Origin of the sequence: Actinoplanes sp. NPDC049599 (genome assembly GCF_044465625.1) — a bacterium.
Taxonomy (GTDB): Bacteria; Actinomycetota; Actinomycetes; order Mycobacteriales; family Micromonosporaceae; genus Actinoplanes.
In genome coordinates this window covers 24075-81254 of sequence record NZ_JBITLX010000035.1, presented here as the reverse complement: position 1 = coordinate 81254, position 57180 = coordinate 24075, and the positions used below count along the sequence as shown (strand labels likewise).

The 57180-nt window shown below is 72.9% G+C and carries 47 protein-coding genes and 1 pseudogene (1 of these 48 cut by a window edge); 24 read left to right on the top strand and 24 right to left on the bottom strand.

The genetic code is table 11. From position 1 onward, the window contains the following. From ACIBQZ_RS38150 to ACIBQZ_RS38140, 3 genes are all read right to left on the bottom strand, one after another. On the bottom strand, positions 1–65 hold the start of the coding sequence (locus ACIBQZ_RS38150) for a GlxA family transcriptional regulator (protein WP_396093792.1). The gene continues 844 nt to the left of window position 1, outside the view; 65 of the gene's 909 nt are visible here — the first part of the coding sequence; it begins with the start codon at positions 63–65; the stop codon falls past the left edge of the window. Then, positions 62–658: an isochorismatase family protein gene (locus ACIBQZ_RS38145; RefSeq protein WP_396093791.1), complete on the bottom strand. Its 597-nt coding sequence runs from the start codon at positions 656–658 to the stop codon at positions 62–64. The genes ACIBQZ_RS38150 and ACIBQZ_RS38145 overlap by 4 nt, the downstream gene beginning before the upstream one ends. Positions 659–765: 107 nt before the next feature. Continuing rightward, complete coding sequence (locus ACIBQZ_RS38140) at positions 766–1737, bottom strand: hypothetical protein (protein WP_396093790.1); 972 nt, start codon at positions 1735–1737, stop codon at positions 766–768. A gap of 99 nt (positions 1738–1836) precedes the next feature. Here ACIBQZ_RS38140 and ACIBQZ_RS38135 point away from each other — a divergent pair, with 99 nt between their 5' ends. Continuing rightward, the gene (locus tag ACIBQZ_RS38135) at positions 1837–2961 is read left to right on the top strand and encodes a hypothetical protein (protein ID WP_396093789.1); all 1125 of its coding nucleotides are present in this window, start codon (positions 1837–1839) and stop codon (positions 2959–2961) included. A gap of 188 nt (positions 2962–3149) precedes the next feature. Here ACIBQZ_RS38135 and ACIBQZ_RS38130 read toward each other — a convergent pair whose 3' ends face one another. From ACIBQZ_RS38130 to ACIBQZ_RS38110, 5 genes are read right to left on the bottom strand one after another with little or no spacing between them, the layout of a single operon-like run. Next, positions 3150–4088, bottom strand: coding sequence for a sugar kinase (locus tag ACIBQZ_RS38130; protein WP_396093788.1), 939 nt, complete (start codon positions 4086–4088; stop codon positions 3150–3152). Further along, on the bottom strand, positions 4085–4714 hold the full coding sequence (locus tag ACIBQZ_RS38125; RefSeq protein WP_396093787.1) for a bifunctional 4-hydroxy-2-oxoglutarate aldolase/2-dehydro-3-deoxy-phosphogluconate aldolase: 630 nt from the start codon (positions 4712–4714) through the stop codon (positions 4085–4087). The genes ACIBQZ_RS38130 and ACIBQZ_RS38125 overlap by 4 nt, the downstream gene beginning before the upstream one ends. A gap of 57 nt (positions 4715–4771) precedes the next feature. Beyond that, entirely contained in the window at positions 4772–5350 is a 579-nt protein-coding gene (locus tag ACIBQZ_RS38120; RefSeq protein ID WP_396093786.1) for a hypothetical protein, read from the bottom strand. Continuing rightward, on the bottom strand, positions 5343–8510 hold the full coding sequence (locus tag ACIBQZ_RS38115; RefSeq protein ID WP_396093785.1) for an AfsR/SARP family transcriptional regulator: 3168 nt from the start codon (positions 8508–8510) through the stop codon (positions 5343–5345). The genes ACIBQZ_RS38120 and ACIBQZ_RS38115 overlap by 8 nt, the downstream gene beginning before the upstream one ends. A gap of 57 nt (positions 8511–8567) precedes the next feature. Next, positions 8568–9629, bottom strand: coding sequence for a class I SAM-dependent methyltransferase (locus tag ACIBQZ_RS38110; protein ID WP_396093784.1), 1062 nt, complete (start codon positions 9627–9629; stop codon positions 8568–8570). 91 nt (positions 9630–9720) lie between these two features. Here ACIBQZ_RS38110 and ACIBQZ_RS38105 point away from each other — a divergent pair, with 91 nt between their 5' ends. Further along, complete coding sequence (locus ACIBQZ_RS38105) at positions 9721–10629, top strand: NADP-dependent oxidoreductase (RefSeq protein ID WP_396093783.1); 909 nt, start codon at positions 9721–9723, stop codon at positions 10627–10629. A 3-nt stretch (positions 10630–10632) separates the two neighbouring features. Here the strand turns inward: ACIBQZ_RS38105 and ACIBQZ_RS38100 are convergent, their stop codons facing one another. Beyond that, entirely contained in the window at positions 10633–12963 is a 2331-nt protein-coding gene (locus ACIBQZ_RS38100; RefSeq protein WP_396093782.1) for a putative bifunctional diguanylate cyclase/phosphodiesterase, read from the bottom strand. Positions 12964–13125: 162 nt separating this feature from the next. Between ACIBQZ_RS38100 and ACIBQZ_RS38095 the strand changes: the two genes are divergently transcribed. After that, the gene (locus ACIBQZ_RS38095; RefSeq protein ID WP_396093781.1) at positions 13126–15207 is read left to right on the top strand and encodes a peptidoglycan recognition protein; all 2082 of its coding nucleotides are present in this window, start codon (positions 13126–13128) and stop codon (positions 15205–15207) included. Here the strand turns inward: ACIBQZ_RS38095 and ACIBQZ_RS38090 are convergent. Next, complete coding sequence (locus tag ACIBQZ_RS38090) at positions 15195–15806, bottom strand: sigma factor-like helix-turn-helix DNA-binding protein (protein WP_396093780.1); 612 nt, start codon at positions 15804–15806, stop codon at positions 15195–15197. The genes ACIBQZ_RS38095 and ACIBQZ_RS38090 overlap by 13 nt on opposite strands. Before the next feature lie 161 nt (positions 15807–15967). Between ACIBQZ_RS38090 and ACIBQZ_RS38085 the strand changes: the two genes are divergently transcribed. From ACIBQZ_RS38085 to ACIBQZ_RS38070, 4 genes are all read left to right on the top strand, one after another. Next, entirely contained in the window at positions 15968–16222 is a 255-nt protein-coding gene (locus ACIBQZ_RS38085; RefSeq protein ID WP_396093779.1) for a DUF5999 family protein, read from the top strand. Between the two features lie 9 nt (positions 16223–16231). Further along, on the top strand, positions 16232–18652 hold the full coding sequence (locus ACIBQZ_RS38080) for an ATP-binding protein (protein WP_396093778.1): 2421 nt from the start codon (positions 16232–16234) through the stop codon (positions 18650–18652). Then, positions 18625–19095 (top strand): VOC family protein, encoded by a 471-nt coding sequence (locus ACIBQZ_RS38075; RefSeq protein WP_396093777.1) that lies wholly within the window; start codon positions 18625–18627, stop codon positions 19093–19095. Before ACIBQZ_RS38080 ends, ACIBQZ_RS38075 begins: the two co-directional genes overlap by 28 nt. Before the next feature lie 392 nt (positions 19096–19487). Next, positions 19488–20021 (top strand): NUDIX domain-containing protein, encoded by a 534-nt coding sequence (locus ACIBQZ_RS38070; RefSeq protein ID WP_396093776.1) that lies wholly within the window; start codon positions 19488–19490, stop codon positions 20019–20021. A 1333-nt stretch (positions 20022–21354) separates the two neighbouring features. Here the strand turns inward: ACIBQZ_RS38070 and ACIBQZ_RS38065 are convergent. Together ACIBQZ_RS38065 and ACIBQZ_RS38060 are read right to left on the bottom strand one after the other, a co-directional pair. After that, the gene (locus ACIBQZ_RS38065; RefSeq protein WP_396093775.1) at positions 21355–21834 is read right to left on the bottom strand and encodes a TspO/MBR family protein; all 480 of its coding nucleotides are present in this window, start codon (positions 21832–21834) and stop codon (positions 21355–21357) included. A 30-nt stretch (positions 21835–21864) separates the two neighbouring features. Then, on the bottom strand, positions 21865–22488 hold the full coding sequence (locus ACIBQZ_RS38060; protein ID WP_396093774.1) for a TetR/AcrR family transcriptional regulator: 624 nt from the start codon (positions 22486–22488) through the stop codon (positions 21865–21867). Positions 22489–22541: 53 nt separating this feature from the next. On the opposite strand from ACIBQZ_RS38060, the gene ACIBQZ_RS38055 reads away from it, so the two are divergent. Continuing rightward, a complete protein-coding gene (locus tag ACIBQZ_RS38055) occupies positions 22542–24164 on the top strand; it encodes a CocE/NonD family hydrolase (protein ID WP_396093773.1) in 1623 nt (540 codons plus the stop codon). A 220-nt stretch (positions 24165–24384) separates the two neighbouring features. Then, on the top strand, positions 24385–24531 hold the full coding sequence (locus ACIBQZ_RS38050; protein WP_396093772.1) for a hypothetical protein: 147 nt from the start codon (positions 24385–24387) through the stop codon (positions 24529–24531). Here the strand turns inward: ACIBQZ_RS38050 and ACIBQZ_RS38045 are convergent. Next, positions 24521–26221 (bottom strand): alpha-glucosidase, encoded by a 1701-nt coding sequence (locus ACIBQZ_RS38045; RefSeq protein ID WP_396093771.1) that lies wholly within the window; start codon positions 26219–26221, stop codon positions 24521–24523. The genes ACIBQZ_RS38050 and ACIBQZ_RS38045 overlap by 11 nt on opposite strands. 61 nt (positions 26222–26282) lie before the next feature. Here ACIBQZ_RS38045 and ACIBQZ_RS38040 point away from each other — a divergent pair, with 61 nt between their 5' ends. From ACIBQZ_RS38040 to ACIBQZ_RS38025, 4 genes are all read left to right on the top strand, one after another. Beyond that, on the top strand, positions 26283–27284 hold the full coding sequence (locus ACIBQZ_RS38040; protein ID WP_396093770.1) for a glycosyltransferase family 4 protein: 1002 nt from the start codon (positions 26283–26285) through the stop codon (positions 27282–27284). Between the two features lie 149 nt (positions 27285–27433). Then, the gene (locus ACIBQZ_RS38035; RefSeq protein WP_396093769.1) at positions 27434–28585 is read left to right on the top strand and encodes a glycosyltransferase; all 1152 of its coding nucleotides are present in this window, start codon (positions 27434–27436) and stop codon (positions 28583–28585) included. Then, complete coding sequence (locus ACIBQZ_RS38030; protein ID WP_396093767.1) at positions 28582–29661, top strand: glycosyltransferase; 1080 nt, start codon at positions 28582–28584, stop codon at positions 29659–29661. The genes ACIBQZ_RS38035 and ACIBQZ_RS38030 overlap by 4 nt, the downstream gene beginning before the upstream one ends. Further along, positions 29658–31160, top strand: coding sequence for a glycoside hydrolase family 130 protein (locus ACIBQZ_RS38025; RefSeq protein WP_396093766.1), 1503 nt, complete (start codon positions 29658–29660; stop codon positions 31158–31160). The genes ACIBQZ_RS38030 and ACIBQZ_RS38025 overlap by 4 nt, the downstream gene beginning before the upstream one ends. On the opposite strand, the gene ACIBQZ_RS38020 is transcribed toward ACIBQZ_RS38025, so the two are convergent. Both ACIBQZ_RS38020 and ACIBQZ_RS38015 read right to left on the bottom strand, forming a co-directional pair. Continuing rightward, a complete protein-coding gene (locus ACIBQZ_RS38020) occupies positions 31157–31825 on the bottom strand; it encodes a response regulator (protein WP_396093765.1) in 669 nt (222 codons plus the stop codon). The genes ACIBQZ_RS38025 and ACIBQZ_RS38020 overlap by 4 nt on opposite strands. Beyond that, a complete protein-coding gene (locus ACIBQZ_RS38015; protein ID WP_396093764.1) occupies positions 31813–32913 on the bottom strand; it encodes a sensor histidine kinase in 1101 nt (366 codons plus the stop codon). The genes ACIBQZ_RS38020 and ACIBQZ_RS38015 overlap by 13 nt, the downstream gene beginning before the upstream one ends. Before the next feature lie 131 nt (positions 32914–33044). Between ACIBQZ_RS38015 and ACIBQZ_RS38010 the strand changes: the two genes are divergently transcribed. Next, positions 33045–33716, top strand: a complete 672-nt coding sequence (locus tag ACIBQZ_RS38010; RefSeq protein ID WP_396093763.1) for a hypothetical protein — start codon at positions 33045–33047, stop codon at positions 33714–33716. Here the strand turns inward: ACIBQZ_RS38010 and ACIBQZ_RS38005 are convergent, their stop codons facing one another. Further along, complete coding sequence (locus ACIBQZ_RS38005; protein ID WP_396093762.1) at positions 33717–34538, bottom strand: methyltransferase domain-containing protein; 822 nt, start codon at positions 34536–34538, stop codon at positions 33717–33719. A 102-nt stretch (positions 34539–34640) separates the two neighbouring features. On the opposite strand from ACIBQZ_RS38005, the gene ACIBQZ_RS38000 reads away from it, so the two are divergent. Both ACIBQZ_RS38000 and ACIBQZ_RS37995 read left to right on the top strand, forming a co-directional pair. Beyond that, the gene (locus tag ACIBQZ_RS38000) at positions 34641–36095 is read left to right on the top strand and encodes a diguanylate cyclase domain-containing protein (protein WP_396093760.1); all 1455 of its coding nucleotides are present in this window, start codon (positions 34641–34643) and stop codon (positions 36093–36095) included. 46 nt (positions 36096–36141) lie between these two features. Then, positions 36142–37161, top strand: a complete 1020-nt coding sequence (locus ACIBQZ_RS37995; RefSeq protein WP_396093759.1) for a Gfo/Idh/MocA family oxidoreductase — start codon at positions 36142–36144, stop codon at positions 37159–37161. Here the strand turns inward: ACIBQZ_RS37995 and map are convergent. Further along, positions 37151–37933: a type I methionyl aminopeptidase gene (gene map / locus ACIBQZ_RS37990; RefSeq protein WP_396093758.1), complete on the bottom strand. Its 783-nt coding sequence runs from the start codon at positions 37931–37933 to the stop codon at positions 37151–37153. The genes ACIBQZ_RS37995 and map overlap by 11 nt on opposite strands. A gap of 66 nt (positions 37934–37999) precedes the next feature. Here map and ACIBQZ_RS37985 point away from each other — a divergent pair. Then, positions 38000–38263 (top strand): annotated as a pseudogene (locus ACIBQZ_RS37985) (helix-turn-helix transcriptional regulator); the annotation flags it as partial. A gap of 153 nt (positions 38264–38416) precedes the next feature. On the opposite strand, the gene ACIBQZ_RS37980 reads toward ACIBQZ_RS37985, so the two are convergent. Genes ACIBQZ_RS37980 through ACIBQZ_RS37955 form a run of 6 tightly spaced genes read right to left on the bottom strand, consistent with a single transcriptional unit; the run spans position 38417 to position 43001 of the window. Beyond that, positions 38417–39559: an amidohydrolase family protein gene (locus ACIBQZ_RS37980; protein ID WP_396093757.1), complete on the bottom strand. Its 1143-nt coding sequence runs from the start codon at positions 39557–39559 to the stop codon at positions 38417–38419. Beyond that, positions 39556–40785, bottom strand: a complete 1230-nt coding sequence (kynU, locus tag ACIBQZ_RS37975) for a kynureninase (RefSeq protein ID WP_396093756.1) — start codon at positions 40783–40785, stop codon at positions 39556–39558. The genes ACIBQZ_RS37980 and kynU overlap by 4 nt, the downstream gene beginning before the upstream one ends. Continuing rightward, entirely contained in the window at positions 40782–41639 is an 858-nt protein-coding gene (kynA, locus tag ACIBQZ_RS37970) for a tryptophan 2,3-dioxygenase (protein WP_396093755.1), read from the bottom strand. Before kynA ends, kynU begins: the two co-directional genes overlap by 4 nt. Before the next feature lie 45 nt (positions 41640–41684). Continuing rightward, a complete protein-coding gene (locus ACIBQZ_RS37965; RefSeq protein ID WP_396093754.1) occupies positions 41685–42131 on the bottom strand; it encodes a YchJ family protein in 447 nt (148 codons plus the stop codon). Between the two features lie 4 nt (positions 42132–42135). Further along, positions 42136–42510, bottom strand: a complete 375-nt coding sequence (locus ACIBQZ_RS37960) for a MerR family transcriptional regulator (protein WP_396093753.1) — start codon at positions 42508–42510, stop codon at positions 42136–42138. 17 nt (positions 42511–42527) lie between these two features. Continuing rightward, positions 42528–43001, bottom strand: a complete 474-nt coding sequence (locus ACIBQZ_RS37955) for a methyl-accepting chemotaxis protein (protein WP_396093809.1) — start codon at positions 42999–43001, stop codon at positions 42528–42530. 240 nt (positions 43002–43241) lie between these two features. On the opposite strand from ACIBQZ_RS37955, the gene ACIBQZ_RS37950 reads away from it, so the two are divergent. The 7 genes from ACIBQZ_RS37950 (at position 43242) to ACIBQZ_RS37920 (ending at position 56124) form a co-directional block, all read left to right on the top strand. After that, positions 43242–44255 (top strand): LacI family DNA-binding transcriptional regulator, encoded by a 1014-nt coding sequence (locus tag ACIBQZ_RS37950; RefSeq protein WP_396093752.1) that lies wholly within the window; start codon positions 43242–43244, stop codon positions 44253–44255. Between the two features lie 207 nt (positions 44256–44462). After that, positions 44463–45821 (top strand): ABC transporter substrate-binding protein, encoded by a 1359-nt coding sequence (locus tag ACIBQZ_RS37945; RefSeq protein ID WP_396093751.1) that lies wholly within the window; start codon positions 44463–44465, stop codon positions 45819–45821. A gap of 55 nt (positions 45822–45876) precedes the next feature. Further along, positions 45877–46791, top strand: coding sequence for a carbohydrate ABC transporter permease (locus tag ACIBQZ_RS37940; RefSeq protein ID WP_396093750.1), 915 nt, complete (start codon positions 45877–45879; stop codon positions 46789–46791). A 10-nt stretch (positions 46792–46801) separates the two neighbouring features. Then, positions 46802–47770: a carbohydrate ABC transporter permease gene (locus tag ACIBQZ_RS37935; protein ID WP_396093749.1), complete on the top strand. Its 969-nt coding sequence runs from the start codon at positions 46802–46804 to the stop codon at positions 47768–47770. A gap of 128 nt (positions 47771–47898) precedes the next feature. Then, on the top strand, positions 47899–49494 hold the full coding sequence (locus ACIBQZ_RS37930) for a glycoside hydrolase family 13 protein (RefSeq protein WP_396093808.1): 1596 nt from the start codon (positions 47899–47901) through the stop codon (positions 49492–49494). A 14-nt stretch (positions 49495–49508) separates the two neighbouring features. After that, positions 49509–52256: a discoidin domain-containing protein gene (locus tag ACIBQZ_RS37925; RefSeq protein WP_396093748.1), complete on the top strand. Its 2748-nt coding sequence runs from the start codon at positions 49509–49511 to the stop codon at positions 52254–52256. A 40-nt stretch (positions 52257–52296) separates the two neighbouring features. Continuing rightward, entirely contained in the window at positions 52297–56124 is a 3828-nt protein-coding gene (locus tag ACIBQZ_RS37920; RefSeq protein ID WP_396093747.1) for a discoidin domain-containing protein, read from the top strand. 109 nt (positions 56125–56233) lie between these two features. Here the strand turns inward: ACIBQZ_RS37920 and ACIBQZ_RS37915 are convergent, their stop codons facing one another. After that, positions 56234–56437, bottom strand: a complete 204-nt coding sequence (locus ACIBQZ_RS37915; RefSeq protein WP_396093746.1) for a hypothetical protein — start codon at positions 56435–56437, stop codon at positions 56234–56236. Between the last annotated feature and the right edge of the window lie 743 nt (positions 56438–57180).

Below are 57180 nucleotides of genomic sequence, written 5' to 3'. Positions count from 1 at the left end.
TGGGCGGCGCCCGCGAGGTCCAGCAGGTGCAGCTGCGGCACCAGGACGAAGACCACCTGATTCACGATCCGGTCAAGCTCCCGGTCAGCTCGGCGACGGTGCGGACGGTGGCGAAACGGCCGGCGAGTGCGTACTCGGTGCGGGTCACCACGTCCTCGGCTGCCAGCGTACGCGGGTCGGCCAGCAACTCGGCGACGGTCTGGCCGGCCGGGGCGTCCCGGTGCGGGATCGGGAAGGTCGCGGTCGCGTCGGTGACGAAGGTGACCGCGTAGCCGAGGTCGGAACCGACCCGGGCGGTGGTCTCGACGCACTGCTCGGTGCGGATGCCGCAGACGGTCAGCTCGCGGATCCCGCGCTCGGTGAGCAGCTGCTGGAGATTGGTGGTGGTGAACGCGTTGTGCGAGGTCTTCGTGATGATCGGCTCCCCGGCGGCCGGCACCAGCTCGGCCACCACCCGGACGTGGCCGCGGGCCGGGTCGAAGTCGCCGCCGCTGCCCGGCTCGGCGTGCAGCACCCAGACGACGAGGTCGCCGGCGGCGCGGGCGGCGGCGACCAGGGTGCCGGCCCGGTCCACGACGGCGGGGTTGGAGACGGCCTGCCAGAGCGGCCGGACCCGGAAGGACTCCTGGACGTCGATGACGACGAGTGCATTGGTCATGGCACCCATCCTGGCCGCCGGGACGGCGCCGGGGTAAGGCACTGAACCGACCAGGACCGGAACGATCCGGTCACGCCGGCCCGGGTCGTGACCACCTTCGGGCTGAGCTACCGCGCCAGCAGGGCGAGCAGGGCCGGCGAGGCCCGGCGGAGCGTCTGGCTGCCGTCGGCCGCCTGGGCCAGCAGCCGCCGGCAGCCGTCCAGCTCCACATAGAGCTGTCCGGCCCCGAAGTGCAGCACCGCGAACCGGCTCGCCGGGGTCGTGCACGGGCCGGCGGCCGCGGCCGACTCGATCTCCCGCCGGGCGCCGGACCACTGCTCGTCGCTCAGATAACGGCCGGAGACGAAGTCGCCGGCGGGCTTGCCGGTGCGCTGCTGCTCGGCCGGCACCCGGTAGACGCAGAGGCGGACCGGCTCCGGGCCGTCGAAGCCCGGCGGCACGACCGCCGCCCGGCCCGAGTCGGCCCCGGCCCCGGCCCCGGCCACCCACACCATGTCCGACCACTGCTGGCCGCACCCGGCCGCCGCTGCCTCGGACGACTCGATCTCCCTGACCGGCCGGCCGGCGACCGGGGTCAGGCGCAGGCCCTGCACGGCGTTCCGAACCTCGGACCGGACCTTGCCGCACTCGTCGGCGGGCAGGCCCGGACGCACCCAGCGGCCCCGCGCGTCGAGCAGCACGAAGAACGGCGGCAGATACAGCTCCAGGGTGCAGGCGCCGCCGGAGAGCCGTTCGTCCGGCAGCCGCAGGGCGGTGACCAGGGCCGTCACGTCCTCGGCGCGGCTCTCCGTGGCGACGAGATCCTGGCCGCCGTCGGTGCGGCGCAGCGGGGCCGACGAACACACGACCGCGGCGACCGGCTGGAAGCTGTCGTCGAGCCGGGGCAGCGTCCCGGCATCGGCGGGCCCCGGCAGGCCCGGCCCCGACGGGGTCGGCGCTTCGGCCGCACAGGACGTCCAGGCCGGTTCGATCTTGAGCTGTCCGGCGGGTGGCGCGGGCGCTCCCGACCCACCGCCACAACCCGCGGACGCTGCCAGCACTGCCGTCATGACCAGTAACAACACACCGAACCGGCGCATCGGGCACCTCCATCGCCGTTCCTGGGACGTCGGCGGCCGGGCGCCGGTTCCCCCCGCGACCTTTCCCGGCCGACGCTAGTTGATCACGGTATGCGAAAATTGTCAGTATTCACGGCTCTGCTCTGCGCCCTGGCCGGCGGCGCCGTCGCCACCGCGTCTCCGGCCGCAGCCGTCAGACCCCGCACCCAGGCGACACCGGCGTTCAACAGCACGGTGTGGGCGATCGCGTTCCGCGGTGACGTGGTCTACGTCGGCGGGTCCTTCACCACGGTCACCTTCCGGGGGCGGAGCTTCCCGCGCAAGCGACTGGCCGCGCTCAACGCCCGTACCGGGGCAGTGCTGCCGTGGCAGCCGACCGCCAACGGCACCGTCCGCGCGCTGGCCGTCGCGGGCACCGCGGTGTACGCCGCAGGCGACTTCGACACGATCTCCGGGCAGCGCCGCGACGCCGTGGCCCGCCTCGACGCGCGCTCGGGCCGGGTGTCCCGCTTCGCGCACCGGGTCTCCGGGTCGGCCGCCACCCTCGCGATCGGCAACGGCCGGGTGTACGTGGGCGGCAGCTTCTCCAGCGTGGACGGTGTGCCGCGGCGCAACCTGGCGGCGTTCTCGCACGGCACCGGCGCCCTCGACCGGTCCTGGCGGGCGGGCACCGGCGGGCACGTCCGGTCGCTGGCGGTCACCCGCCGCCGGGTCTACCTGGGTGGCGACTTCCACCGGGTCAACGGCTCCCGCGCGGCGGACCGGCTGGCCGCCGTGCACTCGTCCACCGGCGCGCTGATCACCGCCTTCCGGCCGAAGGCGCCGGCGAACGTGATGGACGTGGCGGTCGACGCCCGGGGCGTCTACACCGCGACCGGCGGACCGGGCGGCCGGGCGGTCGGCTACTCGGCGTCCGGCGGCGTGCGCTGGACCCACCTCTTCGACGGCGACGTGCACACGATCGCCGTGATGGGCGGGGTCGCCTACGTCGGCGGCCACTTCGACCGGTCCTGCCGGCGGACCAGCACGTTGCGCCAGCTCGGCTGCCTCGGCGGCTACACGCCCCGGGTCAAGCTGGCCGCGCTGGACGGGCGGGGCCGGCTCACCGGCTGGAACCCGCGGGCCAACGGCACGGTCGGCACCCACGTCCTGACCACCTACCCGGCGCGGAAGCGGATCGCCGCGGGCGGCGCCTTCACCCGGGTCGGCGGCGCGGGGCGGGAACGCTTCGCCCTCTTCGGCTGACCCGGCACCGGCTCGCCAGGTGCGGTGCGAGTCGCGCCCGGCCCGCCGGCCCGGATCACGGGGTGCGGTGCGCGCGCCGCACCCGCCGACCGGATCGCCAGGCGCGGTGCGAGTCGCGCCCGGCCCGCCGGCCTGGATGGGCAGGCGCGGTGCGGGCCGCGCCCGGCCCGCCGGCCGGATCGGCGGGGTTATCGGGCGACGTCGTCCGTGGCCGAGAGCAGTGTCGCGAGGTCCGCGCGGGACGGCAGGCCCTCGCAGTCGCCGGGCACGGTCACCGCGAAGCCGCCCACCGCCACCGCCGTCGCCAGCCGTTCGGCGGCTTTGGCCCCGGCCAGCCGGTCCGCCAGGTAGCCCGCCACGAAGGCGTCCCCGGCCCCGACGGAGTCGACCACCGTCACCTTCAGGGCCGGCAGCGCGTACCGCCGGCCGTCGATCAGGGCGGTGCAGCCGCGCGGGCCGTCCTTGAGCACCACCTCGGCCGGGCCGAGCGCGGTCAGGCCCTCGGCGAGCTGCTCGGTCGCGCCCAGCACCAGCGCCGCCTCCTCCGGGCCCGCGAAGACCAGGTCCGCGCGGGACACCAGGTCGCGCAGGACCGGCGCGGCGTCGAAGCGGGACCACAGCTTGGCGCGGTAGTTCACGTCGACCGACACCGTCACCCCGGCCGCCCGGGCGGTCTCGACCGCGTGGAACACCGTCGCGCGGGCCGAGTCGCTCAGCGCCGGCGTGATGCCGGTGACGTGCAGGATTCCCGCCGACTCGAGCAGCGCGGCCGGCACGTCGGCCGGGGTGAGCCGGGAGCCGGCGCTGCCCGCGCGGTGGTAGTCGACGTGCAGCAGGCCGGCCGTGCGGCGGTACTTGACCATCAGGCCGGTGAAGGCCGGGTCGCGCAGGGCCACGGTGTGCACGCCCTCGGCGCGCAGCCGGCGCTCGATCAGGTCGCCGGCCGCATCCGGGCCGATCCGGCCCAGCCAGGTCGCCGTGCCGCCCAGCCGGGCGACGCCGATCGCCACGTTGCTCTCGGCGCCACCGATGCCGAAGTGGAAGCCGCGGGCGTACTCCAGGGCGCCGATGCCGTCGGCCGCGACCAGGCCCATCGTCTCGCCGAGCGTGACCAGGCCGCCGCTCATGAGCGGGCGAAGGCAACGGCGTCCGCGGCCCGGCGGGCCCGCACCGCGAGCTGGGCCAGGCTGCCGCCGGTGGCGGCGTCGCCGATCAGCGGGCCGCCGAGGCCGACCGCGACCGCGCCGGCGTTGAGCCAGGTGGCGATGTCGGCGATCTCGATGCCGCCGGTCGGCATGATCCGCACGTCCGGCAGTGGCCCGCGCAGGTCCTTGAGGTAGCGCGGGCCGACCGTGCCGGCCGGGAAGAGCTTGACCAGCGGCGCGCCGCCCCGGCTGGCGTTGAAGATCTCGGTGGGCGTGAAGGCGCCCGGGTAGACCGGCGCCGGGAAGCCGTCCAGCGCGGGCACGTGGACCGGCGACACCAGGAACGCCGCCCCGGCGTCCACGCTCGCCTTGGCGTCATCGAGGGTGAGCACCGAGCCGGCGCCGAGCGCGACCTCGGCCGGCAGCTGGCGGCGCAGCCCGGCGATCGCCTCGATCGCGCCGTGCGAGGTGAGCGTCACCTCCAGCGCGGTGATGCCGGCCTCCACGAGCACATCGCTGACCGCCGCGAAGCAGTCCGCGGTCGGCGCGCGCAGCACAGCCACCACGCCGCTCCGGACCACCGCCGCAGTAACCGACATGTCTGACATGGACGCCTCCCCAGCTACCATCGTCGATGGCTCCATCATCCCCCGGGGCGGTGGAGATCATCCAGTGACCCGGGACTCCTTGCTCCGCGCCGCCGGCACACCCCGCCGGATGTACGACCGCAGCCCCCGCGACGGCGGCTCCGCCGGCGGCGGGGGCGCGACCGCGTTGATCCCGAGCTCCTCCCGGATCGCCGCCTCCAGCTGCTGCATCACCAGCGGCACGTGGCCGAGCATCTCGCGGACCGACTTCTCCGGGTCGACGCCGGGCGGCGGGGTGGGTCGCTCGCCGTACAGCTTCTCGATCAGCAGGTGCACGGCCAGCGCGGCGCTGCGGACCGGCCCGGAGGCCAGCAGCCGGACCTGCATCAGGGCGGGCCCGACGGCATCCACGTAGGCGAACGGCCCGGGCGGCGGCTGACCACCGTCGTACGCCGCGCGCAGCCGGTAAGTCGCCCGTTCGAACTCGGTCAGCAGGGCGATGTAGGCCTCCTTGCGCTCGGCGTACCACCGTTTGGTGCGCTTGGCGCGGCTGCGGGCGTACTCGTCGCGGGCCGACACGAGCAGCGTCACACCCGCTCCGGCCAGGGCAAACACGACGGCGACCAGGGGTAACGCCCACCAGGGGATCTCAGACACCCGCCAACGGTAGCGATGCCGGGCCGCCGGGCACCGGGCGAGGGCCGGATCGTGACCTGGCGTCCGCCGGATGCGGCCGATGGGCCAGGTCGGCGTCGATCGCGGCCAGGGCGGCCTCGACCACCTGGCCACCGCTGAGCGCCGCGGCCCGCCGGCGGGCCGCCTCGACCCCGGCCGGACCCAGCCGCTCGGCGACGGCCGCCCGGGCCCGGCCGAGCCGGGCCGCCTCGGCCGGATAGACGCACGCGGCCGGCAGCGCCGCGTCGACCAGCGCGGCGGTGTCGTCGGCACCGATCCGGGCCAGCAGCACGACCAGGTTGCGCAGCGCGGCCATCTGGAGGGTGTTGTTGCCCGCCTCCCGCCACAGCAGCAGCACCTCACGGAACGCCCGCAGCGCGGCGGCCGGGTCGGCGTGCCGGGAACGGATGGCCACCGCGGCGGCCGTGGACGCGCCGACGAACAGCCGGTTGTCCACGCCGCGGGCCAGCTCGGCGGCCTCGTCGAGCAGGTCCAGCGCGCGCCGCGGGTCAAGATCGCCGAGCGCCTCGCCGAGGGCGTACCGGGCGATCGCGCGGCCGGTCGGGTTGCCGGTCAGGTCCGCGACGTCCAGCGCGGCCTCCCCCACCGCGACGGCCTGCTCCGCGCGGTCGGTCCAGGCCAGCGCCAGCGCCTCGCCGGCCAGCCCGGAGGCGCGCACGGCCCCGTCGGTGGCGAGCGTGGTCATGGCCCGGTAGTGGCTCAGCGCGGCGTCGCCCTCGCAGCGGACCAGGGCGATGTCGCCGAGCACCTCGTGGACGGCCGGGTCGGGCGGGGCCGCGGCCAGCAGGTCACGGGCGGCGCCGAGGTCCCCGTTACCCCACGCGTGAGTCGCGGCCGCGGCCAGGGCGCCCGCCGACTTCCCACCCGTGGCCGCGTAACCCCAGGCCAGCACCTCGTAGCGCTGGCCGTGGTAGCCGTACCGGTAGAGGGCCGAGGCCAGCCGCCCGATCAGCGCGGGCTCGTCGCGGGCGGTCTCCACCGCCTGCCGCAGGTCGGGCAGCAGCGCGTCCAGGTCACGCGCGGCCTCGGCCTCGGCGGGCCCGCGCAGCGCGAGGTCGAGCGCCTCCGCCACCGCGACCACCGCCTCGGCGTGCCGGCGGCGAAGATCGTCGGCCGCCGGATGCTGCCGGACATAGGCCCGCACGGTCTCCAGCAGCCGGAACCGCGCCGGCCCGGCCCGGCTGACCAGCGACCGGTCGACCAGCGCGGCCACCGCCGCGGCGACCCGGGAACGCGGCAGCGCGGCGTCGGCGACCACCGCCTCGGCCAGCGCCAGCGTGAACGCGCCCGCGAACACCCCGAGCCGCACCAGCACCCGCTGCTCGTCGGCGCCGAGCAGCCCGAACGACCAGTCGACCACCGAGCGCAGGGTGCGCTGCCGGGACGCGCCGGTGCGCCGCCCCCGGGTCAGCAGATCCAGCCGGTCGTCGAGCCGGTCCCGCAGGCCGGCGACGCCGAGCGCCGGCGCCTGGGTGGCGGCGAGCTCGATGGCCAGCGGCAACGCGTCGAGCGCCGAGACCACCGCGCCGACGGCGGCGGCCTGGACCGGATCGTCGAGATCAACAGCGCCGTCGGCCCGGTCGGCGAAGAGCGCGGCGGCCGCGGCAGCGGGCAGCGGCGGCAGCAGCAGCACCTGCTCACCGTCGATCCGCAGCCGCTCCTGGCTGGTCACGACGATCCGGGCCGCCGGGTCAGCGGCCAGGATCGCCTCGACCACCTCGGCGGCCGGGGCGAGCACATGCTCACAGTTGTCCAGCACGAGCGCTCGCCCGGATCCGGCGGCGATGGCCCGGACAAGATCGTCGCCGGGGCCCGGGCGGGCGCCGATCCCGGCGGCGACGGCCTGCAGGAAGTCGTCGCGGCCGCGGACGTCCGCCGCGTCGACCCAGGCCACGTCCCGGTCCCGGAACGCCTCGGCGACCAGCCGGGTCTTGCCGACCCCGCCCGGCCCGGCGACGGTGCTCAACCCGGCGGCGGCCAGCAGCGCGGTCCGCTCCCGGTCGCGCCCCAGAAAAGACGAAAGATACCGGGGTACGTCCACAGCCCCGCCCCGCCCCGACGAAGCGGCCACCGCGACCACCCCGGGCCGTTGCGCCGCCGCCGGGCCGACCGGCGGGTCGCCCCGCAGCAGCGCGGTCTGCAACTCCCGAACCGCCGGCGACGGATCAAGCCCGAGCACGTCAACAACCGCCTCGGCATGCCGGCGCAACACGGCGCCGGCCTCGGCGGCGGGCAGCAGCCGGGCCAGCACGAGCACACCCCGCTCCCAGCACGGATCAGCAGCGACCTCAGCCGCCAGCCGCGCGGCCACGCCGAGCGGCGGGGTCCCGCCCAGCCCCCTCTCACGACCCCACCCGGCGTCTCCCCACCCGCTACCTCGCGGCCCACTGCCGGGCGGGTCGGTGTCGGGCGGCCCGCCGCCTGGTGGGTCGGTGCCGGGCGGCCCACCGCCTGGTGGGTCGGTGCCGGGCGGCCCACCGCCTGGTGGGTCGGTGCCGGGCGGCCCACCGCCTGGTGGGTCGGTGCCGGGCGGCCCACCGTCGGCCGGACTACTGCCGGGCGAGCCACGGCCGGAAGCGCCGCCGCCGGATGGGTCGGTGCCGGGCGGGCCACCGCCGGGCCGGGCGGGGTCGGGCAGGGGGAGTTCGGCGCGGTCTGCCAGGGCGGTGCGGTGGGCCGCGCCGAGCCGGGCCGCCCAGCCCGCCAGCGGCCCCGCCGGGAATTCCGGCAGCGCCGGCCCCCGCCACAGCGCCAGCGCCCCGTCCAGCAGTTCCGCCCGCACGACCGGGTCGGCGCCGGACCGGGCCTGCTCCACCAGCCGTTCGAAGCGGAGCGCGTCCACCTGCTCCGGCGTCACCGCCAGCCGGTACCCCGCCGGCTCGTGCCGGATGGCGCCCTCCGGCAGGGCCGCACGCAGCCGGGCCACGTGGGACTGCAGGCTGTTGCGGGCCGACGGCGGCGGGTCCTCCGGCCAGAGCGCGTCGATCAGCCGGCCGACCGCGACCGGCCGGCCGGCGTGCAGGGCCAGGGTGGCGAGCACGGTGCGCTGCCGTGCGCCGGCCACGACGCACGGTCCGAGGGGGCCGTCCACCTCGAACGGCCCGAGCACCCGTACCCGCATGTCCTGACCCTAGGGCGAGCCGGCACCTGATCGCCGTCGCCTTTCCGGCAGTACCGGTCAGCCGCGCAACCGGTAGAACCGCCAGAAGTCATTGGTGATGTCGAGCACCTCGGGCCGGGTGAAGCCGGCCGCCCGCGCCCAGTCCAGCAGCGTCGAGGCCCGCAGCACCGTGCCGTTGGCGACGTCCGAGCTCTCTGCCCGGGTCGCGGGCAGGCAGTGCAGCACGCTGAAGGCGTACTGGAGCCGCTCGATCTCGCCGGCCGGCGCGGTGAACGTGTCCGAGACCCGCTCGTCGCCGATGAACACGCTGCCGCCCTCGGCGAGCGCCGCCCGCGCGGCCGCCAGCACGCCCACCGGGTCGGCCATGTCGTGCAGCGCCTCGAAGATCGTCACCAGGTCCACGCCGGCGTCGGCCGGCGTGGCCGCGTCGCCCAGCGTGAAGCTCACCCGGTCGGCCACCCCGGCCTCGGCGGCGTTCCGCCGGGCCTCCGCCACCGACGCCTCGTCGAGGTCCACCCCGCGCACGGTGATCGCCGGGTACGCCAGCGCCAGCGCCACCGACGAGTGCCCGACCCCGCAGCCCAGGTCCAGCACCCGGGCGCCCGGGGTGGCGCGCAGCCGCTGGTCGATCTCGGGCAGCCCGGGCAGCCACTCGCCGGCGAGCTGGTGGGTGAACATCGGCCGGTTGAACGCGGCGATGCCGTGCCGGATGTGCCGCCCGTAGTCGGCGTAGGAGACCCCGCTCCCGGTCCGGAACGCCTCGGTGACGGCCGGGTAGGCGAGGCCGACCCCGAGCGCGAACTGGCCGGCCGTGCCCAGGAACGCCGGCCCGGTCTCGTCCAGCAGCACGGCCGCGACCTCCTCGGTCAGCGCGAACAGCCGGCCGTCCGGGTCGTCGCCGGCGGCGGTCAGGAATCCCGCGGCGGCCTGCTGTTCGAGCCACTCGCGCGCGTAGCGGGCGTCGATGCCGGCGGTCTTGGCCAGGTCGGACGCGGTGCGCCGGGTCCCGCGCAGGGCCCGGTAGAGGCCGAGCTCGCGGCCCAGCTCGACGGTGAACAGCTCGGCCGCCCCGATCAGGGCGCCCAGCAGGCGTTCCGCGGTCTGCTCAGAAGTTGTCATGGCACCACCGTGCACCGCGCCGCTTGTGGTTCGCGTGCAGCGCGCGTGCGGCTCTTGACCTCAACCGGGCTTCAGCTTGCACAGTGGCCGGATGAGAGCAGCGGTGTTCGACCGGTACGGCCCGCCCGAGGTGCTCCGGGTCGCGGAGCTGCCGGATCCGGTGCCGGGCCCGGGCGAGGCGCGCATCCGGGTACGCGCGGCCGGCGTCCAGCCCTTCGACGTCGCGGTGCGCGAGGGCTGGATCAGGCGCGGGCCGGCGCACTTCCCGCACCAGGTCGGCCAGGAGTTCTCGGGGGTGGTCGACCTGCTCGGCGCGGACGTCGCCGGCCCCGCCCCCGGCACCGCGGTGCTCGGCTCCACGATGATGAACGGCCAGGCGACGCACGTCGTGGTGCCCGCCGCCGACCTCGTCGGCAAGCCGCCGCAGCTGTCCTTCCCGGCGGCGGCCGCGCTGGTGGCGGCGGGGCAGACCGCGTCGGGGGCGCTGACCCAGCTGGCCGTCACCGCGGGCGACGTGGTACTGGTGCACGCGGCGGCGGGCTCGGTCGGCACGCTCGCGGTGCAGCTCGCCCGGCTGGCCGGGGCCACCGTGATCGGCACGGCGAGCCCGGCCAACCACGCCTACCTGCGTGAGCTGGGCGCGATCCCGGTGGCCTACGGCGCCGGCCTGGTCGAGGCGGTCCGCGCGGTGGCACCGGGGCCGGTGACGGTGGCGCTGGACGCCGCGGGGCGCGGTGCGGTCGCGGCGTCGGTCGCGCTGGGCGTGCCCCGGGAGCGGATCGGCACGATCGTCGACGACAAGGAGGCCGCCGAGTTCGGCACGCCGGTGGTCCGGCCGGCGCGGTCGCCCGTACGGCTCGCGGAGGTGGTCGCGCTGGCCGCCCGCGGGGTGCTGGCGATGCCGGTGCGGGCGTACCCGCTCGCGCAGGCCGCGGAGGCGCACGCGGTGGTGCAGTCCGGGCACGGCCGCGGCAAGGTGGTGCTGATCGTGGAGCCGTGAGGCTCAGGCGACGGCGGCGCGGTGGATCCAGGCGTCCAGGTTCCGGGGCAGCTCGGCCTTGCCGTAGAGCCAGCCCTGGGCCAGGTCGCAGCCCTGCTCGCGGAGCCAGTCGCGCTGCACCTCGGTCTCCACCCCCTCGGCCACCACCCGCAGGTTCATCGCCCGGGTCATCGCCAGCACGGCCCGCACGATGGGCTCGTTGGCGCCGTCCTCGCCGACCTGGCCGACAAACGACCGGTCGATCTTGACGATGCCGACCGGCAGCCGGTTGAGGTAGCTCAGCGACGAGTAGCCGGTGCCGAAGTCGTCGATGCACAGCACGACGCCGAGGTCGCGGAGCCGGCCCAGGGTGGCCAGCGCGGTGTCCAGGTCCTCCATCACGCCGGACTCGGTGATCTCCAGCCAGAGCTGTTCCGGGGCGAGCCCGGTGTCGGCCAGCACCTCCTGCACGATCGCCACCAGGGCGCAGTCGCGCAGCTGGCGGACCGAGACGTTGACCGAGACGTGCAGCCGCCGCGCGGCCGGGCCGCGTTCGGCGGTCCACCGGGCGAGCTGGGCCGCGGACTCGCGCAGCAGCCAGGCGCCGCTCTCCACGATCAGGCCGGTCTCCTCGGCCACCGGGATGAAGTCGACCGGCGACACCGCGCCCAGCGTCGGGTGCTGCCAGCGCATCAGCGCCTCGAAGCCGTCCAGCTCGTCGGTGGCCAGGTCCACGATCGGCTGGAAGTGCACGGAGAGCTCGCCGCGCGGCAGGGCCCGGCGCAGCGCCTGCTCCAGGTTCATCCGGTCCCGCACCTCGTCGCGCAGGGACGTGTCGAACAGCGCGTACGCGTTGCGCCCGTTCCCCTTCGCCTTGTACATCGCGGTGTCCGCGTCGCGGATCAGCTCCAGGGCGTGCGCCCCGCCGGGCGACTTCGCCACCCCGATGGACGCGGAGATCACCACGTTGCCGACCGACAGCTCGAACGGGCGGAGGAACTCGGCCAGCACCCGGTCGGCCAGCGACTCGGCCAGCGCGGAGTGCGACGGGCTGGCCAGCGCGATGACGAACTCGTCGCCGCCGATCCGGCAGACCAGGTCCGCGCCGCGGATCTGGGCGCTGAGCCGGCCGGCCACCGCGCAGAGCAGCTCGTCGCCGACCTGGTGGCCCCAGTGGTCGTTGACCATCTTGAACCGGTCCAGGTCGATGAAGAGCAGGCTGATCTCCTGCTGTTCGGCCGCGGCCCGGTCGCCCCACTGCGTGATCGTCTCGGCGAGCAGCTCGCGGTTCGGCAGGTCGGTCAGGGCGTCGTGGGTGGCCCGGCGGCGGGTGGCCCGCTCGGCGCGCGCCCGCGAGTTGTTGGAGCGCACCACCCGGGCGAAGACGGCCAGGATGAGCAGGACACACAGGGTCGAGCGGACGATGCCGTTCAGCGTGGAGCCGGCCGGCAGCACGGTGGTGATGATCGTCGGGATGACGACCAGCGCGGCGATCAGCCCGGTGCGGATCTTGCCGAGGTCGGTGACGACCACGTCCTGCGGCTGGGTCAGCGTCCGCATCGACGGTTGCAGGCCGGCGGCGCCGAGCAGCAGGAACGTGGCCATGAACAGCACGTCGATGGCGTGCTGCGGCACCGCCATCAGCGCGCCGTCGCGCAGCATGAACAGGAAGTCGCCGACGAACATCGTCGTCGAGGACCCGATGAGCAGCCACAACGCCGGCTGGCGGGCACCGCCGGACAGGGCCAGCTGGGCGACCAGCACCAGCAGCACGACGTCGATGACCGGGAAGAACGAGTTGGCGATCCGCAGCGGGGTCAGGTCGGTCTGCCCCATCGACGGCACGATCAGGTACGTCCAGCACATGAACGCCGCGGCCAGCCCGACGAGCAGCGCGTCCACCCGGGCCGGGTCGTCGTCGGCGGCCCGGCGCCGGCGCAGCATCGCGGCGAAGCCGTAGCCGATGAGCGCATACGCGGGAAGCACGAAGGCGTCCGGGATGAGCGCCATCGGGGTCGGCGGGGACGCCGCGGCACCGGGCACGACGGCCCGCAGCACGATGCCGACAAAAACGAGCCAGGCGGCGTAGAGCAGCAGACGCCACGGCGCGCGGTGGCCGGGCAGGGCCATCCGGCGGACGGCGTACGTCGTCGCGGACAGGCCGCCCACCATCGCGAGCAGCATCAGCGGCGCCTGCAACCCGGCCGGGCCGACCGCGAACAGGGCGATCATGAGGGCCGAGACGCCGAGGTAGGACCAGGCCAGCAGGGTGCTGCGCGGGGGGAGCCCAGGCTGCACCGCGGGCGGCGCAGCGAGCTCGCCGTCCGTGCGGACAGGCGCCAGCACAGAAGTCACATCTCAACGATCGGCAGAAACGCCTGATGCATTAACAATCCCCACGCCCGGCACCGGAAACAGAGTGACCGGTGTCACGAGAAACGGCAACTCTACACATGAAACCCACATACGTTTCATCCTGATCCGGCCTGGTCCGATGGCTTTCACGGGGGGATACGCGTGGCGGAGAAGACCCAGAGAATCATCAAATCCGCGCTGCTCAGCGGCGCGCTCGCAGTGAGCGGTGTGATTGCGGTGACGGGCGAGAGCAGCTCGGCGGCGCCGGTTCCGGCCGCCGGCGCCGGCGCGTCCACACTCCAGACGATCGACCTGGCGGCTGCCACCGGCCGGAGTTTCTCCACGTCCGGGGCGCGCACCGTCGCGCCGCGTACCACCGGGCTTTTCAGCGTGATCGGCGCGACCTGGGCCGACCCGCGCCGGGTGCTCGGCGACGTCGTCGAGGTCCGCACCCGGCGGGCCGCCGACGGCACCTGGAGCGCCTGGCGGCACCTGGAGTCCCACGCGGCGGCGCCGGTGGAGCCCGGCTCGGGTGACGCGGCGGCGGCCCGGGGCAGCACCGAACCGCTCTGGGTCGGCGACTCCGACGGCGTGCAGGCCCGGATCGCCGGGCGGGCCGGGCCGTTGCCGGCCGGGCTGCGGGTGGACCTGATCAACCCGGGTGCGCCGCCGGCCGCGCGGACCGCCCCGGCCGGGTACGCCGTACCGCAGTCCCCCGGCCTCGCCCGCGACGCCGAGGTCGTCGTGCCGCCCCGCCCCGCGCCGACCGTGGTCAGCCGGGCCGGCTGGGGCGCCGACGACACCATCGTCCGGGGCGCCCCCGAGTACTCCACCGACGTGCAGGTGGTCTTCGTGCACCACACGGCGGGCACCAACAACTACAGCTGCGCCCAGTCCGCGTCGATCATCCGCGGCATCGCGGCGTACCACGTGAAGAGCAACCACTGGGACGACATCGGCTACAACTTCCTGGTCGACAAGTGCGGCACCCTCTTCGAGGGGCGCAAGGGCGGGATCGGCCGGCCCGTGCTCGGCGCGCACACGCTGGGCTTCAACGCGCGCAGCAGCGCCATCGCGGTGCTCGGCGACTACTCCGGGCGCGGCGTGCCGGCCCGGGTCCGGCGGGTGATCGCGCAGGTCGCGGCGTACAAGATCGGGGCGTACGGCAACCCGCCGGCCGGCCGGGTCGCGATGGCCTCCAGCGGCAGCGACCGGTACGACAAGGGCAGCACCGCGATGCTGAACCGGATCTCCGGGCACCGCGACACCGGCCGCACCGCGTGCCCCGGCGACGCCCTGTACTCGCAGCTCGGTCCCATCCGCAGGATCGCGAACGCCGGGCCGAGCGGGCTGGCCGTCGCCAAGGTGAACGGCGCCACCAAGGTCGGCGGCACCTGGTACACCCGCGGCACGCTGCGGCCGTTCTGGCGGGTGGACACCCCGGTCACGCTGATGCACCGGTTCGACGTGCTGGTCGACGACGTGCTCACCGCCTCGGTGCCGCGGGCCGACCGCCAGCAGCTGCTCCGGCTCGAACCCGGGCGGCACACGGTCCAGGTGCGGGCGGTCGCGCTCAACGGCAAGGTCTCGACCACCAGCGCGGACGTGCTGGTGGACCGGACGCTGCCGGAGTTCACCAGCGGGCCGAGCGTGGCGCTGCGGACCGGATCGCTCAACGGGATCGTGCCGGTGCGGTTGCGCTGGGCGGTCGCGGACGCGGGCGGGCTGGCCGGCCTGGACGTGACGACCCCGGCCGCGGTGAGCCTGACGCCCGCGACGACGGCCTGGGCGGGCAGCGTGCCGGCGGGCGCGGAGATCAGCTACGGACTGCGCGCCACCGACCGGGCCGGCAACGTGCGCTCGGTGGCGGTGCAGCGCACGGCGTACGTCGCCGCGGAGACCCTGGCGGACCGGACCGGCGCCTGGAGCCCGGTCGGCTCGGCGGTCCACCTGGGCGGGCAGGCGCTCCGCAGCACGGCCGCGGACTCGTCGCTGACCTGGGCCTTCACCGGCCGCTCGGCGGCCCTGGCGGTGTCCCGGACGGCCGTGTCGGGCCGGGTACGGGTGTTCGTCGACGACCAGCCGGCCGGGGTCGTCGACCTGCGCTCGCCGGCGACGCTGAACCGGCGCGCGGTGTGGTCCCGGTCCTGGAGCTCCAGCGACCGGCACACCGTCCGGATCGAGGTCGAGGGGACCGCGGGCCGCCCCGGCGTGATCGCCGACGGGCTGGTCTACCTGCGGTGACCGCCGCCCTGCGGGTCGGGCCGGCCGGCGAGGTGCTGATCGAGCACGACCCGCAGGGACCGCATGGCGAAGTACAGCCGGGACTTGAGCGTCTCGACCGGCACGCCCCGGGCGGCGGCCGCGTCCTCCAGCGAGACGCCCTCGTAGAAGAGCTCCACCAGGATGTCGCGGTGCGCGGTCGCGAGGTCGTCCATCGCCCGCACGATCGTCGTGGCGGCCTGCGGTCCCGGCGCCCGCTCCGGCGGCGGGGCCGGGGGCCGGTCGTCGTGCCCGGCCGTCCGCACGCCGTCGCGCAGGATCGTCCGGGCGGTCAGCACCAGCCACGGGCGCACCGCCGAGGCCCGCTGCGGAAACCGCGACGGGTCCTGGGCGGCGTGGTAGAGCGTCTCCTTCAGCAGGCTCTCGGCGGCCGCTTCGTCGCCGTCGGTCAGCCTCAGCACGTACGTCTCCAGCGCCTCCCGGTGCGGCCGCACCAGGGTCTCGAAGACCGCGGCCGCGCGGTCCTGGGCGGCCCGGGCTGCGGCACTGCCCGGCGTCGGCACGAACAGGTCCGCGTGCAGCGGAGGCTTCCGAGGCCGGTCGGCCGCGTGGCGGCCCATGGGTGCCCCTCTCCGTCTGATGTCGGCACCCATGCTGGCCCGCCGGCCCGCCGGCGGCCACGGGAGAAGTACCCGCGATCACACAATCGGGTACGGGTCAGGTAGTTCTCCCGTGTCCGCGGCCGGACCCGCGCAGGACTGTTGGTCGCTGGAGGATCACGATGCTCTGCGTACACGTGCCGCCCTGTCCCGGGGCGACCCAGTCCGACCACGAGGCCGCCCGGGTGGTGGCCACCCACCCTGAGCAGGGGTGGAGCCTGCTCTGCAACGGCGTGGTGACGTTCGACGACAACGGTGAGCTGCTCCCCGACGGCCGCGTGACGGCGCCGCGGGTGTGTGCCGGGCTCGCGCTCGCCGCCCGCCCCGAGGTATCCGTCGGCATCCGGGCCACGGCCGCCGGAGGTCACACCCACTAACGTGCTCCTATGAGCACCGCCACAACCGCGCGTGGTTCTCCCGGCAACCTGCCCGCGGAGGTGACCAGCTTCGTCGGCCGGCGGCACGAGCTGACCGGGGTCCGGCGGATGCTGTCCACCAGCCGGCTGGTGACGCTGACCGGCGCCGGTGGTGTCGGCAAGACCCGGCTGGCCCAGCGGGTGGGGCTGGACATGCGGCGCGCGTTCGCCGACGGCGTGTGGCTGGTCGAGCTGGCCGAGCTGCGTGATCCGGACCTGGTCGCGGTCACCGTGGCCGAGGCCCTCGGGGTACGCGAGGAGTCCGTCAGCCCCGGCGCCCCCGGCCTGGCCGCGTTCCTCGCCGACCAGCAGGCGCTGCTCATCTTCGACAACTGCGAGCACCTGGTCGGCGCCTGCGCGGACCTCGCCGAGACGCTGCTGCGCACCTGCCCGGGCCTGCGCATCCTGGTGACCAGCCGGCAGGCGTTGCGGATCGCCGGCGAGGCCACGCTGACCGTGCACCCGCTGTCGGTGCCCGAGCCGGACGCGGCGTGCACCCCCGCCGAGCTGGCCCGCTACGAGTCGGCCAGCCTGCTGATCGAGCGGGCGACGGCGGTGCTGCCGGGCTTCACCCTCACGGAGGCCAACTGCGCCACGATCAGCGCGCTGTGCCTGGCGCTGGAGGGCATGCCGCTGGCCATCGAGCTGGCGGTGGCCCGGCTGCGGGTGCTGACGCTGGACGAGATCCTGGACCGGCTGACCGACCGGTACAAGCTGCTCACCGCCGGCGCCCGCAACGCGCCGGCCCGGCAGCAGACGCTGCGCGCCCTCATCGACTGGAGCTGGGACCTCTGCTCCGAGCCGGAACGGGTGATCTGGGCACGGCTGTCGGTCTTCTCCGGCGGCCTGGAGCTGGACGCCGCGGAGTACGTGGGCGCCGACGAGAAGCTGCCGGCCGACGCCATCCTCGACCTGGTCGCCTCGCTGGTGGAGAAGTCGGTGATCGCCCGCACCGGGGACGGTCCCCGGGCCCGCTACAAGATGCTCGAGGTGGTCCGCGAGTACGGGGCCGCCCGGCTCGCCGACGCCGACGAACACGCCGAGGTGGCGCGCCGGCACTGCGAGTGGTTCGCCCGGCTGGCCGCGTACGGTGACGCCCATTGGGTGAGTCCCGACCAGGCCGCGCTGATCATGCGGTTGCGCGACGAGCAGGCCAACCTGCGGGTGGCCCTGGAGTACGCGGTCACGACGGCGACGCCGGAGACCGCCCTGCGCTTCGCCGCCGACCTGCAGAACCACTGGTTCGTCCGGGGCTTCCTCTCCGAGGGGCGGCACTGGCTGGACCGGGCGCTGGCCCGGCCGGCGCCCCGGCACTGGACCCGGGCCCGCGCGCTGCGGGTGGCGGCGTGGATCGCCTGCATCCAGAGCGACCCGGAACGGGCCGAGGCGCTGCTGGCCGACGCCCGCGCGCTGGCCCTGACCCTGCCACCCTCGCCCGAGCTGGCGTTCCTCCCGCTGATCGAGGGCAACATCGCCATGTTCGGCGGCGCCCACGCCAAGGCGCTGCCGCTGTTCGAGCAGGCCCTGACCCGGTTCCGGGAGCTGGGCTCGCTCAGCGGTCAGATGTGGACGCTGGCGGTCCTGGGCCTGGCCCGCGGCCTGGGCGGCAACGACCCGACGGCGGGCTATCCGGACCTGATGGCGTGCCGCGACCTGGCGGTGGCGAACGGCGAGGTGTGGTGGCGCTCGTTCGTGCTGTGGGCGCTGAGCGTGTTGCGCTGGCTGGCCGGCGACGGCCCGGGCGCGGCCGAGGCGGCTAAGGAGAGCCTCGAGGTCGGCAAGATGGTCGAGGACGAGCAGTTCAGCGTGGGCCTGGCGCTGGAGTCGCTGGGCTGGGTGTCCGGCACCGAGGGCCGCGACCAGCGCGCGGCCATGCTGCTGGGCGCGGCCGAGCGGGTGTGGCAGGCGATGCACGCCTCGCTGGCGGCGTTCCGCGGCATGCAGGACTTCCACGAGCAGTCGATGACCACCGTCCGGCTGCGGCTGGGCGACCGGGCGTTCGACACGGCGTTCCGGCGCGGCGCCGAGCTGAGCACCGCCGAGGCCGTGACGATGGCGCTGGAACGGCCCACGTCCACCGGCCTGCCGGCACCCCGCCAAGCCGCCGGCCCGCCGGCACCCCGCCCGGCCACCGGCCTGCCGGCACCCCGCCCGGCGTCGGCGGAGGCCATGCCCAGCCCGGACGCCCGGTTGGCGGAGCTGGGCCTGACGCCGCGCGAGCGTGAGGTCATCGCGCTGGTCGCGCAGGGTCTGAGCAACCGGGAGATCGCGGCCCGGCTGGTGGTGGCCCAGCGGACGGCGGAGGGACACGTGGAGAACATCCTGAGCAAGCTCGGCTTCACCTCGCGGGCCCAGGTGGCGGGATGGCTGGCGGCGCACCGCGATACCTGACAGAAGGTGTCAGTCATCTGCGGCAGGATCAGGTGATCGGCGGCGATCAGCGCCGCCCGTACCCGAAAGGCTGTGCCATGCCCGGATTCGCCTCCCTCGCCATGATCAATCTGGACGCCGCGGATCCCGCCGCCCTGGCGGCGTTCTACTCGCAGGTGCTGGGCTGGGAGGTCCTGCACAGCGCGGACGAATACGCCATGATCGGCGACGGCTCGACCAGCATCGGCTTCGGCCGGCTGCCGGGGTATTCGGCGCCCGGGTGGCCGGAGGAGAGTGCCCCTAAGCGCTTCCATTTGGACTTCTATGTCGAAGATCTGGACAAGGCGGAGGAGCAGGCGGTGGCGCTGGGGGCGACCAAGCCGACCGAGCAGCCGAATCCGGAGCGGTGGCGGGTGCTGCTGGATCCGGGCGGCCATCCGTTCGATATTTGCCTGCGTAGCTGACGGGAGCGCTTGAGGTCTGCCGCCGCGCCGACCAGATCCCGGCGCGGCGGGCGGTCACCGATCCGCCGCCGCCACCCGCTGCGGGTGGCGGCGGCGGGCTGCGGGGCTCCGGGGCCGCTTGACTGCGGGGCCGCCGGGCTGCCGGGCCGCAGCGCTCCAAGACCGCCCGACCGCCCGGCCGCAGCGCTCCAAGACCGCCCGACCGCCCGGCCGCAGCGCTCCCGGGCTCCCGGGCTACCGGGCTACCGGGCTACCGGGCTACCGGGCTACCGGGCTACCGGGCTACCGGGCTACCGGGCATGATCGCGGCGGGCGAGCGGATCGGCATTCCGCCACGCGACACCGCCGCGCTACGGCCGGAAGTGTCGCGCGCGGCCTGACATCATCGCCCGATGCTCGCCGCCCTCATCACCGCCCTGTCCCCGCACGACGACCTCGAAGCCGCCCACCGCGCCGACGCCCTGGCCTGGCTGGCCGGCACGGACGACGTGTACCGCCGGGTCAAGCCGGCGACGCCGCCGAAGCACCTGGTGTCCTATGTGGTCCCGACGGATCCGGAAACCGGCGACGTGCTGCTGGTGGACCACCGCAACGCCCGGCTCTGGCTGCCACCGGGCGGCCATGTGGAACCGGGCGAGCACCCCGCACTGACCGCCGCCCGCGAACTGGAGGAGGAACTGGGCGTCACCGGCGCGGCCGCCGAACCCATCTTCCTGACGGTGACGGAGACGGTGGGGGTGGACGCGGGGCACACGGACGTGAGTTTGTGGTTCCCGGCCGAGGTCCGCCGCGACCAGCCGCTGCGGGTGGACGAGGGCGAGTTCGCCGGGGTCCGCTGGTGGCCCCGGACGGAGCTGACGGCGGCTGACCCGGCCCGCTTCGACCCGCATCTGGGCCGCTACCTCCGCCGGCTCGACAGACTCTGACCACTGCTCATCACGACCGCCTCCGCCCCCGTCCGCGGGCGGCTTCGACCTCGCCGCATTGCCCAAAAGAATGCATTCCTGCGGCGTCAGGAAATTGGCATGATCGACTGTTGATCTGAGTGGAGAATTGTCGCCGAGGTGCGGGAGAATAGGCCCATGCGGCAGCTCCAGTTCTTCACCAATACGGAACTCGCTGCTATGCGCGACCGCACCGCATCCCGCACCTACTCGCCCGAGAATGACGATTTCCGCCGCACCCATCAGCGCCATCGTGCCTGGGGCTTAGCGCAGCGCCACGCCGCACGCTTGCGGCACCTGCGGGAGAAATCCCGCGCCACCCGGCCGCCAGAGGCCGGCGAAGACCGACCGACGCCGCCGCCGCAACCGGCCCAGGCAAAGCCGCAGCCAGCTCGCCCAGAGCCCCGGCCAACCTGCACAGAGCCGCAACCGACCCAGGCAGAGCCCCAGCCAGCCCGCGCAGAGCCGCAAGCAGCCCGGATAGAGCCCCTGCTGGCCCAGACAGAGCCACAACCGGCGCGCGCAGAAGAGCCAGTCACGATCGAGCAGACACCCACCTATGACACCTTGACCAGCAGAAACACGCCGCCAGGTCGACCGAGGGCAGCCCGACCGGACACACCCCGCCGAGACCGGCCACCCACACCCCACCCACGCGCCGACCGGCCCACCCAAGCAGAGCCACAACCCGCCCGGGCAGAAGAGCCAGTCACGATCGAGCAGACACCCACCTATGACACCTTGACCGGCAAAAACACGCCGCTGAGTCGACCGAGGGCAGCCCGACCGGACACACCCCGCCGAGACCGGCCACCCACACCCCACCCGCGCGCCGCCCGGCCCACCCAAGGTGATCGTCACAGCCCGGGCGCTGACCACAACCGGTCCGCCAGGCGTGGATGCGGCCTCCCCTGCAAGGTCCCCCAGTCAGCTACAGCGCCTCAGCGGGACCGCCCCGATGCACCGGCACCGATCCCGGCCAGACCGCCACGGAGTCGCCGCCGTTGCGCAGAAAACGATGCGTTATCTCTCTCCGGAATGAGTCGGAGGATCAGCCGATCTCCACCCTTTGATAAGCGACGCGGAGCACCATTGTCCCGCCAAGAATGGTCAGTGCGGCCGATCCGCATCGGATGCCGGTGCATCAAGCGGGCGCCGCCCGGTCCGGCACGACGCCGAAGACCCCGACCGATTTGAGCTCAGCACGCCGGGCAGGAGCGACCGGCACCAAGCCGAGTTCGGGGCGCGCATTGAGCGGCAGTGGAGCTCCTCAGCCGGTTCTCAGGCAGGGGTCGCGACCATGTCTCGCGTGGTGTCAGTTGGCGGACCAGATGGCGGCGTTCAGGGCCGTTGCGAAGCTCACCCACGCCCAGTACGGCACCAGCAGCCACGCCGCCGTCCTGGAGATCGGCCGGAACAGCGCGATTGTTGTGCCGATCAGCAGCCACAGCATCGCGATGTCGAGCAGGGCCAGGCCGTACTGGCCGGCGCCGAAGAAGATCGGTGTCCAGATCGCGTTGAGGGCCAGTTGCAGCGCGTAGACGGAGAGTGCGCGGTTCCAGCCCGTGCGGCGCCAGACCAGCCAGCCGGCGACCGCGATCATCGCGTACAGGATGGTCCATACCGGGCCGAAGAGCCACGACGGTGGCGCCCACGACGGTTGTTCGAGGGTCTGGTATTCGGCCGAGGTGCCGCTGACGCCGAGCACGCCGAGCAGGGCCGCGACCGTCACCGCGGCGGCGAACGGGATCAGGCCCCACCAGGTGGGCCGGTGCGCGACGGGGGCTGTGGTCATGGCCGGGGTTTACCCCCGGTGGGCGGGCGGCTAACCGTTGACCAGGCCGTTGATCATGCGTTCGGCGATGGCGTCGAAGCTGGGGGCGACCGGCGGCGACGGTTCGGCCAGCACCTGGGCCAGTTCCGGGTACGCGCCGGTCGCCACCGCCGCCTGGAGCTGGGCGATGTGCGCCGCGATCCGTTCCGGGTCGGTCAGGCCGGCCTGCGCCTGGGCCAGTTCGTGGCTCACGTAGCTGGCCACGAAGCCGGTCAGCAGCGCGAGGATCTCCATCTTGGTCCCGCCGGGCAGGCCGGTCGGTGCCAGCGCCGCCAGCCCCAGTTCCAGGTAGCGGAGCGTGTTCTCGCCGGTCAGTTGCCGGTTGGGCAGCGCGCTCGGCAGCCACGGGTGTCGCAGCATCAGCTCGCGTTGCCAGCGGGTCAGCGTGAGCAGGTCCGGCTGCTCCGGCGGGTCGTACGCGCTGATCCGGTCGACCATCTGGTCCACCAGGTCGTCCTTGTCACGCACGTACGTGTACAGCGACATCACCCCGGCGCCGAGGTCGGCCGCCAGCCGCCGCATGGTCAGCGCGTCCAGCCCCTCGGCGTCGGCGATGGCGACCGCGGCCGCGACGACCTGCTCGCGGGTCCGCTGGGGCGGTCGGCCTCGTGGCACGGAATCCTCCGGGGTGCTATTTTCAGTACAACGTACGGGAAAGGGGTCGGGTCATGGAACGACTGCCATTTTTCCTTCGCCTGCTGCGCCGCCGCGCGCGGGAGGCCGCGCCCTTCGAGGTGCGGTGGGAACCGGGGCTGGAAGTGCCCGCCGCCGACGGCAGCCCGCTGATCACCGACCACTACGCGCCGGTCACCGACCGGGAGAGCCCGGTGCTGCTGATCCGCACCGCCTACGGCCGAGGCTTCCCGTGGAATTCCCTGTTCGGCGCCGCGTTCGCCGCCCAGGGTTACCGGGTCCTCATCCAGAGCACCCGCGGGTCGGGCGGCTCCGGCGGCGACTTCCACGTCTGGCGCAACGAGGCGGCCGACGGCCAGGCGACCATCGAGTGGCTGCGCAAGCAGGAGTGGTTCCCGGGCGCGTTCGCCACGATCGGCCCGAGCTACTTCAGCTACGTGCAGTGGGCGCTCGGGCTGGACCCGCCCCCGGAATGGCGGGCCGCGATCCTCCAGGTCGCCGCGCACGACTTCTACGACGGCTTCCACCCGGACCAGCACTGCACCCTGCGGCTGGAGATGGCGCTGGTCGGCGGCGTGACGTTCTTCCAGCAGGCGGCCGGCCCCGGCACCTACCTCCGGGCCGTGCTGCGCCTGGCGCGGCACCTCAAGCACGCCACCACCGGGGTGCCCCTCCTCGACTCCTACCGCCGCGCACTCGGGGGGCGGCGGCCGGAGTTCGAGGAGTGGGTCCGGCACCCGTACCAGGATGATCTGTTCTGGGCCGGCGCCGACGCCGGGTCGGCGGCGGACCGGATGACGGTGCCGGTCAGCCTGGTCTCCGGCTGGCACGACCTCACCCTGGACCAGACCCTGCGGCAGTACGCCCGGCTGCGCCGTGCGGGCCAGGAGCCGACCCTGATGATCGGGCCGTGGACCCATACCTCGGCGTTCGACAAGGGGTGGCCCGAGGTGTTCGCGGACGCGCTGGAACACCTGCGGGTGCACCTGCGCGGCGAGGGCGAGCGCACCACGCGGATCAAGGTGCACGTCAACAACGAGTGGCGCGAGCTGCCCGCCTGGCCGCCGCCGAGCACGCCGGTCCGCTACCACCTGCGGCCGGGCGGCGAGCTGGGCGAGCTCGCGGACGGCAGCACCGGCTTCGACTACGACCCGGCCGACCCGACGCCGTCGTTCGCCGGCCAGCTGCAGTCCCGCACGGCCGGGGCCCGCGACAACCGGAAACTGGAGGCGCGTGCGGACGTCCGGACCTTCACCACCGGGCCGTTGACCACGGCCCTGGAGATCATCGGTACGCCCTCAGCAACGGTGCACGCGAGCGGCAGCACCGGCCACTTCGACCTGTTCGTGCGCCTGTGCGACGTGCACCCGGACGGCCGCTCGGTGAACGTCTGCGACGGCTTCACCCGGCTCACCCCGGACCACCCGGACGGCGACCCGGTGACCGTGCCGATGGGCGCGGCGGGTCACCGCTTCGAGCCGGGCCACCGGATCCGGCTGCAGGTGAGCGGGGGTGCGCACCCCCGCTTCGCCCGCAACTACGGCACCGGCGAACCGCTCGCGACGGCGACCCGGCTGGTCGCCACGCACACGACACTGCACCACGACCCGGACCACCCGTCGGCGCTGACCCTGCCGGTGCACCGGCCGGCGGCATGACCGCCTGCACCGAGCAGCTCCCGGCCGGAGCCGACGACGGCCTCGCAGGCGAGGGCCAGAAGGGCATGCCCACGGAGGTTCAGCCATGACCGGCTCCGGTCAGAACGGCCGGAACTGCTCGAAGGGCGGCGCGTGCAACGGGATGGTCACGGTTGTTTAGCTCGGCTCGGGTGGGGGGTACATGCCGCGCCGCATCCCCCACACGAATTGAGGAACACCAATGAGCATCCAGGGTCTCTTCTACATCATCGCGGTCATCCTGCTCGTCCTCGCGGCGCTGCCGATCGGCACCCGCGGCATCTCGCTGGCCCTGCTCGGCGCCGCCTTCGCGCTGCTGGCCTTCTCCTGGGACACCATCACCGCCTGACCTGGCGATAGATCACGGCCTGCCACGGTTGCAGGACCAGACCTTCCGGCGCCGCGGCGTTGGTGAGCAGCAGTTCCGCTGCCTCCCACGCCGCGGCGTCGGCGATCTCGGCCCGTACGGTCTCGCCCGAGAAGTTGCCGATGACCAGCAGGGTCGTGGCCCCGTGGGTGCGGGTGAAGGCGTACAGCCGCTCGTCGTGCGGCAGCAGCATGGTGAAGTCGCCGTAGACGACCGCGGGCTCGGAGTGCCGCAGCTCGATCAGCCGGCGGTAGAAGTGGTAGACCGACTCCTCGTCCTTGACCGCGGCCTCGGCGTTGATCTGGTCGTGGTTCGGGTTGACCGCCAGCCACGGCGTGCCGGTGGTGAAGCCCGCGTGCGGCGACGCGTCCCACTGCATCGGCGTACGGGCGTTGTCCCGCCCCCGGGCCCGCAGCACGGTCAGCACGTCCTCCGGCGACCGTCCCTCCTGGTCGACGGCCTGCACGTACTGGCCCAGCGCCTCGATGTCCCGGAAGTCCGCGATGGAGCCGAACGGCGCGTTTGTCATCCCGAGCTCCTCGCCCTGGTAGACGTACGGCGTCCCGCGGTGCAGGTGCAGCACCGCGCCGAGCATCTGCGCCGAACGCACCCGGTACTGCGGCGAGTCGTCACCGAAGCGGGAGACCACCCGGGGCTGGTCGTGGTTGTTCCAGTACAGGCTGTTCCAGCCGGCGTCGGCCAGCCCGGCCTGCCAGCGGCCCAGGATCGCCTTGAGCGCGGTGAGCCGCAGCGGGTACAGCAGCCACGGATCCTCGCCCCGGTCCACCCAGACGTGGTCGAACTGGAAGACCATGTCGACCTCGCCGCGGGCCGGGTCGGTGAACAGCTTCGCCTCGTCGATGGTGACCCCGGGCATCTCGCCGACGGTCAGCAGCTCCTGCTCGCGGCCGGCGAAGACCCGCTCGTGCATCTCGTGCAGGAACTCGTGGATCCGCGGGCCGTTCATGTAGGACGCCGAGCCGTCGCCGTACGCGACGCCGGGCTGCACCCGGCCGTCCGGCAGCGTGGTGTCCTTGGAGATGTAGTTGATGACGTCCATCCGGAAGCCGTCCACACCCCGGTCCAGCCACCAGTTCATCATCGTGTAGACCGCGGCGCGGACCTCCGGGTTCTCCCAGTTGAGATCGGGCTGCTTGCGGCTGAACAGGTGCAGGTAGTACTCGCCGGTCGCCGGGTCGTACTCCCAGGCCGGGCCGCCGAAGGCCGCGCCCCAGTTGGTCGGCTCCGCGCCGGGCGCGCCGGGGGTCAGGCCCGGCCGGGCCGGCCGCCACCAGTACCAGTCGCGCTTCGGGTTGTCCCGCGACGAGCGGCTCTCGGTGAACCACGGGTGCTCGTCGGAGCTGTGGTTCACCACCAGATCCATGATCAGCTTCATCCCGCGCGCGTGCACGCCGGCCAGCAGCTCGTCGAAGTCGGCCAGGTCGCCGAAGACCGGGTCGATGTCCTGGTAGTCGCTGATGTCGTAGCCGTTGTCGTCCTGCGGCGACGGGTACACCGGGGACAGCCAGAGCACGTCGACGCCGAGTCCCGCGAGGTGGTCCAGGTGGTCGATGACGCCGCGCAGGTCGCCCATGCCGTCCCCGTCGGCGTCGGCGAAGCTGCGCGGATAGATCTGGTAAACGACGGCGCTGTGCCACCAGGGGTTCTGCATAGTCACTCTTTAACACGGGAACCACCGGCGAAACATCGGTTCCGCTCCCATACTGGGGCCCATGAGGGTCGCCCTGCTCGGACCGATCGCCTGGCGCACACCGCCGGTTCACTACGGACCCTGGGAGCTGATCACCAGCCTGCTCGCCGAGGGCCTGACCGCGCGCGGTATCGACGTGACGCTGTTCGCGACGCTCGACTCGGTCACCAAGGCCACTCTGGACGGCATCTGCCCGAGCGGCTACGAGGACACCCCGGAGATCGACGGGCGGGTCTGGGAGGCCCTGCACGTCTCGTACGCCCTGGCACGGTCCGGCGACTTCGACCTGGTGCACAACCACATCGACTGGCTGCCGCTGGCGTTCTCCGCGCACTGCCGGGCGCCGCTGCTGACCACGGTGCACGGGTTCTCGGGGCCGAACATCCTGCCCGCGTACCGCCGGGGCCGGTCGCACTACGTCTCGATCTCCGACGCCGACCGCTCCCCCGACCTGGACTACGTCGCGACGGTCTACCACGGCGTCGATCCGGAGGGCCTGCCCTTCGACCCGGACGGCGGGGACGGCCTGGTCGCCTTCGGGCGGATCCACCCCGACAAGGGCACGCACACCGCCATCGAGATCGCCCGCCGGGCCGGGCGTCGGCTGACGCTGTGCGGCATCGTGCAGGACCAGCGGTACTTCGCCGAGCAGGTGGAACCGCACATCGACGGGGACCGGGTGGTCTACCTCGGCTCGGTGGGACCCGCCGAACGGGCCGCCGTCCTGGGCGGCAGCGCGGCCCTGCTGCACCCGATCCTGTTCGCCGAGCCGTTCGGGCTGTCCGTGGTCGAGTCGATGATCTGCGGGACGCCCGTGGTCGCGTACCGGAAAGGGTCGATGCCCGAGGTGGTCGACGAGGGGGTGACCGGCCGGCTGGTCGACGACGTCGACCAGGCCGTCGCCGCGGTGGCCGGCCTCGCCGGGCTGGACCGGGCGGCCTGCCGGGCGCGGGCCCGCTCGCGCTTCGGCGCCGACCGGATGGTCGACGACTACCTGGCGATTTACCGCAAATTGGTCGGTTGAACTGCGGTTCTTGTTAACGTCTGAATACCGAATTGCGGCATTTCTATACCCAGTTGCCGCCGTTAGCTGAAGCGTGCGCTCACGCTCCACGCCCGCGCGCGCCGGTTCGTGCTGCGGGGAGGCAGCCGCTGATCAGAAAGGCCCGTCAAATGCCCGCCACCTACGGTTTCCTGAGCACCTATCCCCCCACCCAATGCGGTCTGGCGACGTTCAACGCGGCGCTCGCCAGCCACCTGACGGGCGGCGCGCCCGGAAACGGTGTGGTCCGGCTGCTCTCCGCGGACGCCGCCGGGGGCGGCCTGGCGGTCGACCGTACGGCGCCCCGGGTGGCACACACCTGGCACACCGACAGCCCCGGCGGCTGGGTGGCGGCGGCCAACGTGCTGAACCGGTTCGACGTGGTGATCCTGCAGCACGAGTACGGCATCTACCCCGGCGTCGACGGTGACGAGGTGCTGCCGCTGCTGCGCGCCGTCAAGGCCCCGAAGATCGTCGTGCTGCACACCGTGCTGAGCACGCCCTCGATGAACCAGCGGGTGGTGCTGGAGCGCATCGTGGCGGCCGCCGACGCGGTGGTCACCATGACGGACACCGCCCGCCTGCGGCTGACCACCGGATACCGGGTGGACGCCCGCAAGGTCACGGTCATCCCGCACGGCGCCGGCAGCCACTCCAGCGCGCCGCGGGAGACGCACGACGTACCGCACCTGCTCACCTGGGGGCTGCTCGGGCCCGGCAAGGGCATCGAGTGGGCGCTGCGGGCGCTGGCCCTGCTGCGGGACCTGACGCCGATGCCGGTGTACACGGTCGCCGGGCGGACCCACCCGAAGGTGCTGGAGCACCACGGGGACGTCTACCGCGAGTCGCTGCGGGAGCTGGCCGCCGAGCTCGGCGTCGCCGAGGCCGTGCGCTGGGACGACGTGTACCACGACCAGGCGGCGCTCAGCCGGCTGATCCGGTCGGCCGACGTGGTGGTGCTGCCGTACGACTCCACCGAACAGGTCACCTCGGGGGTGCTCATCGAGGCGGTCGGTGCCGGTGTGCCGGTGGTGGCCACCGAGTTCCCGCACGCCGTGGAGCTGCTCGCCGACGGGCACGGCCTGCTCGTGCCGCATCAGGACCCGGCGGCGATGGCCGCGGCGATCCGGCGCGTGCTGACCACCCCGGACGTGGCGAACCAGCTCAGCGGGCTGGCCGGCGGCCCGACGCTGCGCTGGCCCGCGGTGGCCGCCCGCTACCAGGCCCTCGCCGCGCGCCTGATCCGCGACCGCGCGCCCGTCTCCGCGCCCGTGCCCGCGTGAGTGTCCTGCGGCTCGTGCCGCCGCCGATCCGGCTCGTCGACGCCCCCGAACCCAACTGGTCCCAGATCGCCCGGCTGTCCGACGACACCGGTCTGCTCGAGCACGCCCGCAACGCGATCCCGCGGCGCGAGCACGGCTACTGCGTGGACGACGTGTCCCGCGGCCTGCTGGTGGCCTGCCGCGAGCCGCAGCCCACCGCGCTGGTGGCCGGGCTGGCCGAGCGCTACCTGGCGTTCCTCACCCACGCCCTGGCGCCGGACGGCCGGTGCCGCAACCGGCTGAGCCACGACCGGCGCTGGCTGGACGAGCCCACCCTGGGTGACTGGTGGGGCCGAACGGTGTGGGCCCTGGGCACCGCCGCCGGCCGCTGCGCGGTGCCGTGGATCAGGGCCGAGGCCCGGACCGCGTTCGGCATCGCGGTGCGGCAGCGCTCGCCCTGGCCGCGCGCGATGGCCTTCGCCGGCCTGGGCGCCGCCGAGGTGCTGCGGGCCGACCCGCGTTCCGGGGTGGCGGCCGAGCTGCTCGGCGACGCCGCCACGGTGATCGGGCTGCCCGACTCCGACCCGGAGTGGGTGTGGCCGGAGCGCGAGCTGACCTACGCCAACCCGGTCCTCGCGGAGGTGCTCATCCAGGCCGGTGACCTGCTCGGCGACGAGCCGCTGCTCACCGACGGCCTGCGGATGCTCAGCTGGCTGTGCCGGATGCAGGAGCACCAGGGCCACCTCTCCACCGTCCCGGTCGGCGGATGGCGGCCCGGGGTGCCGCGGCACCGCTTCGACCAGCAGCCGATCGAGGCGGCGGCCACCGCCGACGCCTGCGCCACCGCCGGCGCGGTGACCGGCGACGAGCGCTGGGACGCGCCGCTGTTCCAGTCCATCGCCTGGTTCCTGGGCGACAACGACTCCGGCTCCGTCATGTACGACCCCTTGACGGGTGGCGGATATGACGGATTGACGCCGGATGGCCCTAACCTGAACCAAGGCGCCGAATCCACCCTCGCGCTCGTCTCCACCCTGCAGCACGCTCGCGCGCTGGCGGGCCGGAGCGCGACCCGACCGTCAGGCGGACTCACATGACCGCGACCATGGACCCCCACGACGTCCGCACCACCTCCCTCGCCTCCCGCCACGACCTCACGATGCAGCCCGACGACCGCCGGGTCGTCATCAAGCTCTTCGTGCCCGGCGAGGACGCCCAGCTCGGGCAGAACCGCGCATCCCTGATCATCGAGCGGATCCTGCAGCTCGACGAAGACGAGATCACCCGGCTGCTCGACGACGTGCTGGCCCGCTTCTCCGGGCGCCACCACGACATCTGCGCGACCTTCCAGCACCACTACGACCTGGTGCAGCACCGGGTGCCACCGGACATCGACCTGTCGCCGACGGCCCGGGCGCTGATCGGGGCCTACTTCAGCCACGAGTTCGCGGTCGAGGCGGCGGCGCTGTGCAACCCGTCGATGATCCCGCACCCGGACCAGAGCGACCTCGCGCCCGGCGAGCTGCGGACGGCGATCAGCCTCCGGCAGATCGGCGAGGGACACATCTCCTCGGTCGGCTTCTGCTCGGCGGTGCTCGGCCCGGACGCCACGATCCGGCTGGAGGACCGCGACGGGCCACTGATGATCGGTCAGCGGGTCGGCGCCAAGCACCAGCACGACCTGCTGGCCGCCGGCCTCACCGAGGAGGACCTGGACAACGAGATCACCGCGACGGTGCTGTCCTCGCTGCCCGAACGCTACGACGACGAGGAGTTCGAGGACGTCCTCGGCCACCTGCCCGGCGAGCTGCTGGCCCGGCCCACCGCCAACGAGACGCTGGAGGCCATCCGGCGCATCGTGGCCAGCGACTACGCGGTGAGCTTCCCGGCCACCGTGCCGCTGCACCAGCGGGTGCTCTGGCCGGCCACCCCGGCCGAGAGCAACGGCATGGAGGACGCCCGGTTCGTGCAGGTCGTGGAGTCCGACGGGCGCACGGCCTACCAGGCCACCTACACCGCGTACGACGGGCGGCACATCGCCGGGCGGATGATGCACACCCGCGACCTGCGGCACTTCGAGGTCACCGCGCTGCGCGGCCCGGCGGCCCGGAACAAGGGCATGGCGCTGTTCCCGCGGATGGTCAACGGCCGGCACCTCGCGCTGTGCCGTTCCGACGGCGAGACCCTCGGGCTGAGCACCCGGGACGAGCAGAACCGCTGGCAGGAGGCGGTGTCGCTGCTGCACCCGCACCGCGGCTGGGACCTGATCCAGGTGGGCAACTGCGGGTCGCCGGTGGAGACCCCGGCGGGCTGGCTGGTGCTGACCCACGGGGTGGGCGCGATGCGGCGGTACGCGATCGGCGCGATGCTGCTCGACCTCGACAACCCCGAGCAGGTCATCGCCGACCTGCCGCACGGGCTGCTGGAACCCGACGAGACCGAGCGCGAGGGGTACGTGCCCAACGTCGTCTACTCCTGCGGCGGGCTGCTGCACGGCGGGCGGTTCTGGCTGCCGTACGGGGCCAGCGACGTCCGGGTCGGCTTCGCCAGCATCCCGCTCGACGACCTGCTCGCCGCCATGGTGCCGGTGGTCTAACGGGCGTCGTGCACCAGCAGGGCCACCTGCACCCGGTTCGTCAGGTCCAGTTTGGTCAGGATGCGGGACACGTACGCCTTGACCGTGGCCGTGCTCATCCGCAGGGCCGTACCGATCTCCTGATTGGTGCGGCCCTGCGCGACGAGCAGCGCGACGTCGTGCTCGCCGGGGCTCAGCCGGCGCAGCGCCAGCCGGGCCCGGTCCCGTCCCGGGTCCACGGCCGCGACCTGGTTCATCATCCGGCGCAGCACCTCGGGCGACAGCATCGGCTCACCGGCCGCGACCCGCCGCACCGCCCGGGCGATCTCCTCCGGCGGGGTGTGCTTGAGCAGGAAGCCGCTCGCCCCGGCGCGCATCGCCCGCAGCACGTGCGCGTCGGTGTCGAAGGTGGTCAGCACGATCACCTCGGGCGGCTCCCGGCGGGCGCGCAGCGACTCGGTGGCGGTGAGCCCGTCCATGCCCGGCATCCGGATGTCCATCAGCACCACGTCAGGGCGGTGGCTGGTGACCGCGGCGGCGACCTCGGTGCCGTCCGCGACCGCGCCGGCCACCTCGATGCCGTCGAAGGCGCCGAGCATCATGGTCAGCCCGGCGCGCACCAGCGCGTCGTCGTCCACGAGCAGCACCCGCACCGGAGCCCCGGCCGGCCTCCCTAGGGTGTCCAAGGCAACCAGGCTCTCAGCTGGAACTCGCCGGCCGCGGTCGGGCCGTGGTCGAGGCGGCCGCCGGCGAGCTGCACGCGTTCGCGCAGGCCGACCAGTCCGGCGCCGGCGCCCGGCAGCGCCGGCCCGCCGGCCCGCAGCGGGTTGCCGACCTCCACCACCAGCCCCTGCTCGGCGTGGCCGGTGACCGCCACCCGCACCCGCGCGCCGGGCGCGTGCTTGCGGGCGTTGGTCAGCGCCTCCTGCACGATCCGGTAGGCGTGCCGGCCCACCCCGGCCGGCACCTCGGCCGCGGTCAGCTCCAGCTCCACCCGTTCCCCCGCGTCCCGGGACTGCTCGACCAGCGCCGGCACGTCCGCGAGGGTCGGCTGCGGCCGGTCGTCGGCGGGCTCCCGCAGCATCCCGATCACCTGCCGCAGCTCCTCCAGCGCGTCGTGTGCGCTCCGCCGGATCACCCCGGCCGCCGCCCGCTCGCTCTCCGGGGCGTCCCGGCGCACCTCCAGCGCCCCGGCGTGCACGGCCAGCAACGAGATCCGGTGGGCCAGCACGTCGTGCATCTCCCGGGCGATCCGCTCCCGCTCGGCCAGCCGGGCCTGCTCGACCCGCAGCTCGTCGCCGTGTTCCGCCTCGCGCGCCCGCTCGGCCCAGGACCGGACGAGCCGCCGCCGCGCGCGGACCAGCATGCCGATCCCGACCAGGATGACGTGCAGCAGCACCAGGGAGATCGTCGCCTCCCAGTAGGTGCGGGTGGGGCCCAGCGCGATCAGGTAGACGGCCGCCAGCGACACCGCGTGCACCGCCGTGACGGCGACGGTCACCCGGGCCGGGCGGTAGAGCGCCACGGAGAACAGGGCGATCGGTGTGGCGCCCATGGGCAGCCCGAAGACCAGGCCGAGCGCGATCAGGGTGAGCGCGAGCGCGACCGGACGGCTGCGGCGGTACCGGACCAGGCCGGCCACGGCCACCGCGCCGGCGACCAGCTCGACCCCGATCGGCCAGCCGTCGCCCTCGGTCAGGGTGGTCCACAGGAAGAAGCTGCCCAGGGCCAGGGCGGCGACCGCCAGGGCCGCTTCGACGAGCCAGCGCCTCATGCGTGGACCGTACTGCGCCGCCGCCCGCGCGCGCAGTGGCCGGTCGGCGGCCGTACCGTCGACTTTGGTCGCTGCGGGACCGACCGATGCCGCTGGCCGGACGGGCGCCCGCGGCCGGAGACTCGGCAGTCGTGACGAACGAGACGACCGCGGCGACCTCGATCGGGATCCGGGCGGCGGTGTGGGCGGTCCTGCCCGCCGCCGGCGCCGGGCTGGGCTGGGTGGTGCTGCACCAGCTGCCCGGCTGGCTGCTGCGCATCCCGTTCGTCCCGATGCGGGGGCCGCTGCGCCTGCTGGACCGGTTCGCCGAGCCCTGGGCGACGAGCGGCGCCCTGCTGCTCGGCGCGGTCGCCGGGCTGGTGCTGGCCGGCCTGATCGACCGGGAGTCGCTGACCGTACGGATCTCCGGGACCGAGGTCACGCTGCACCGGCCCGGGAGCACCCGGACCGTGCCGCGCGGCGAGGTGGCGGTGGCCTACCGGGAGCGGGACCAGCTGGTGCTGCTCGGGCGGACCGGGCGGGAACTGGCCCGGGAGCCCGCCAACACCTCGGCCGGCAAGCTGGCCGCGGCCTTCGGGCCGGTCTGGTCGCACCACGATCCCTACGCCGACGCCTACCGGCGATGGGTGCCGGACCTGCCGGACGTCCCGGCGGAGGCGGCGGCGCTCTTTGCCGCCCGTCGGCAGGCCCTGGAGCGCGGCGACGCCGACGACGCCCGCGAGCTGCGGGACGAGCTGGCCCGGCTCGGCTTCGTGGTGCGCGACGAGCGCAAGCGCCAGCACTTCCGCCGCACGGACGGCTGATCAGACCGTGGCGGCGACCACCCAGATGGTCAGCACCGCCAGGAACTCGCCGTCCTCGCCGGCCCGCTCAACCTGGTCGAACCAGCGCTCGCGCAGGCCGTTCGGGGTCATCCAGGACTCCTGGGGCACCTTCGGGTTGACCATCGGCAGCACCACCGCGGCCGAGTCCGGGTCGGGGAAATAGCAGGTGACCGGGGCCGCGACGATGTCGTGCAGGCCGTAGCCGACCAGCCGGCGGCGCAGCGTGCGGCCCATGTCGAGCTGGCGCGGGGTGAGCCGGCCGTGCATGTGGCCGACGATGGTCTGCGCCAGGCCGGCGTCCACCCCGTCGAAGGCCAGCGAGCCCCAGTCGGTGTCCAGCAGGCAGATCCGGCCGCCCGGACGGGTCACCCGGATCAGCTCGCCGATCGCCACGTCGGCGTCGTCGACGTGCTGGAGCACCCGTTCGCACCAGACGCCGTCGAAGCTGTCGTCCGGCAGGTCGAGGTCGGAGACGTCGCCGGTCACGTACCGGATGTCGCCGCCGTCGTGGCGCTCGCGGGCGGCGGCCAGCGTCGCGGCGGAGTAGTCGAGCGCCACCACCTCGCCGCCCGGCGCGACCGCCGCGGCGAGCGCGCGGGCCACGTCGCCGGCGCCGCAGCCGGCGTCCAGCAGCCGTTGCCCCGGAGCCGGGCGCAGCGCCTGCCAGGCGGTGTGCCGGACCCGGCGGATCTCGGGGTGCCGGGACATGCCTTCGAGGGCGGCGACCAGCATGGCGAACATGTCCGGTGGCATGGCGTCGAGGTCCGCGAACGGGGTGCGGTCCAGCTGTGCGGGCTCCATGGCACCGATCGTTGCGCGGCGCGGGCCCCCGCCGCGGGCGGCCGTCAACCTTCCGACACGGGAAGGCTTGGATTCCGGAGACTTTCACCGATCGGGTGACATGTGACCCGCTTCCGGCACCTGCCCACCGGCAACCTGGACCGCACCAGGCTCGCCGCGATGGTCATCGGCGCCCTGGCGCTGCTCGGCGACCTCTTCCAGATCGGCAACGAGCAGCGGTCGCCGAGCTGGAACCTGGCCGCGTTCCTGTCCGTCCTGCTGGTGATGATCGCGGTGGTGCTGACCCACGTCCGCGGCCGGGCACCCTGGTGGGACTCGTTCACCCTGCCGGTGCTGATCACGGTCGGCGGCGCCGGCCTGCGGGACCCGCTCGCCACGGTCGGCCTGGCCCTCGCGGTGACCCTCGGCCTCTCGCTGTACGGCCCGACCAGCCTCTGGGTGGTCCGGACCATCGGCAGCTACCTGGCCGTGCTCGCCGCGGTCGCCATCTCACCGCTCTCGCTGGGCCGGATCATCCCCTGGAACTCCCCGCCCGTGCTCAACCTGCTGCCGCCCCTGCTGCTGACGAGCGTGCTGACCCGCGGGGTCTACCTGGCGCTGCGGCACCAGGAACGGGTCGGCGCCCGTGACGCGGTGCTGGCCCGGACCGGCAGCCGGATGATCAGCCTCACCGAGGTCGCCGCGGTGCGCCGGGCCGGCATCGAGGCGGCAGAGGAGATCATCGCGCTGACCCCCGGCGTGGTGATGGTGATCCTGCGCCGCGGCGAGCACGGGCTGTTCGTCGCGAACCTGGCCGGCCTGCCCGAGTCGTTGCGGCACCGCACGGTGGCCGAGTCGGTGATCGCCGACCCGGCCGCGTTCGGGGCCTTCGTGCCCGGGCACCGGCACTGGCGGATCGAGACCTTCTCCGCCGACCTGCACCTGCTGGTCGGCGGGCGCAAGCCGATCGCGGACGACGTGCTGGCCGCGTTCCGGACCGTGGCGAACCAGGTGGTGCTGGGCGAGGGCGCCTGCCGCTCACACGCCGAGCTGGAGCACCGGGCGCACCACGACCACCTCACCGGCCTGCCCACCCGGGTCAAGTTCTTCCGCGAGCTGACCGCCGCGACGGCGGCCGGGGCGCCGGGCAGCGTTGCGCTGCTGCTGCTCGACCTGGACGACTTCAAGGCGGTCAACGACACGCACGGGCACGCGGCCGGCGACGAGCTGCTGGTCGAGCTGGCCGCGCGGATCGTCCACGCGGGCGGGCCCGGCAGCCTGGCCGCCCGGCTCGGCGGTGACGAGTTCGCCCTGCTGCTGACCGGGCTGGCCGAGCCCGGCGCCGCCGAGGCGACGGCCCGGCTGGTGCGCTCCGCGATCCTGGCGCCGGTACGGCTCACCCACGCCACCGTCGCGGTGGGCGCCTCCATCGGCATCGCGGCGGCGACCCCGGGCCTGGGCGCCGAGGAGCTGGCCCGCCACGCCGACCTGGCCATGTACGCGGCAAAGGCGGCCGGCAAGAGCCGGGTCGAACGCTACGACCCGGCCCGGCACGGCGACCGCCTCCAGCACGCCTGAGCTGGTGCCCGGGACCGCGAAGATCGCGGGACGTAGGATCCCGTTCATGACGGCGACACGTTTCGGCTTGGTGGGGTACGGCTCCGGCGGGCGGATCTTCCACGCTCCCCTGCTCGCGTCGGCGGAGGGCGTCGAGTTCGCGGGCGTGGTGACCCGTTCCCCGGAGCGCCGCGCCGCGCTGGCCAAGGCCCACCCGGACGTACCCGCCTACGACTCGCTGGCCGAGCTGGCCGCCGCGGGCGTCGAGGCCGTCACCGTCTCCACCCCGGCCACCACCCACATCCCGCTGGCCCGCGAGGCGGTCGCCCTCGGCCTGGCCGTGGTGGTGGACAAGCCGTTCGCGCTGGACGCCGAGGCGGCCCGCGAGGTCACCACGCTGGCGGCCGAGGCCGGCGTGCTGCTCAGCGTCTACCAGAACCGGCGCTGGGACTCCGACCTGCTCACCCTGCGCCGGCTGATCGGCGAGGGCGCGCTGGGCGAGGTCCGCCGGTTCGAGTCCCGCTTCGAGCGCTGGGCGCCGGACCGCGAGCCGCCCGCGGCCGGCGGCGGCACGCTGCTCGACTTCGGCGCGCACCTGGTCGACCAGGCGCACCTGCTCTTCGGCCCGGCCACCCGGGTGTACGCCGAGATGCGCGGCGACGGCGAGCTCGACGACGACGTCTTCGTGGCCCTGCACCACTCCGGCGGCGTCGAGTCGCACCTGTGGGGCAGCTGGCGGCAGGCCGCGCCCGGACCGCGCCTGCGGGTCAGCGGCACGACCGGCACCTACATCGTCGACGGCATCGACGGGCAGGAGGCCGCGCTCAAGGCCGGCCGTTCCCCCGCCGACCTGGGCGAGCGCTGGGGCGTCGAGCCGGAGCACACCTGGGGCCGGCTCTACCGGGGCGCGACCGGCGCACCGGTGCGCAGCGAGCGCGGCCGGTGGGACAGCTACTACCCGGCGTTCGCGGCGGCGGTCCGTGGCGAGGGGCCGGCGCCGGTCGACCCGTGGGACTCGGTCCGCGCCATGGACGTGCTGGACGCGGCCCGGATCAGCGCGACCACCGGCGAGACGGTCACGCTCTGAGGCGTTCCGGCAGGGTGAGGATCTCGGCGCCGTCGTCGGTGATGGCGATGGTGTGCTCGCTGTGCGCCGTCCGGCAGCCGGTCGCGCTGCGCAGCGTCCAGCCGTCGGCGTCGGTGACGAGCTCGGCGGTGTCCGCCATGATCCACGGCTCCAGCGCCAGCAGCAGCCCGGGGCGCAGCTTGTAGCCGCGGCCGGGCCGGCCCGTGTTCGAGATGTGCGGGTCCTGGTGCATCGTCGAGCCGACGCCGTGCCCGCCGAACTCGGTGTTGATGGCATAACCGGCCGCGCTGAGCACCGAGCCGATGGCGTGGGAGATGTCGCCGATCCGGGCGCCGGGGCCGGCCGCGGCGATCCCCGCGGCCAGGGCGCGCTCGGTCGCGTCGATCATCGCGAGGCTCTCCGGGTGCGTCGTGTCGCCGACGATGAAGCTGACGGCCGAGTCGGCGACGACGCCACCCTGGGAGACGGCCAGGTCGAGCGTGAGCAGGTCGCCGTCGGCCAGCGGGCAGTCGTACGGCAGCCCGTGCAGCACGGCGTCGTTGACCGACGTGCAGATGTAGTGGCCGAACGGCCCGCGCCCGAACGACGGCTCGTAGTCGACGTAGCAGGACTGCGCCCCGGCCTCGGTGATCATGCGTTGCGCCCAGCGGTCGATGTCGAGCAGGTTCGTGCCGACCGTGCTGCGGCTCTTCAGCGCCTGCAGGATGCCGGCGACCAGGGCGCCTGCCTCCCGCGCGCGAGGCAGGTCGGTGGGGTCAAGGATCTCGATCATGCGGCGCCTTACTCGAACGACCAATAAGTATCCCGGCCATATTATCCCGGTACTAGAATCGGAGCCATGGTCAGGTTGCCGCTCAGCCCCGCAGAGGTCGAACGCGGACAGCGCCTCGGCGCCCTGCTGCGCCGCGCCCGCGGGCAGAGATCGATGCTCATCACCGCACTGGACGCCGGCGTCTCCCCGGAGACGCTGCGGAAGATCGAGTCGGGCCGCGTCGCCACCCCGGCCTTCCCGACCATCGCCGCGATCGCCGACGTGCTCGGGCTCTCCCTCGACGCGGTGTGGTCGGAGATCAACCGCATCGACGCCGGCGCCGGGCTCGCAGGCGCGGCCGGGGCCGGGCTCGCAGGCGCGGCCGGGGCCGGGCTCACCGGCGCGGCCGGGGCCTCGGCCGGGCTCACCGCCTCGGCCGGGCTCACCGCCTCGGCCGGGCTCGCCGGCTCGGCGCACCACCCCGGTGAGCGGCTGGCCTCGTAGCTATCGGCGCGGGCGCACCTCGTCGCCCAGCACCCGGGCGGTCGCCAGGGAGTCCGCGAACGTCCCCGGCGCCAGGTCGAGCCCGGCCGGCAACCAGGCCGGCTCCCCGCGCCCCGGCTCGGTCATCGCGGTCAGGATGTCGGTCGGGCTCAGCCCGGCCTGCTGCAATCCGCGCAGCTCACGCACGTTGATGCCGGGCGGCAGCGGCCCGTTGCCCAGGTCGGTCCCGTAGCGGACCCTGCCGCCCGCGCCCAGAAAACGCCGCAGGTTGGCGACCGCCGTGTCGCGTTCCGGCGTGGCGGCGCCCCAGCCGTGGATGTCCAGGGTGCTGATCCAGGTCATCCGGGCCGCGCAGTCCCGGATCAGGCCGTCGTCGAGTTCCTCGGTCCAGGGCGTGTGCGCGAGGAAGTCGGCGCCGGCGCCCAGCGCGGCCACGACCGTGCCCGGTCCTTCCGCGTGCACGACCGCCGGCAGGCCCGCCGCGTGCGCGGCGTCGACCACGGCGGCCAGCGTCGCGGCGTCGAGCAGCGGGCCGCCGGCGTGCGCCGTCACCTTGATCAGCGTGGCTCCCACGGCCCGCGCCTCGGCGACCGCCTCAACCGCGTCAGCCGGCGAGCGCACCTCACGGCAGCTGCCCGCGGGCGCCCAGGCGCGGTCGGCCGGATAACCGCCGGGAGCGATCAAAAACGGTCCGGCGAAGCGCATGGCGGGCGCTCCCCGCGCGGCCTGGGCGGCAGCTTTCTCCGGTACGCCGCCCAGGTCCCACACCGACGAGATGCCACCGGCGTACACCGTCGGCAGGTGGACCAGCGCCGAGTGCACGTGCGCGTCACACAACCCGGGCAGCACCGTCCCGGGCAACCGCCGCCGCGACGCCTCGGCCGGCACCGCACCGACCGGCACGACCTCCCGCCCGACCCCCTCCGACGCCGGCGGGCCGGGACGGCCGTCACCTCCGGCCCCCTCCGACGCGAGCAGGCCGAGAGGGCCGTCACCTCCGGCCCCCTCCGACGCGAGCAGGCCGGGACGGTCGGCGCGCCCGGCCCCCTCCGGAGCGGGCGGGCCGAGCGCCACGCCCGTGCGCAGCCGCCCGTCCCACCACAGCGAGTCCGGCAGCAGCCACTCCGCGCCGGCCGCGTTCACAACTGCTTCTCGAGCAGCGTGCGCAGCACGCTCAGGCCGCGGTGCACCTCGGCGAAGCTGGTGCTCAGCGGCGCCGGGCCGATCCGGATGCCGTCCGGCTGCCGATAGTCCGGGATGACACCGTGGTCCCACAGCGTGTCCAGCAGCTGCGCGAAGCCGGGCCGGCGCAGGGTCACGTGCCCGCCCCGGCGATCGGGCTCACGCGGACTGACCACCGCCACGCCCAGCGGCGCCAGCCAGCGGTCGGCCAGCTCCAGCACGTAACCGGTGAGCAGCACCGACTTGGCCCGGACCGCCTCGATGCCGGCCTCGGCCAGCATGTCCAGGTTGGCGTGCAGCGGCACCATCGCCAGGATCGGCGGGGTGCCGCTGAGCAGCGCCCGCACCCCCTCGGCCGGCTCGTGCCCGGGGCCCATCTCGAACGACGCCCGATGGCCCATCCAGCCCTGGATCGGCTGCCGCAGCTCGCCCTGCAGCTCCCGGCGCAGGTAGCCGAAGGCCGGCGCGCCGGGGCCGCCGTTGAGGTATTTGTAGGTGCAGCCCACGGCCAGGTCCACACCCCAGTCGTCGAGCCGGACCGGGACCGAGCCGGCCGAGTGGCTCAGGTCCCACAGGGTCAGCGCGCCCGCGGCGTGCGCGATCCGGTTGATCTCGGCGGCGTCGGCCAGCCAGCCCGACCGGTACGCCACGTGGCTGAACAGCACCAGCGCGGTGTCCTCGTCGACCGCCTCGGCGACCTGGGCCGGCGTGATGCCGGTGGCCGGGTCGGTCTTGACCCAGACCAGCTCGAGGCCGCGTTCGGCGGCGATGCCCTCCAGCACGTACCGGTCGGTGGGGAAGTTGTCGGTGTCGAGCACGACCCGGCGCCGGCCGGGGCGGGCGTCGACGGCCGCCCGGGACAGCTTGTAGAGCAGCACGGTCGTGGAGTCCGCGACCACCACCTGGCCGGCGGCGGCGCCGAGCGCGATCGCGCCGAGCCGGTCGCCGAGCCGCAGCGGCCACTCCAGCCAGCCGTCGGTCCAGCCCCGGATGAGCCGGCCGGCCCACTGCTCGCGGACGAACTCGTCGAGCAGTTGCGCGGTGGCCAGCAGCGGCCGGCCCAGCGAGTTGCCGTCCAGGTACGACACCACGTCGAAGCCGTCCGGGGTGAGGAAGCGGTCGCGCAGCGGGGCCAGCGGGTCGGCGGCGTCCAGGGCCTCGGCGCGGGTCAGCAGGTCGTCGCTCACGCGTCCAGCGCTCCGATCTCGGTCCGGACCGCGTACAGCTCCGGGAAGAAGGTCAGGTCGAGGGCCTTGCGCAGGAAGGCCACGCCGCTGGAGCCGCCGGTGCCGGCCTTGAAGCCGATGGTGCGTTCCACGGTCTTGAGGTGCCGGAAGCGCCACAGCTGGAAGTTCTCCTCCAGGTCGACGAACTCCTCGCAGGCCTCGTACGCCTCCCAGTGGGCGTCGGCGTTCTCGTAGATCCGGGTGAACACCGGCACCAGCTCCTCGTGATACCGGTACGGCTGCGTCACGTCACGCTTCAGCAGCTCGGCCGGCACGTCGTGGCCGTGCCGGGCCAGGTAGCGCAGGAACTCGTCGTACACCGTCGGCGCCGCGAGCGCGGCCTCCAGCAGCTCCCGGGCGGCCGGGTCGTCGTCGAACACCGACAGCATCCGGCTGTCCTTGTTGCCGAGCAGGAACTCGACCGCGCGGTACTGGTACGACTGGAAGCCCGACGAGGTGCCGAGGAAGCTGCGGAACTCGGCGTACTCCGACGGGGTGAGGGTGGCCAGCACCGACCACTGGTCGGTCAGGCAGCGCTGGATGTGCTTGACCCGGGCCAGGCCCTTGAGCGCCGGCCGCAGCTCGTCGGCGGCGAGCCGGCGCTGCACCGCGCGCAGCTCGTGCAGGATCAGCTTGAGCCACAGCTCGGAGGTCTGGTGCTGCAGGATGAACAGCAGCTCGTCGTGGTGCTCGGGGACGCTGACCGGCTGCTGCGCCGAGAGCACCTGGTCCAGCCGCAGATACCGCCCGTACGACATGTTGACCTTGAAGTCCCGGACGATGCCGGGCTCCAGCGGCCGTTGGTTCGACGACACGACAAGCCCCTCCTCAGATGATCCACCTGAAGGAGATCACACCCGTCAGATGTTGGCGAGGGCCTCGTCGGTAAGGACCGGACCCCAGTACACCCACTGACCGTCGTGGCGCACGAAACGGCTGCGCTCGTGCATCACGCCGGGCCGGCCGGCGTCCCGGTAGTGGGCCCGGAACTCGACCACGCCCTCGGCGTCGAAGAGCCCGCCGCCGGTGGTGTCCAGCACGTCGAGGCGGGTCCAGCGCAGGCCGGCGTCGGGCTCGACGTCGGCCGGCCGGGTGTCCGGGTGCCAGGACCGCAGCACGTACGCGGCGTCGTCGAGGGTGAAGGCGGTGTACCGCGAGCGCATCAGCCCCACGGCGGTGGCCGGCGCGTGGCCGCGGTGTGCCGGGCCACAGCACTCACCGTACGGCTGGCCGAGCCCGCACGGGCAGACCTTGGCGTCGTCGAATCCGGTCACCGTCTCGGTGCGGCGGGGTGCGCGTCGGGCCATGCCCTCATTCTGGCCCACCCGCCGCGTCGAGCGACCGGTAGTACCGGATCTTCCCGCGGATGTGCTCGCGCTGGGCGGCCAGCTCCTCGAGCCGCCGCCCGATCTCCCGGTCGTGCTCCTCCAGCAGCTCCACCCGCTCCCGCAGGGTGCGCTCGTCGCGGGTCAGATCGGCGTACCGGCGCATCTGCGCGATCGGCATGCCGGTGTCCCGCAGGCAGCGCAGGATGCCCAGCCAGGCGATGTCGTCGTCGTCGAAGATCCGCTGCCCGCCCGGGGTCCGGGCGATGTCGTCGAGCAGCCCGATCCGCTCGTAGTACCGCAGGGTGTCGAGGCTGAAGCCGGTCTTGTCGGCGATCTCGCCGGGCGAATAGGTCGGCATGCGCTCGATTGTGCGCGCTACCGGCCCTGCCGCTCCAGCACGATCTCGCTGATCACCTGCTGGCAGCGATCCAGCTCCTCGATCAGGCGGCGCATCTCCTCGATCGCCGCGACCGCGTTCCGGGTGTCGGTGCGGATGCCGCCGACCTGCCCGCCGATCTCGCCGGTCGCGACCGCGGTCTCGGTCGCCAGGTCCTTGACCTCGCCGGCCACCACCGCGAAGCCGCGGCCGGCCTCGCCCGCCCGGGCCGCCTCGATGGTCGCGTTCAGCGCCAGCAGGTTGGTCTGCTTGGCGATCGTGGCGATGAGCTCCAGCACCTTGCCGATCTCGGCGCTGCTGGCCTCCAGCCGCTGGATCACCTCGACCGCGGTCTGCGCCGCCCGGACCGCGGACCGGGTCGCCGTCGCCATGTCGCTGCTGACCGCGGCGAGCCGGTCCCCCGGCTGCGACGTGCTGTCCGACGAGGTGTAGCCGCTGTCCCGGTCCGTCATCACGCATCGCCCCTCGGCTGCGGCTCGGATGTCCAACATCGCATCCCGCAGCCGGCGTGCGCGGCGGTTTCCGGCTATCCCGGCAAGGTCAGCGGCGGCCCGCACGCGGTGAACAGCAGGTGGCCGCCTACGCGAGCACCGCCATCACGAACTGACAGTATCCGCAAGACCGGTCAAGCATTCGTCGGGTGCTGCAAGAGCCAGTACGAGTCTTGCAGCTCCCTGACGTAGGATTCCGCCGTGACCAAACGTCTAGCCGAAGTGGCGAAGAAGGCCGGCGTCAGCGAGGCGACCGTCAGCCGGGTGCTCAACGGCCGCAGCGGGGTGTCCGAGGCGACCCGGGCGTCCGTGCTGACGGCCCTCGACGTGCTGGGCTACGAGCGGCCCACCAAGCTGCGCGGCGAGCGCGGCCGGCTGGTCGGCCTGGTGCTGCCGGAGCTGCAGAACCCGATCTTCCCGGCGCTGGCCGAGGTGGTGACCGCGTCGCTGGCGCAGCGCGGCTTCACCCCGGCGCTGTGCGCCCGCACGATCGGCGGCGTGCCCGAGCGCGACTACATCGAGATGCTGCTGGACCATCAGGTGTCCGGTGTGGTCTTCGCCGGCGGGTCGTACGCGCTGGCCCACGCCGAGCACGGGCACTACCGGCAGCTGCTGGACCGGCGGATGCCGGTGGTGATGGTCAACGGCGGCGTCGACGGGCTGGGCTTCCCGCACATCTCCACGGACGACGCGGTGGCGGTGGAGCAGGCCTTCGGGCACCTGCGCTCGCTGGGCCACGAGCGGATCGGCATGGTGATGGGCCCGGAGGACCACGTGCCGTCGCGGCGCAAGCTGGCCGCGGTCAAGGAGGTCGCGGGCTGGACCGGTCCGCCGGCGGACTGGCCGGTCGAGCGGACCAACTTCTCCATGGAGAGCGCCCGGCTGGCCGCCACCCGGCTGATCCAGCGCGGGGTCACGGCGCTGATCTGCGCCAGCGACGTGCTGGCGCTGGGCTCGATCCGGGCGGCCCGCCGGCTCGGCCTGGACGTGCCGCGCGACGTGTCCGTGGTGGGCTACGACGACAGCGTGCTGATGACCTGCACCGACCCGCCGCTGACCACCGTGCGGCAGCCCATCGAGCTGATGGGCCAGGCCGCGGTCGACGTGCTGGTGAACCAGATCGAGGGCGCCGCGGCCACCACCGACGAGCTGCTCTTCGAGCCGGAGCTCGTGGTGCGCGGGTCCACCGGTCCGGTGCCCATCGCGGGCGGCTGACCAGCACATTCATCCTCATCATCAGGGCGGGCCGGAAGGCCCGCCCTTCTTTGTGTGCCCTGGCCCACAACCGTCGCGTTTTTTCTACTGTCGGTTCACTTCTTGCGGGACACCGTTTGACTTTGTATCGTCACAGCCACGAAACATCGCACCGATGAGTGAACCCCCTTAAGGCGCGCACCCACCCCAGGAAGGGGTCTATTTCCCATGTTCAGAACCAGGCTGCGCAGTGCCCTCGGGCTGCTGCTCGTCGCCGGGGTCGCGATGTCGGCCGCCGCGTGCGGCGACGACGACACCCCCGCGGCGACCAAGGACGGCAAGGTCACACTGGTGGTCAACGGCCTGCCCCCGGCGACCGAGAAGGCCACCCACGAGCGCTTCCTCGCCAACGTGGCCGAGTTCGAAAAGGCCAACCCGAACATCAAGATCGACGCCCGCGAGGGCAAGATGGACCCGCAGACGTTCCCCGCCAAGCTCGCCGGTGGCCAGCTCGAGGACGTCTTCTACGTCTACTTCACCGACCCGGCCAGCCTGATCGCCAAGCGCCAGGTGTCGGACATCAGCAAGTACCTCAAGGACTACCCGATCACCTCGGAGATCAAGCCCGAGGTGCTGCGGGTCTTCCAGGACGACAAGGGCGCCACGTACGGGCTGCCGTACAAGAACTACTCGATGGGGCTGCTGTACAACCGGGACCTGTTCACCAAGGCCGGGCTGGACCCGAACAGCCCGCCGAAGACCTGGGCCGAGGTGCGTACCTCCGCCAAGAAGATCGCCGACCTGGGCGACGGCACCGTCGGCTACGGCGACTACAGCAAGAACAACACCGGCGGCTGGCACTTCACCACCGAGCTCTACTCGCTCGGCGGCGAGATGGCCGTCAACAACGCCGGCACCTGGAAGGCCGCGTTCAACAGTCCGCAGGGCAAGCAGGTCCTGCAGCAGCTGAAGGACATGCGCTGGACCGACAGCTCGATGGGCCAGAAGCAGCTGCTGGAGTGGGCCGACCTGCTGCAGCAGATGGGCTCGGGCAAGCTCGGCATGTACCTGGCGACCGCGGACAACATCCCGACGATCGTCAACCAGTACAAGGGCAAGTACGAGACCTACGGGCTGGGCTCGATCCCGGACGGCAAGGGCACGCTGGGCGGCGGCGAGGGCTACATGTTCAAGGCCGGCCTGAGCCCCGAGAAGATCAACGCCGGGCTCAAGTGGCTGACCTTCTGGTTCACCTCGGCCGACCGTTTCGAGGCCGAGAACAAGTGGGCCAGCGAGACCAAGCAGCCGGTCGGCCTGCCCGAGCCGGCGATCTTCACCGGCGCGGCGGCGGCGACCCAGGCCGCGGCCGACAAGAAGTACGCGAACGTGCCGCAGGAGAACTACGCCGCGTTCGTGGCCGGCATGCCGACCATCCCGGTCAAGCTCGAGCCGCCGAACGCGCAGCAGATCTACGCCGCGCTGGACGTGGCCATGCAGAAGGTCCTCACGGACAAGAACGCCGACGTCAACAAGCTGCTCGCCGACGCGGAGACCCAGGCCAACTCCATCCTGGCAAGCGTCAAGTAGTCGACCGGGCCGCCGGCGGGCCATCCGCCGGCGGCCTTCCTAGCAAGGAGAGACGATGGCGGTTCTGACGGCGGCCCAGCTGCGGGAATCCCGCACGGCCCGCCTGCGCCGGAAGATCCAGGACAACCTGCTGGCGTACGCGTTCATGGCGGCGGGGCTGCTGTGCTTCGCCTTCTTCTCCTGGTATCCGCTGGTCAAGGGCGTGATCCTGAGTTTTCAGCAGGACAACTTCGTCAGCCCGCCGTACTGGGTGGGGCTGGAGAACTACCGCACGCTCTTCGCCGACCCGCTGTTCCTCACGGCCTGGAAGAACACGCTGTTCTTCACCGGGCTCGCGCTGGTCTTCGGCTTTGTGCTCCCGTTCTTCATCGCCGTGCTGCTCAACGAGTTCCGCCACTTCAGCGGCTTCTTCCGGGTGCTGGTCTACCTGCCGGTGATGCTGCCGCCGATCGTGGCGGTGCTGCTCTGGAAGTACTTCTACGACCCGGGCAACGGCCTGTTCAACACCCTGCTGCGCGGCGTGGGACTGCCGGAGTCGCAATGGACGCAGTCCTCCAGCACCGCCATGATCTCGCTGGTCCTCGTCTCGACCTGGGCGAACCTCGGCGGCGCCACGTTGATGTACCTCGCGGCGCTGCAGGGCATCCCGGGCGAGCTGTACGAGGCCGCCGAGCTCGACGGGGCGAGCATCTGGCAGCGGCTGCGGCACGTGACGTTCCCGCAGATGCGGTTCATCATGCTGGTCCTGCTGCTGCTCCAGATCATCGCGACGATGCAGGTGTTCATCGAGCCGTACCAGCTGACCGGGACCTCCAATCCGGACACGATCACGGTGATGATCCTGGTCTACCGCTACGCGTTCACGGTCAACCAGGACTTCGGCCTGGCCGCCGCGATGAGCGTGCTGCTGTTCGTGGTGCTCGGCGCCTTCTCGGCGCTCTACCTGCGGCTCACCCGGACCGCGGACTGAGGAGACGACGATGACCCTGACCGCACCGCCCCGGACCCCGCTCGGCGGCGTCACCCCGGCGCCCCTCGAGCCCCGCAAGCAGCGCCGTCGCGGCGGCGCCGGCCCGGCCACCCGCACGCTGGTCTCCGCCGTCGACCTCCGGCGGCACCGCCGCCTGTACTTCCTCGTGCTCGGGCTGGCCCTGACCGTCTTCGCGCTGGTCTTCCTCTTCCCGATGTACTGGATGGTGATCAGCGCCCTGAAGGCCCCGGCGGAGTACGCCCGCAGCACGCCGACGTTCGTCCCGGAGTCGTTCCACCCGGACACCTACGCGACCGCCTGGACAAACATGCGGATCGCCAAGTACTTCACCAACACGGTCTTCTACGCGCTCGGCGGCTGGCTGATCTCGCTGCTGTTCGACATCGGCGTCGCGTACGCGCTCAGCAAGCTCAAGCCGGTCTTCGGCAAGGTCATCCTCGGGGCGATCCTGGCCAGCCTGATGCTGCCGGCCTCGGCCCTGCTGGTGCCGGCCTACAAGACGGTCATCGACCTGCCGCTGCTGCACATCAACCTGCTCAACACCCCGTGGGCGCTGTGGCTGCCGGCCGTGGCCAACGCGTTCAACATCTACGTGCTCAAGCGCTTCATCGACCAGATCCCCGACGACCTGCTGGACGCCGCCTCGATCGACGGCGCCGGCAAGCTGCGGCAGCTCTGGTCGATCATCCTGCCGTTGTCCCGGCCGGTGCTCGGGGTGGTGTCCATCTTCATCATCGTCGCGATGTGGAAGGACTTCCTCTGGCCGCTGCTGGTGCTGCAGGACCCCGAATCGCAGACCCTCAGCGTCGCGCTCAGCCGCCTCTCCAACACCAGCCAGGTGCCACCGACGGAGTTCATGGCCGGGCTGGCCATCGCGAGCGTACCCATGATCGTCGTTTTCCTGATCTTCCAGCGCAGCATCATCGGCGGACTCTCCGCGGGCTCGATGAAGGGCTGATCCCACCCGGTTCCCCAGGCGGTCACCGTCGATCGCAGCGTGGCTACCCAAGCCTGGACTGACAGTCGGCGGAGCCCGTGCGCCCTTCCTTGTCTGTCGAGAAACCCAGAAAGCAGGTCAACGTGGCTATTTCCGACCAGGATCCCTGGTGGCGGGACGCCGTCATCTACCAGGTGTACCCGCGCAGCTTCGCCGACAGCGACGGCGACGGCATCGGTGACATCAACGGGATCCGCGCCCGCCTGGGCCACCTGTCGGACCTCGGCGTCGACGCGATCTGGATGAGCCCGTGGTACCCGTCGCCGATGGCGGACGCCGGCTACGACGTGGCGGACTTCCGCGACATCGACCCCGCGTTCGGCACCCTGGCCGGCGCCGAGGCGCTGATCACCGAGGCGCACGCGGCCGGCCTCCGGATGATCATCGACATCGTCCCGAACCACGTCTCCAGCGAGCACGTGTGGTTCTCCAAGGCGCTGGCCGACCCGGCCGCCCCCGAGCGCGAGCTGTTCTGGTTCCGTCCGGGGCGGGGGCCGGACGGCGACGAGATGCCCACCGACTGGGTCGGCGAGTTCGGCGGCACCACGTGGACCCGCACCACCGACCCGGACGGCACCCCCGGCGACTGGTACCTGCACCTGTTCACCCCGGAGCAGCCGGACCTGAACTGGGACCACCCGGCGGTGCGCGCGGAGTTCGAGGACATCCTGCGGTTCTGGTTCGACCGCGGCGTCGACGGCATCCGGATCGACTCGGCCGCGCTGCTGTTCAAGGACCGCGACCTGCCGGCCGTGGTCGATGGGCAGCCGCACCCGTTCCACGACCTCGACGAGGTGCACGACGTCTACCGCGCCTGGCGCCGGGTCGCGGACGGCTACCCGAACCGCGCGCTGATCGGCGAGGTGTGGATGCCGGAGGTCGACCGGTTCGCCAACTACCTGCGCCCCGACGAGCTGCACGCCGCGTTCAACTTCGATTTCCTCGGGTGCGCCTGGGACCCGCGGCTGATGCGCGAGTGCGTCGACCGCACCCTGCACGCGCACGCGGCGATCGGCGCGCCGGCCACCTGGGTGCTGTCCAATCACGACGTCACCCGGCACGTCACCCGGTACGGCCGCACCGAGACCACCTTCAGCTTCGAGAACAACCTGGACGGCGTACCGGTCGATCTGGAGCTCGGCACCCGCCGGGCCCGCGCCGCCGCGCTGCTCTCCCTCTCGCTGCCCGGCGCCACCTACGTCTACCAGGGCGAGGAGCTCGGCCTCTGGGAGAACGAGAACATCCCGGTCGAGCAGCTCCAGGACCCGATGTACGGCCGCCGCGGGCACAGCCGCGACGGGTGCCGGGTCCCGCTGCCGTGGAGCGGCGACGAACCGCCGTTCGGCTTCACCACCGGCGAACCGTGGCTGCCCCAGCCCGCCGAGTGGAAGGACCGCACGGTCCAGGCGCAGACCGGCGACCCGAGCTCGATGCTGGAGCTCTATCGCGGGGCGATCAAACTGCGCCGCGCCGAGCCGGGTCTGCACACCGCCGACATGGCCTGGCTGAGCACCGTCCCCGGGGTGCTCGCCTACACCCGGGGCCCCGGTTTCGCCTGTGTGCTCAACATGTCCGATGTCGCGGTCGCGCTGCCGGACCACGACCAGTGCCTGCTCATCAGCAGTCCGCTCGACGGTGACCTGCTCCCCCCGGACACCGCCGTGTGGCTCCGCCTGGCCACCTGACGAAAGGGATCCCCATGGCCAACCGCACCGTCTATCTGTCCCTCGCGACACTCACCGCGGCCTCCGTCGCCGCCGTCATCACCTGGTCGGCCACCCCGGCCGCCGCGGCCGGGCTCTCCCCCTTCGACGTGCCCGGCCGGGGCGCGATCGTGCCGTTCGTCGAGACCGAGGCGGAGAACGCCGCCACCAACGGCACAAGGACCGGCACCAGCCGTTACTACGGTCAGTTGTCGTCCGAGGCGTCCGGCCGCGAGGCGGTCACCCTGGACGCCGTCGGCGAGTACGTCGAGTTCACCCTGACCAAGCCGGCGAACGCGGTCACCTTCCGCTACAGCCTGCCGGACGGCAACAACGGCGCCGGCCGGGACGCCTCGATCGACGTGCGGGTGAACAACGCCGTCGTGAAGACCGTGCCGGTGACCTCGAAGTACAGCTGGTACTACGGCGGTTACCCGTTCAACAACAACCCGGGCGACAGCAACCCGCACCACTTCTACGACGAGGCCCGGACCATGTTCGGGACCACGTACGCCGCCGGCACCAAGGTGCGGTTGCAGGTCAGCTCGACCGCGCAGTCGCCCACCTTCACCATCGACCTGGCCGACTTCGAGAACGTGCCGGGCCCGGTCGGCAAGCCGGCCGGCGCGGTCGACGCGGTGGCCCAGTACGGCGCGGACCCGACCGGAGCCACCGACTCGACGGCGAAGATCCAGGCAGCGGTGAACGCCGGTGGCACCGTTTATCTGCCGCCCGGCACCTACACGCTCTACGGCCACGTCATCGTGGACCGGGTCACGCTCGTCGGCGCCGGTCCCTGGTACACGGTGCTCGGCGGCCGGCACCCCACCCAGCGCAACCTGGCCGCCGGCATCTACGGCAAGTACACCAACCAGGGCGGTCCCAGCCAGAACGTCACGGTCAAGGACCTGGCGATCATCGGTGACATCCGCGAGCGGGTCGACGACGACCAGGTCAACGCGTTCGGCGGGGCCATGTCCAACTCGACGATCGACAACGTGTGGATGCAGCACACCAAGGTCGGCGCCTGGATGGACGGCCCGATGGACCGCTTCACCATCAAGAACAGCCGGATCCTGGACCAGACCGCGGACGGCGTGAACTTCCACATCGGCGTCACCAACTCCACGGTGACCAACACCTTCGTCCGCAACACCGGCGACGACGGGCTGGCGATGTGGGCGGAGAGCGTCCCGAACGTCGCGAACTCCTTCACCCACAACACGGTGGTCGCGCCGATCCTGGCGAACAACCTGGTCAGCTACGGCGGCCGGGACATCGTGATGACCGACAACGTGGTCTCCGACACGGTCACCAACGGCGGCGGCATCCACGTGGCCAACCGCTACCCGGGGGTCAACGGCGCGACCGGCGTGCAGGGCACCTGGACGCTGGCCCGCAACACCCTGATCCGGGCCGGCAACTCCGACTACAACTGGCAGTTCGGCGTCGGGGCGATCTGGTTCTCGGCGCTCAACGAGGCGTTCCAGAACCCGACCGTCAACATCACCGACACCGACATCCTGGACAGCTCGTACGCGGCGCTGATGTGGATCGAGGGCCAGACCAACGGCATCCACCTGAGCAACGTCAACATCCAGGGCGCGGGCACGTACGCGCTCCAGGTGCAGGCGGCCAGCCAGGTCAGCTTCGACAACGTCCGGGCGAGTGGGGTCGCGCAGGCCAAGCCGATCCACAACTGCGTCGGCCCGGCGTTCCAGATCACCCGCACCGGCACCAACACCGGCTGGTACACCGACACCCCGGACTGCGGCCCGTGGCCCGCCCCGCAATGGGGCAACACGACCACCCCGCCGACGACGCCCCCGACCACGCCACCGACCACGCCACCCACCACGCCACCCACCACGCCACCCACCACGCCACCCCCCACACCCCCGGCCACCGGCAACCTCGCCCAGGGCAAGGCCGTCACCACCTCCAGTTCCTCGGGGCCCTACACCGGCGCCAACGCGGTCGACGGCAACGCGGCCACGTACTGGGAGAGCGCCAACGGTTCCTTCCCCCAGACGTACACGGTTGATCTGGGTTCCTCGCAGGCCGTAGGCCGGCTGGTCCTCAAGCTGCCGCCCGGCTGGGAGACGCGCTCCCAGACCATCGCGGTCTCCGCCTCCACGGACGGGTCGTCCTACTCGTCGCTGGTCGGCGCGACCGGCTACACCTTCAACCCGGCCGTCACCATCAACCTCCCCGAAGGCGCGCGGCGCTACCTGCGCCTGACCTTCTCCGCGAACACCGGCTGGGCCGCCGGGCAGCTCTCGGAGCTGGAGGCGTACGCCGATGGCGGGAGCACCCCGCCGCCCGCCGGCAACCTCGCGGCGGGCCGCCCGGTCACCGCGACCAGCCAGGCGGACGTCTACACCCCGGCCAACACCGTCGACGGCAACGCCAACACCTACTGGGAGAGCAGCAGCAACGCCTTCCCGCAGTCGCTGACCGTGGACCTGGGCCAGGCCCGGTCGGTCTCCCGGGTCGTGCTCAAGCTGCCGCCCGCGGCCGCCTGGGCCAGCCGCACCCAGACGCTGTCCGTGCTGGGCTCCGCCGACGGCTCGTCCTACAGCACCGTCAAGGCATCCGCCGGCTACCCGTTCAACCCGTCCTCCGGCAACACCGCGACCGTCTCGTTCCCCGCGAGCTCGCAGCGCTACCTGCGGCTGACGTTCACCGGCAACACCGGCTGGCCCGCGGGCCAGATCTCCGAGCTCGAGGCCTACACCTCCTGACAAAGCCCGATCCCCCACCGAAGAAGGGCGCGCTCCCACCATGAGAAGAGTCAGCAGACAGCTCCTCGCCGCAGCCATAGCCACCGCACTGATCCAGGTTGTCCTCCCCGCCGCCCCGGCGGCCGCCGCCGGCCCCAACCTCGCCGCCGGCAAGACGTTCACCGCCAGCAGCGTCGCCGACGTGTACGGCCCCGGAAACGCCGGCGACGGCAACGCCAGCTCCTACTGGGAGAGCCAGAACAACGCGTTCCCGCAGTGGTTGCAGGTCGACCTGGGCGCGTCCGTCAGCGTCAACCAGACCGTCCTCAAGCTGCCGCCGGCCGCCGCCTGGGCCACCCGCACCCAGACGCTGACCGTGCAGGGCAGCACCACCGGCTCGGCCTTCGCCGACCTCAAGGCGAGCGCGGGATACACGTTCAACCCGGCCTCGGGCAACACCGTGACCATCGACTTCGGCGCGGCCACCACCCGCTACCTGCGGCTGAGCTTCACCGGCAACACCGGCTGGCCGGCCGGCCAGCTCTCCGAGCTCGAGGTGTACGGCCCCACCACCGGCGACACCCAGGCACCCTCGGCGCCGTCCGGGCTGGCGTACTCCCAGCCGGCCAGCGGCCAGATCCGGCTGAACTGGAACGCGGCGACCGACAACGTCGGCGTCACCGGCTACGAGGTCTACGCCAACGGCACCCTGCGCACCACGGTCGCCGGCAACGTGCTGACCTATCTGGACAACCAGCCGGACAGCGCCACGATCGCGTACTACGTGCGGGCCCGCGACGCCGCCGGCAACACCTCTGGCAACAGCAACACGGTCACCCGCGCCGGGCAGAGCGGTGACAACAGCGCGCCGAGCACGCCGGGCACGCTGTCGTACACCCAGCCGGCGGCCGGGCAGATCCGGCTGGCCTGGGGCGCGTCGACCGACAACGTCGGCGTGACCGGCTACAACGTCTACGCCAACGGCACACTCAAGACGACGGTCACGGGGCTGACCTACACGGACAGCCAGCCCGCGAGCGCGACGGTGTCGTACTACGTCAAGGCCCGGGACGCGGCCGGCAACGAGTCGGCGGCGAGCAACACGGTGACCCGGACCGGCAGCGTGACCGACGGGACCAACCTGGCGCTGGGCAAGCCGATCGAGGCCTCCTCGACGGTGTTCACGTTCGTGGCCGCCAACGCCAACGACAACGACACAGCCACCTACTGGGAGGGCAGCGCCTACCCGGCCAACCTGACCGTGAAGCTGGGCGCCAACGCCACCACCCAGTCCGTGGTGGTCAAGCTCAACCCCGACACCGCGTGGGGCACGCGTCAGCAGACCTTCTCGGTGCAGGGACGCGAGCAGAGCGCCACCGGGTTCACCACGCTCGTCGGCTCGGCGACGTACACGTTCAACCCGGCCACCGGCAACACGGTGACCGTGCCGGTGAGCGCGACCGCCGCGGACATCCGGCTCAGCTTCACCGCCAACACCGGCGCGCCCAGCGGGCAGGTCGCGGAGTTCCAGGTCATCGGCAACCCGGCGCCCAACCCGGACCTGACGGTCACGGCGCTGTCGTTCTCGCCGGCGGCGCCGGTCGAGACCGACGCGGTGACCCTGTCGGCCACCGTGCGCAACGCCGGCAATGCCGGCAGCCCGGCCAGCAACGTCAACTTCTACCTGGGTACGACCAAGGTCGGCACGGCCGACGTCGGCGCCCTCGCCGCCGGGGCGTCCGCCACGGTCACCGCGAACATCGGCGCGCGCAACGCCGGCACCTACGTGCTCAGCGCCAAGGTCGACGAGGCCAACACCGTCGTCGAGCAGAACGACGCGAACAACTCGTACACCAGCCCCACCAACCTGGTGGTCGCCCCGGTCAGCAGCTCGGACCTGGTCGCCTCCGTGGTGAGCTGGTCGCCGGGCAACCCGTCCGCGGGCCAGACGGTCACCTTCTCGGTCACCATCAGGAACGAGGGCACCCAGGCCTCGGCCGCCGGCTCGCACGGCGTCACGGTCACCGTGCTCTCCGACTCGGGCGCCACGATCAGGACGCTGACCGGCTCGTACTCGGGCACCCTGGCGCCCGGCGCGTCCTCGCCGGCGATCGACCTGGGCACCTGGGTCGCGGTCAACGGCAAGTACACCGTCCGCACGGTGCTGGCGAACGACGGCAACGAGCTGCCGGTCAAGCAGGCCAACAACACCAGCGAGAAGCCGTTCTTCGTCGGTCGGGGCGCGAACATGCCGTACGACATGTACGAGGCCGAGGACGGCCAGACCGGCGGCGGCGCCGCGGTCGTGGGCCCGAACCGTACCGTCGGTGACCTCGCCGGTGAGGCGTCCGGCCGCAAGGCCGTCACGTTGAACACGACCGGCGCCTACGTCCAGTGGACCACCCGGGCCAGCACCAACACGCTGGTCGCCCGGTTCTCCATTCCGGACACCACCACCAGCTCGATCAACGTCTACGTCAACGGCACCCTGCACAAGACGCTGCCGCTGAACTCCAAGTACGCGTGGCTCTACGGCAACGAGACGGCGCCGCAGAACTCGGGCTCGGACCCGCGGCACATCTACGACGAGGCGAACATCCTGCTCAACGGCACGGTCGCCGCGGGCAGCGTGATCAAGCTGCAGAAGGACTCGGGCAACGGCGGAAACATCGCGATCGACTTCATCAACACCGAGCAGGTCGCGCCGGTCGCCAACCCGAACCCGGCCACGTACGTGGTGCCGGCGGGCTTCGACCAGCAGTCCGTGCAGGCGGCGTTCGACGCGGCCCGGCAGGACAGCGGCAAGGTCGGCGTCTACCTGCCCGCGGGTGACTACTCGACCGCCAACAAGTTCCAGGTGTACGGCAAGGCGATTCAGGTCGTCGGCGCCGGCCCCTGGTACACCCGCTTCTACACCCCGCAGAACCAGTCGGAGACGGACGCCGGCTTCCGGGCCGACGCCACCGCCAACGGCAGCACGTTCCGGAACTTCGCCTTCTTCGGCAACTACACCACCCGGATCGACGGCCCCGGCAAGGTGTTCGACCTGGCCAACGTCTCGAACATCACGATCGACAACATCTGGGCCGAGCACACGGTCTGCCTCTACTGGGGCGCGAACACCGACCGCATGACGATCAAGAACTCCCGGATCCGCAACCTGTTCGCCGACGGCGTCAACATGACCAACGGCAGCACCGACAACCTGGTCGACAACAACGACGCCCGGGCCACCGGTGACGACAGCTTCGCGCTGTTCTCCGCGATCGACGCGGGCGGCTCCGACGAGATCAACAACGTCTTCTCCAACCTGTCCTCGACGCTGACCTGGCGGGCCGCCGGCCTGGCGGTCTACGGCGGCTACGCCAACACGTTCAAGAACATCTACATCGCGGACACCCTGGTCTACTCGGGCATCACGATCAGCTCGCTGGACTTCGGCTACCCGATGAACGGCTTCGGCGCCAGCCCGCCGACGGTGTTCGACAACATCTCGATCGTCCGGGCGGGCGGCCACTTCTGGGGCGCCCAGGTGTTCCCGGCGATCTGGGTCTTCTCCGCGTCGAAGGTCTTCCAGGGCATCCGGGTCAGCAACGTCGACATCGTCGACCCGACCTACTCGGGCATCATGTTCCAGACCAACTACGTGGGCGGCCAGCCGCAGTTCCCGATCAAGGACACCGTGTTCACCAACGTCTCGATCACCGGGGCGCGGAAGAGCGGTGACGCGTACGACGCCAAGTCGGGCTACGGCATCTGGGCCAACCCGATGCCGGAGGCGAACCAGGGGCCGGCGGTCGGCTCGGCGACGTTCACCAACCTGCGGCTGAGCAACAACTTCAAGGACATCGAGAACACGACCAACACGTTCACCATCATCCGCAACTGACCACCGGCACCATCATCCGCAACTGACCACCGGCACCATCATCCGCAACTGACCACCGGACAGCAGGGGCCCGCACCGACTCCGCGGTGCGGGCCCTCGCTCGTCCGGTCTACGGCGTGCGGAGCCGGCCCAGCCCGGCCAGGCGGACGAAGATGCGGCGGCAGGCCACCGCATGACCGCGCCTGTCGAGCTGGTAGCCGTCCAGCCAGACCACCACATCCCCGGCACTGACCAACTGGCCGACAGCATCGGCGTCTTTGGCCCTTTCCGTATCACGCGAATATGCTCGTAACTGGCGTATTTCGGTCACCATAGCGAAAGCGCGTGAACGACTCGTTACATACCGCCATACCCGACCGCTCTCTCAGCGGCCTCCCGACCCAGCCAGCCGAAGGCCTAGGCCGGTCGACGAAGTGCCGCGGCCCGGCACCACGGGACGCAGCGGCTTGCGCGGCGCCCGCGCGGTTGGTGACGGTCTGTTTGTACCTATTGTCGGCGGTAGACCTTGGCAAGAAGTGGCCCCTCTGGAGCCTTCTGCGTGACCGGTGGCGCGTCGGTGTCAACTCGCCCTTTCGAGGGAAGGCTGGCTGGCTCAACCCGGACCCGCACGCGGATCGCTGGACGGCGCAGTGTTGGGTGGGTGGTTGTCGCCCGGCCGTGCTGAAGCCGGGCGGTGCGGGTCCGGGGCCGCGGCAGTGGGTGGCGGCAGGCGGGTGGCGGTGGATCGGCGGCCGGTCGTGCGGGGAAGCGTCGTTCCGGTCGGGGTGCGTTGCGGTGCGGGCCGGGCTGCGGGTGCTACCGGCTGCGGGTGCTGTCGGCCGCGGAGCGTGCTCCCGGCACGAGGCGTGTTCCCGGCACGGAGCGTGGTCCCAGCACGGAGCGTGGTCCCAGCACGGGACGTGGTCCCGGCACGAGGCGTGTTCCCGGCACGGAGCGTGGTCCCAGCACGGAGCGTGGTCCCAGCACGGGACGTGGTCCCGGCACGAGGCGTGTTCCCGGCACGGGACGTGTTCCCGGCACGGAGCGTGGTCCCGGCACGGAGCGTGGTCCCGGCAC

Excerpts from the sequence above, each read along its gene's own strand:
- ACIBQZ_RS38040 (WP_396093770.1), top strand. The coding sequence starts at position 26,283 with ATGAGGGTCGCCCTGCTCGGACCGATCGCCTGGCGCACACCGCCGGTT.
- ACIBQZ_RS38145 (WP_396093791.1), bottom strand. The coding sequence starts at position 658 with ATGACCAATGCACTCGTCGTCATCGACGTCCAGGAGTCCTTCCGGGTC.
- ACIBQZ_RS38045 (WP_396093771.1), bottom strand. The coding sequence starts at position 26,221 with ATGCAGAACCCCTGGTGGCACAGCGCCGTCGTTTACCAGATCTATCCG.
- ACIBQZ_RS38105 (WP_396093783.1), top strand. The coding sequence starts at position 9,721 with ATGAGAGCAGCGGTGTTCGACCGGTACGGCCCGCCCGAGGTGCTCCGG.
- ACIBQZ_RS38080 (WP_396093778.1), top strand. The coding sequence starts at position 16,232 with ATGAGCACCGCCACAACCGCGCGTGGTTCTCCCGGCAACCTGCCCGCG.
- ACIBQZ_RS37960 (WP_396093753.1), bottom strand. The coding sequence starts at position 42,510 with ATGCCGACCTATTCGCCCGGCGAGATCGCCGACAAGACCGGCTTCAGC.
- ACIBQZ_RS37955 (WP_396093809.1), bottom strand. The coding sequence starts at position 43,001 with ATGACGGACCGGGACAGCGGCTACACCTCGTCGGACAGCACGTCGCAG.
- ACIBQZ_RS38070 (WP_396093776.1), top strand. The coding sequence starts at position 19,488 with ATGCTCGCCGCCCTCATCACCGCCCTGTCCCCGCACGACGACCTCGAA.
- ACIBQZ_RS38005 (WP_396093762.1), bottom strand. The coding sequence starts at position 34,538 with ATGGAGCCCGCACAGCTGGACCGCACCCCGTTCGCGGACCTCGACGCC.
- ACIBQZ_RS38125 (WP_396093787.1), bottom strand. The coding sequence starts at position 4,714 with ATGTCAGACATGTCGGTTACTGCGGCGGTGGTCCGGAGCGGCGTGGTG.
- ACIBQZ_RS38110 (WP_396093784.1), bottom strand. The coding sequence starts at position 9,629 with ATGACAACTTCTGAGCAGACCGCGGAACGCCTGCTGGGCGCCCTGATC.
- ACIBQZ_RS38035 (WP_396093769.1), top strand. The coding sequence starts at position 27,434 with ATGCCCGCCACCTACGGTTTCCTGAGCACCTATCCCCCCACCCAATGC.
- ACIBQZ_RS37940 (WP_396093750.1), top strand. The coding sequence starts at position 45,877 with ATGGCGGTTCTGACGGCGGCCCAGCTGCGGGAATCCCGCACGGCCCGC.
- map (WP_396093758.1), bottom strand. The coding sequence starts at position 37,933 with ATGATCGAGATCCTTGACCCCACCGACCTGCCTCGCGCGCGGGAGGCA.
- ACIBQZ_RS38075 (WP_396093777.1), top strand. The coding sequence starts at position 18,625 with ATGGCTGGCGGCGCACCGCGATACCTGACAGAAGGTGTCAGTCATCTG.
- ACIBQZ_RS38090 (WP_396093780.1), bottom strand. The coding sequence starts at position 15,806 with ATGGGCCGCCACGCGGCCGACCGGCCTCGGAAGCCTCCGCTGCACGCG.
- ACIBQZ_RS38065 (WP_396093775.1), bottom strand. The coding sequence starts at position 21,834 with ATGACCACAGCCCCCGTCGCGCACCGGCCCACCTGGTGGGGCCTGATC.
- ACIBQZ_RS38055 (WP_396093773.1), top strand. The coding sequence starts at position 22,542 with ATGGAACGACTGCCATTTTTCCTTCGCCTGCTGCGCCGCCGCGCGCGG.
- ACIBQZ_RS37915 (WP_396093746.1), bottom strand. The coding sequence starts at position 56,437 with ATGGTGACCGAAATACGCCAGTTACGAGCATATTCGCGTGATACGGAA.
- ACIBQZ_RS38140 (WP_396093790.1), bottom strand. The coding sequence starts at position 1,737 with ATGCGCCGGTTCGGTGTGTTGTTACTGGTCATGACGGCAGTGCTGGCA.
- ACIBQZ_RS38025 (WP_396093766.1), top strand. The coding sequence starts at position 29,658 with ATGACCGCGACCATGGACCCCCACGACGTCCGCACCACCTCCCTCGCC.
- ACIBQZ_RS37935 (WP_396093749.1), top strand. The coding sequence starts at position 46,802 with ATGACCCTGACCGCACCGCCCCGGACCCCGCTCGGCGGCGTCACCCCG.
- ACIBQZ_RS38085 (WP_396093779.1), top strand. The coding sequence starts at position 15,968 with ATGCTCTGCGTACACGTGCCGCCCTGTCCCGGGGCGACCCAGTCCGAC.
- ACIBQZ_RS38050 (WP_396093772.1), top strand. The coding sequence starts at position 24,385 with ATGAGCATCCAGGGTCTCTTCTACATCATCGCGGTCATCCTGCTCGTC.
- ACIBQZ_RS38015 (WP_396093764.1), bottom strand. The coding sequence starts at position 32,913 with ATGAGGCGCTGGCTCGTCGAAGCGGCCCTGGCGGTCGCCGCCCTGGCC.
- ACIBQZ_RS37920 (WP_396093747.1), top strand. The coding sequence starts at position 52,297 with ATGAGAAGAGTCAGCAGACAGCTCCTCGCCGCAGCCATAGCCACCGCA.
- ACIBQZ_RS37965 (WP_396093754.1), bottom strand. The coding sequence starts at position 42,131 with ATGGCCCGACGCGCACCCCGCCGCACCGAGACGGTGACCGGATTCGAC.
- ACIBQZ_RS38115 (WP_396093785.1), bottom strand. The coding sequence starts at position 8,510 with ATGCGGGTACGGGTGCTCGGGCCGTTCGAGGTGGACGGCCCCCTCGGA.
- ACIBQZ_RS37995 (WP_396093759.1), top strand. The coding sequence starts at position 36,142 with ATGACGGCGACACGTTTCGGCTTGGTGGGGTACGGCTCCGGCGGGCGG.
- ACIBQZ_RS38130 (WP_396093788.1), bottom strand. The coding sequence starts at position 4,088 with ATGAGCGGCGGCCTGGTCACGCTCGGCGAGACGATGGGCCTGGTCGCG.
- ACIBQZ_RS37945 (WP_396093751.1), top strand. The coding sequence starts at position 44,463 with ATGTTCAGAACCAGGCTGCGCAGTGCCCTCGGGCTGCTGCTCGTCGCC.
- ACIBQZ_RS37925 (WP_396093748.1), top strand. The coding sequence starts at position 49,509 with ATGGCCAACCGCACCGTCTATCTGTCCCTCGCGACACTCACCGCGGCC.